At 62.6% G+C, this 56,259-nt stretch carries 61 protein-coding genes (1 of these 61 only partly in view); 35 read left to right on the top strand and 26 right to left on the bottom strand.

Annotation, left to right across the window (positions count from 1 at the left end; genetic code table 11):
• The 6 genes from RY1_RS20505 to RY1_RS20480 form a co-directional block, all read left to right on the top strand.
• Positions 1-843: the 3' portion of a hypothetical protein gene (locus tag RY1_RS20505; RefSeq protein ID WP_072805894.1), read on the top strand. It extends 1,197 nt beyond the left edge of the window; only the last 843 of its 2,040 coding nucleotides appear in the window; the start codon falls outside the window, past its left edge; the stop codon is at positions 841-843.
• Entirely contained in the window at positions 840-2,366 is a 1,527-nt protein-coding gene (locus RY1_RS20500; RefSeq protein WP_084727625.1) for a DUF2339 domain-containing protein, read from the top strand. Before RY1_RS20505 ends, RY1_RS20500 begins: the two co-directional genes overlap by 4 nt.
• The gene (locus RY1_RS20495) at positions 2,363-3,859 is read left to right on the top strand and encodes a glycosyltransferase (RefSeq protein ID WP_072805893.1); all 1,497 of its coding nucleotides are present in this window, start codon (positions 2,363-2,365) and stop codon (positions 3,857-3,859) included. The genes RY1_RS20500 and RY1_RS20495 overlap by 4 nt, the downstream gene beginning before the upstream one ends.
• Positions 3,856-5,496 (top strand): ArnT family glycosyltransferase, encoded by a 1,641-nt coding sequence (locus RY1_RS20490; protein ID WP_072805892.1) that lies wholly within the window; start codon positions 3,856-3,858, stop codon positions 5,494-5,496. Before RY1_RS20495 ends, RY1_RS20490 begins: the two co-directional genes overlap by 4 nt.
• A 107-nt stretch (positions 5,497-5,603) precedes the next feature.
• Positions 5,604-6,392, top strand: coding sequence for an enoyl-CoA hydratase-related protein (locus tag RY1_RS20485; RefSeq protein WP_072805891.1), 789 nt, complete (start codon positions 5,604-5,606; stop codon positions 6,390-6,392).
• Between the two features lie 86 nt (positions 6,393-6,478).
• Positions 6,479-7,039: a nuclear transport factor 2 family protein gene (locus tag RY1_RS20480; protein ID WP_072805890.1), complete on the top strand. Its 561-nt coding sequence runs from the start codon at positions 6,479-6,481 to the stop codon at positions 7,037-7,039.
• A 4-nt stretch (positions 7,040-7,043) separates the two neighbouring features.
• Here RY1_RS20480 and RY1_RS20475 read toward each other — a convergent pair whose 3' ends face one another.
• Positions 7,044-8,666: a diguanylate cyclase gene (locus RY1_RS20475; RefSeq protein ID WP_139279932.1), complete on the bottom strand. Its 1,623-nt coding sequence runs from the start codon at positions 8,664-8,666 to the stop codon at positions 7,044-7,046.
• 149 nt (positions 8,667-8,815) lie between these two features.
• Here RY1_RS20475 and RY1_RS20470 point away from each other — a divergent pair, with 149 nt between their 5' ends.
• On the top strand, positions 8,816-9,973 hold the full coding sequence (locus RY1_RS20470; RefSeq protein WP_072805888.1) for a beta-ketoacyl synthase N-terminal-like domain-containing protein: 1,158 nt from the start codon (positions 8,816-8,818) through the stop codon (positions 9,971-9,973).
• 65 nt (positions 9,974-10,038) lie between these two features.
• Here the strand turns inward: RY1_RS20470 and RY1_RS20465 are convergent, their stop codons facing one another.
• On the bottom strand, positions 10,039-10,380 hold the full coding sequence (locus tag RY1_RS20465; protein ID WP_072805887.1) for a DUF1801 domain-containing protein: 342 nt from the start codon (positions 10,378-10,380) through the stop codon (positions 10,039-10,041).
• Between the two features lie 168 nt (positions 10,381-10,548).
• Between RY1_RS20465 and RY1_RS20460 the strand changes: the two genes are divergently transcribed.
• A complete protein-coding gene (locus tag RY1_RS20460; protein ID WP_072805886.1) occupies positions 10,549-11,016 on the top strand; it encodes a nuclear transport factor 2 family protein in 468 nt (155 codons plus the stop codon).
• Between the two features lie 26 nt (positions 11,017-11,042).
• On the top strand, positions 11,043-11,975 hold the full coding sequence (locus tag RY1_RS20455) for a LysR family transcriptional regulator (RefSeq protein WP_072805885.1): 933 nt from the start codon (positions 11,043-11,045) through the stop codon (positions 11,973-11,975).
• Positions 11,976-11,992: 17 nt separating this feature from the next.
• Here the strand turns inward: RY1_RS20455 and RY1_RS20450 are convergent, their stop codons facing one another.
• Genes RY1_RS20450 through RY1_RS20425 form a run of 6 tightly spaced genes read right to left on the bottom strand, consistent with a single transcriptional unit; the run spans position 11,993 to position 18,067 of the window.
• Complete coding sequence (locus tag RY1_RS20450) at positions 11,993-12,982, bottom strand: cyclase family protein (RefSeq protein WP_245819801.1); 990 nt, start codon at positions 12,980-12,982, stop codon at positions 11,993-11,995.
• Between the two features lie 55 nt (positions 12,983-13,037).
• Positions 13,038-14,021, bottom strand: coding sequence for a fumarylacetoacetate hydrolase family protein (locus tag RY1_RS20445; protein WP_072805883.1), 984 nt, complete (start codon positions 14,019-14,021; stop codon positions 13,038-13,040).
• Positions 14,018-14,956 carry a VOC family protein gene (locus RY1_RS20440; protein WP_072805882.1) on the bottom strand — a complete coding sequence of 313 codons (939 nt, stop codon included), beginning with the start codon at positions 14,954-14,956 and terminating at the stop codon, positions 14,018-14,020. The genes RY1_RS20445 and RY1_RS20440 overlap by 4 nt, the downstream gene beginning before the upstream one ends.
• Positions 14,953-15,978, bottom strand: a complete 1,026-nt coding sequence (locus RY1_RS20435; protein WP_072805881.1) for an amidohydrolase family protein — start codon at positions 15,976-15,978, stop codon at positions 14,953-14,955. Before RY1_RS20435 ends, RY1_RS20440 begins: the two co-directional genes overlap by 4 nt.
• Entirely contained in the window at positions 15,975-17,099 is a 1,125-nt protein-coding gene (locus RY1_RS20430; RefSeq protein WP_072805880.1) for an FAD-dependent monooxygenase, read from the bottom strand. The genes RY1_RS20435 and RY1_RS20430 overlap by 4 nt, the downstream gene beginning before the upstream one ends.
• A complete protein-coding gene (locus tag RY1_RS20425) occupies positions 17,096-18,067 on the bottom strand; it encodes a fumarylacetoacetate hydrolase family protein (RefSeq protein WP_218019829.1) in 972 nt (323 codons plus the stop codon). Before RY1_RS20425 ends, RY1_RS20430 begins: the two co-directional genes overlap by 4 nt.
• A gap of 356 nt (positions 18,068-18,423) precedes the next feature.
• Here RY1_RS20425 and RY1_RS20420 point away from each other — a divergent pair, with 356 nt between their 5' ends.
• The gene (locus RY1_RS20420) at positions 18,424-19,656 is read left to right on the top strand and encodes an FAD-dependent oxidoreductase (protein ID WP_072805878.1); all 1,233 of its coding nucleotides are present in this window, start codon (positions 18,424-18,426) and stop codon (positions 19,654-19,656) included.
• Between the two features lie 30 nt (positions 19,657-19,686).
• Here RY1_RS20420 and RY1_RS20415 read toward each other — a convergent pair whose 3' ends face one another.
• Together RY1_RS20415 and RY1_RS20410 are read right to left on the bottom strand one after the other, a co-directional pair.
• The gene (locus RY1_RS20415) at positions 19,687-19,908 is read right to left on the bottom strand and encodes a hypothetical protein (protein WP_072805877.1); all 222 of its coding nucleotides are present in this window, start codon (positions 19,906-19,908) and stop codon (positions 19,687-19,689) included.
• Position 19,909: 1 nt separating this feature from the next.
• Positions 19,910-20,518, bottom strand: coding sequence for a TetR/AcrR family transcriptional regulator (locus tag RY1_RS20410; protein WP_072805876.1), 609 nt, complete (start codon positions 20,516-20,518; stop codon positions 19,910-19,912).
• Between the two features lie 162 nt (positions 20,519-20,680).
• On the opposite strand from RY1_RS20410, the gene RY1_RS20405 reads away from it, so the two are divergent.
• The gene (locus tag RY1_RS20405; RefSeq protein ID WP_072805875.1) at positions 20,681-21,271 is read left to right on the top strand and encodes a dihydrofolate reductase family protein; all 591 of its coding nucleotides are present in this window, start codon (positions 20,681-20,683) and stop codon (positions 21,269-21,271) included.
• Here the strand turns inward: RY1_RS20405 and RY1_RS29800 are convergent.
• Together RY1_RS29800 and RY1_RS20395 are read right to left on the bottom strand one after the other, a co-directional pair.
• Positions 21,191-21,460 carry a hypothetical protein gene (locus tag RY1_RS29800; protein WP_072805874.1) on the bottom strand — a complete coding sequence of 90 codons (270 nt, stop codon included), beginning with the start codon at positions 21,458-21,460 and terminating at the stop codon, positions 21,191-21,193. The two genes, RY1_RS20405 and RY1_RS29800, sit on opposite strands and share 81 nt — an antisense overlap.
• Before the next feature lie 125 nt (positions 21,461-21,585).
• Positions 21,586-22,641, bottom strand: coding sequence for an aldo/keto reductase (locus tag RY1_RS20395; RefSeq protein WP_072805986.1), 1,056 nt, complete (start codon positions 22,639-22,641; stop codon positions 21,586-21,588).
• A gap of 254 nt (positions 22,642-22,895) precedes the next feature.
• On the opposite strand from RY1_RS20395, the gene RY1_RS20390 reads away from it, so the two are divergent.
• The 3 genes from RY1_RS20390 (at position 22,896) to RY1_RS20380 (ending at position 25,246) form a co-directional block, all read left to right on the top strand.
• Entirely contained in the window at positions 22,896-23,750 is an 855-nt protein-coding gene (locus tag RY1_RS20390; RefSeq protein WP_072805873.1) for a TIGR03619 family F420-dependent LLM class oxidoreductase, read from the top strand.
• A 172-nt stretch (positions 23,751-23,922) separates the two neighbouring features.
• Positions 23,923-24,402, top strand: a complete 480-nt coding sequence (locus tag RY1_RS20385; protein WP_072805872.1) for a nuclear transport factor 2 family protein — start codon at positions 23,923-23,925, stop codon at positions 24,400-24,402.
• A gap of 64 nt (positions 24,403-24,466) precedes the next feature.
• Positions 24,467-25,246, top strand: coding sequence for an SDR family NAD(P)-dependent oxidoreductase (locus tag RY1_RS20380; RefSeq protein WP_072805871.1), 780 nt, complete (start codon positions 24,467-24,469; stop codon positions 25,244-25,246).
• A 5-nt stretch (positions 25,247-25,251) separates the two neighbouring features.
• Here the strand turns inward: RY1_RS20380 and RY1_RS30875 are convergent, their stop codons facing one another.
• Both RY1_RS30875 and RY1_RS20370 read right to left on the bottom strand, forming a co-directional pair.
• The gene (locus RY1_RS30875; RefSeq protein WP_072805870.1) at positions 25,252-26,532 is read right to left on the bottom strand and encodes a TetR family transcriptional regulator; all 1,281 of its coding nucleotides are present in this window, start codon (positions 26,530-26,532) and stop codon (positions 25,252-25,254) included.
• 130 nt (positions 26,533-26,662) lie between these two features.
• The gene (locus tag RY1_RS20370) at positions 26,663-27,310 is read right to left on the bottom strand and encodes a TetR/AcrR family transcriptional regulator (protein ID WP_072805869.1); all 648 of its coding nucleotides are present in this window, start codon (positions 27,308-27,310) and stop codon (positions 26,663-26,665) included.
• 489 nt (positions 27,311-27,799) lie between these two features.
• Between RY1_RS20370 and RY1_RS20365 the strand changes: the two genes are divergently transcribed.
• Genes RY1_RS20365 through RY1_RS20345 form a run of 5 tightly spaced genes read left to right on the top strand, consistent with a single transcriptional unit; the run spans position 27,800 to position 32,659 of the window.
• The gene (locus RY1_RS20365) at positions 27,800-28,654 is read left to right on the top strand and encodes an ABC transporter permease (protein ID WP_245819800.1); all 855 of its coding nucleotides are present in this window, start codon (positions 27,800-27,802) and stop codon (positions 28,652-28,654) included.
• Between the two features lie 21 nt (positions 28,655-28,675).
• A complete protein-coding gene (locus RY1_RS20360; RefSeq protein WP_072805867.1) occupies positions 28,676-29,695 on the top strand; it encodes an ABC transporter substrate-binding protein in 1,020 nt (339 codons plus the stop codon).
• A gap of 25 nt (positions 29,696-29,720) precedes the next feature.
• A complete protein-coding gene (locus RY1_RS20355) occupies positions 29,721-30,494 on the top strand; it encodes an ABC transporter ATP-binding protein (protein ID WP_072805866.1) in 774 nt (257 codons plus the stop codon).
• A 33-nt stretch (positions 30,495-30,527) separates the two neighbouring features.
• Positions 30,528-32,186 carry a M24 family metallopeptidase gene (locus RY1_RS20350; RefSeq protein WP_072805865.1) on the top strand — a complete coding sequence of 553 codons (1,659 nt, stop codon included), beginning with the start codon at positions 30,528-30,530 and terminating at the stop codon, positions 32,184-32,186.
• Positions 32,183-32,659 (top strand): RidA family protein, encoded by a 477-nt coding sequence (locus RY1_RS20345; protein ID WP_072805864.1) that lies wholly within the window; start codon positions 32,183-32,185, stop codon positions 32,657-32,659. Before RY1_RS20350 ends, RY1_RS20345 begins: the two co-directional genes overlap by 4 nt.
• A gap of 97 nt (positions 32,660-32,756) precedes the next feature.
• On the opposite strand, the gene RY1_RS20340 is transcribed toward RY1_RS20345, so the two are convergent.
• Positions 32,757-33,776, bottom strand: a complete 1,020-nt coding sequence (locus RY1_RS20340; protein WP_072805863.1) for an aldo/keto reductase — start codon at positions 33,774-33,776, stop codon at positions 32,757-32,759.
• 95 nt (positions 33,777-33,871) lie between these two features.
• Between RY1_RS20340 and RY1_RS20335 the strand changes: the two genes are divergently transcribed.
• From RY1_RS20335 to RY1_RS30185, 3 genes are all read left to right on the top strand, one after another.
• The gene (locus RY1_RS20335; protein ID WP_072805862.1) at positions 33,872-34,447 is read left to right on the top strand and encodes a TetR/AcrR family transcriptional regulator; all 576 of its coding nucleotides are present in this window, start codon (positions 33,872-33,874) and stop codon (positions 34,445-34,447) included.
• A gap of 62 nt (positions 34,448-34,509) precedes the next feature.
• The gene (locus tag RY1_RS30190) at positions 34,510-34,653 is read left to right on the top strand and encodes a hypothetical protein (RefSeq protein WP_169914770.1); all 144 of its coding nucleotides are present in this window, start codon (positions 34,510-34,512) and stop codon (positions 34,651-34,653) included.
• A complete protein-coding gene (locus RY1_RS30185) occupies positions 34,640-34,942 on the top strand; it encodes an aldolase/citrate lyase family protein (protein WP_072805861.1) in 303 nt (100 codons plus the stop codon). The genes RY1_RS30190 and RY1_RS30185 overlap by 14 nt, the downstream gene beginning before the upstream one ends.
• A 224-nt stretch (positions 34,943-35,166) precedes the next feature.
• Here the strand turns inward: RY1_RS30185 and RY1_RS20325 are convergent, their stop codons facing one another.
• From RY1_RS20325 to RY1_RS20300, 6 genes are all read right to left on the bottom strand, one after another.
• Positions 35,167-35,655: a nuclear transport factor 2 family protein gene (locus RY1_RS20325; RefSeq protein WP_072805860.1), complete on the bottom strand. Its 489-nt coding sequence runs from the start codon at positions 35,653-35,655 to the stop codon at positions 35,167-35,169.
• Positions 35,652-36,467, bottom strand: coding sequence for an alpha/beta fold hydrolase (locus tag RY1_RS20320; RefSeq protein WP_072805985.1), 816 nt, complete (start codon positions 36,465-36,467; stop codon positions 35,652-35,654). The genes RY1_RS20325 and RY1_RS20320 overlap by 4 nt, the downstream gene beginning before the upstream one ends.
• Entirely contained in the window at positions 36,467-37,300 is an 834-nt protein-coding gene (locus RY1_RS20315) for a MaoC/PaaZ C-terminal domain-containing protein (protein WP_072805859.1), read from the bottom strand. The genes RY1_RS20320 and RY1_RS20315 overlap by 1 nt, the downstream gene beginning before the upstream one ends.
• 38 nt (positions 37,301-37,338) lie before the next feature.
• Positions 37,339-37,788: a Zn-ribbon domain-containing OB-fold protein gene (locus tag RY1_RS20310; protein WP_072805858.1), complete on the bottom strand. Its 450-nt coding sequence runs from the start codon at positions 37,786-37,788 to the stop codon at positions 37,339-37,341.
• Between the two features lie 12 nt (positions 37,789-37,800).
• On the bottom strand, positions 37,801-38,964 hold the full coding sequence (locus tag RY1_RS20305; RefSeq protein ID WP_072805857.1) for an acetyl-CoA acetyltransferase: 1,164 nt from the start codon (positions 38,962-38,964) through the stop codon (positions 37,801-37,803).
• 127 nt (positions 38,965-39,091) lie between these two features.
• A complete protein-coding gene (locus RY1_RS20300; protein WP_072805984.1) occupies positions 39,092-39,847 on the bottom strand; it encodes an IclR family transcriptional regulator in 756 nt (251 codons plus the stop codon).
• A 283-nt stretch (positions 39,848-40,130) separates the two neighbouring features.
• Between RY1_RS20300 and RY1_RS20295 the strand changes: the two genes are divergently transcribed.
• Positions 40,131-41,084, top strand: coding sequence for an HpcH/HpaI aldolase/citrate lyase family protein (locus RY1_RS20295; RefSeq protein WP_072805856.1), 954 nt, complete (start codon positions 40,131-40,133; stop codon positions 41,082-41,084).
• A 48-nt stretch (positions 41,085-41,132) separates the two neighbouring features.
• On the opposite strand, the gene RY1_RS20290 is transcribed toward RY1_RS20295, so the two are convergent.
• Both RY1_RS20290 and RY1_RS20285 read right to left on the bottom strand, forming a co-directional pair.
• Positions 41,133-42,761: an AMP-binding protein gene (locus RY1_RS20290; protein WP_072805855.1), complete on the bottom strand. Its 1,629-nt coding sequence runs from the start codon at positions 42,759-42,761 to the stop codon at positions 41,133-41,135.
• 217 nt (positions 42,762-42,978) lie between these two features.
• A complete protein-coding gene (locus RY1_RS20285; RefSeq protein ID WP_245819797.1) occupies positions 42,979-43,515 on the bottom strand; it encodes a gamma carbonic anhydrase family protein in 537 nt (178 codons plus the stop codon).
• 160 nt (positions 43,516-43,675) lie between these two features.
• On the opposite strand from RY1_RS20285, the gene RY1_RS20280 reads away from it, so the two are divergent.
• The 8 genes from RY1_RS20280 (at position 43,676) to RY1_RS20245 (ending at position 51,452) form a co-directional block, all read left to right on the top strand.
• Positions 43,676-44,176, top strand: a complete 501-nt coding sequence (locus RY1_RS20280) for a MaoC family dehydratase (protein ID WP_072805854.1) — start codon at positions 43,676-43,678, stop codon at positions 44,174-44,176.
• Between the two features lie 38 nt (positions 44,177-44,214).
• On the top strand, positions 44,215-45,366 hold the full coding sequence (locus RY1_RS20275; RefSeq protein WP_072805982.1) for an acyl-CoA dehydrogenase family protein: 1,152 nt from the start codon (positions 44,215-44,217) through the stop codon (positions 45,364-45,366).
• The gene (locus RY1_RS20270) at positions 45,363-45,836 is read left to right on the top strand and encodes a MaoC family dehydratase (RefSeq protein WP_072805853.1); all 474 of its coding nucleotides are present in this window, start codon (positions 45,363-45,365) and stop codon (positions 45,834-45,836) included. Before RY1_RS20275 ends, RY1_RS20270 begins: the two co-directional genes overlap by 4 nt.
• Positions 45,833-47,068 carry a CaiB/BaiF CoA transferase family protein gene (locus tag RY1_RS20265; RefSeq protein WP_072805852.1) on the top strand — a complete coding sequence of 412 codons (1,236 nt, stop codon included), beginning with the start codon at positions 45,833-45,835 and terminating at the stop codon, positions 47,066-47,068. Before RY1_RS20270 ends, RY1_RS20265 begins: the two co-directional genes overlap by 4 nt.
• Before the next feature lie 58 nt (positions 47,069-47,126).
• Positions 47,127-48,344, top strand: coding sequence for an acetyl-CoA C-acetyltransferase (locus RY1_RS20260; protein ID WP_072805851.1), 1,218 nt, complete (start codon positions 47,127-47,129; stop codon positions 48,342-48,344).
• Positions 48,345-48,359: 15 nt separating this feature from the next.
• Positions 48,360-49,091 (top strand): SDR family NAD(P)-dependent oxidoreductase, encoded by a 732-nt coding sequence (locus RY1_RS20255; RefSeq protein ID WP_072805850.1) that lies wholly within the window; start codon positions 48,360-48,362, stop codon positions 49,089-49,091.
• Positions 49,092-49,173: 82 nt separating this feature from the next.
• Complete coding sequence (locus tag RY1_RS20250; RefSeq protein WP_072805981.1) at positions 49,174-49,935, top strand: SDR family NAD(P)-dependent oxidoreductase; 762 nt, start codon at positions 49,174-49,176, stop codon at positions 49,933-49,935.
• Positions 49,936-50,114: 179 nt separating this feature from the next.
• Positions 50,115-51,452, top strand: a complete 1,338-nt coding sequence (locus tag RY1_RS20245) for an MFS transporter (RefSeq protein WP_072805849.1) — start codon at positions 50,115-50,117, stop codon at positions 51,450-51,452.
• A gap of 97 nt (positions 51,453-51,549) precedes the next feature.
• Here RY1_RS20245 and RY1_RS20240 read toward each other — a convergent pair whose 3' ends face one another.
• Together RY1_RS20240 and RY1_RS20235 are read right to left on the bottom strand one after the other, a co-directional pair.
• On the bottom strand, positions 51,550-52,131 hold the full coding sequence (locus RY1_RS20240; RefSeq protein ID WP_072805980.1) for a DUF4203 domain-containing protein: 582 nt from the start codon (positions 52,129-52,131) through the stop codon (positions 51,550-51,552).
• Positions 52,132-52,368: 237 nt separating this feature from the next.
• The gene (locus tag RY1_RS20235; RefSeq protein ID WP_245819795.1) at positions 52,369-52,866 is read right to left on the bottom strand and encodes a phosphate acetyltransferase; all 498 of its coding nucleotides are present in this window, start codon (positions 52,864-52,866) and stop codon (positions 52,369-52,371) included.
• 201 nt (positions 52,867-53,067) lie between these two features.
• Between RY1_RS20235 and RY1_RS20230 the strand changes: the two genes are divergently transcribed.
• Together RY1_RS20230 and RY1_RS20225 are read left to right on the top strand one after the other, a co-directional pair.
• The gene (locus RY1_RS20230; RefSeq protein ID WP_072805848.1) at positions 53,068-53,427 is read left to right on the top strand and encodes a TA system antitoxin ParD family protein; all 360 of its coding nucleotides are present in this window, start codon (positions 53,068-53,070) and stop codon (positions 53,425-53,427) included.
• Entirely contained in the window at positions 53,427-54,092 is a 666-nt protein-coding gene (locus RY1_RS20225) for an ATPase (protein ID WP_072805847.1), read from the top strand. The genes RY1_RS20230 and RY1_RS20225 overlap by 1 nt, the downstream gene beginning before the upstream one ends.
• Positions 54,093-54,173: 81 nt before the next feature.
• Here the strand turns inward: RY1_RS20225 and RY1_RS20220 are convergent, their stop codons facing one another.
• Positions 54,174-54,734, bottom strand: a complete 561-nt coding sequence (locus tag RY1_RS20220; protein ID WP_072805846.1) for an NADPH-dependent FMN reductase — start codon at positions 54,732-54,734, stop codon at positions 54,174-54,176.
• Positions 54,735-55,110: 376 nt separating this feature from the next.
• Between RY1_RS20220 and RY1_RS20210 the strand changes: the two genes are divergently transcribed.
• Both RY1_RS20210 and RY1_RS29795 read left to right on the top strand, forming a co-directional pair.
• Positions 55,111-55,689: an ArsR/SmtB family transcription factor gene (locus tag RY1_RS20210; protein WP_072805844.1), complete on the top strand. Its 579-nt coding sequence runs from the start codon at positions 55,111-55,113 to the stop codon at positions 55,687-55,689.
• 30 nt (positions 55,690-55,719) lie between these two features.
• Positions 55,720-55,929 (top strand): hypothetical protein, encoded by a 210-nt coding sequence (locus RY1_RS29795; RefSeq protein WP_139279931.1) that lies wholly within the window; start codon positions 55,720-55,722, stop codon positions 55,927-55,929.
• The last annotated feature ends 330 nt before the right edge of the window (positions 55,930-56,259 follow it).

Below are 56,259 nucleotides of genomic sequence, written 5' to 3'. Positions count from 1 at the left end.
GAGTTGAACCGAATCACGACGCTCGACGTGTCCGTCAGCCATCCCGCCGATGCCACCTCGGCGTGTGGTGCACAGACGTCGTCGACGGTGACGATCGACGGCGCGAGTGTGATCGAATCCTCGGCGTCGTCGTCACCTACTCCCCTGGGGTTCGGATCGCTGCCCCAGGCGTTGATGCCACAGGTGAACGTGGCGCTGGCGGAGAACACGTACGCCAATACCGTTCGAGCAGTGTCTATCGTCGACGGATTGCAGCGCATGTCCACCAGGCCGTTGCTGCCGAATGTGGTCTCGGTGGGCGACGCTGTGGCCGGATCGGATCCTGCGATCGTGGTCGCGCCCGACGGTGATCTACCGGATTCGGTCATCGTGCCGTTGTCTTCGTCGGGCACCACCACCTTCACCATCGCAGGCGGCGACGATGGTTCTCCGGCAACGGAACTGACCTTGGATGCGGCGGTGCAGTTCGGCTCGGTGCAGGTCACCTCGACCGAAGGCGGTGCGGCGTTGGTCATCGCCTCGTCCAACGGGGCGCCGGAGCAACTCGATTCGGTGTTGGGATGGCTCGATTCCGCATCGTCTCGGTGGTTCGGGCTCACCGGTGACGTCGTGATCGGTACACCGGACATGGCTCCGCTGTCACTGTCGAGTGATCGTCTCGCCGCAGCGGACGCGGACGTATCCGCTGATTCCGACGGTCTCAGTGGCTTGTTCCTCGGTGCCGTCGTCGTCGCGGTCGTCCTGTTCGGCGGCGGAATCGTGGCCGCGATCGTCATCTGGCTTCGCGCACGACGATCGAACCGGCAACACCGCCACCGAGGTGACGGTTCGCCCACGTCATGACGACCGACACCGCGAGCGAAGAAGCAGAGAAGGACGAAGCGCACGCCCCGCCGCCGAAGCGTCGTGCACATCGCGCCGCCGGGGTGATCACCGTTCGGTGGGCCGTGCTTCTCGGGTGCGTCGTCGTCGCGTACCTACCGACCTGGGTGCGTCTGGCCGAGGAAGCCGGCGACGGTGCGATCACCACCTACATCTTCGTGCTGCCGTTCCTGGCGGCCGTTGCGGCACAGGGGATCGCGCGGCGCCGGACCGGTGAGCTGCCGATCCACGATCGGCAGACCGACATCATCGTCGGTGGCCTGGCACTGCTCGGAGCCGTCGCGATCAAGGCATTGTGGCTGCCGCGCTACGCCGATCAGTACGAACTCTCGCATCTCGACGTCCTGTCCGGGTTGGTGTTCTTTCTCGGCGGCGCCATACTGCTGTTCGGCCTGCGCCCGGTAGGCCGATTCTGGTCCGTGTGGATCCTGCTTGCCGCACTCGGTCCGCTGCTGTATCGCATGGCCGCCATCACCGTGGGGGGCAGTCGATTCGCGTACGGCGCCGTACTCGTCGTGCTCGCCGGCGCCGCGGGCGCGATCGCGGTCGGCCGCACGCGTCGACGCGGATGGCTCGGGTTCTTCTGCACGACGGTACTGGGCTTCGCGATCCTCGGCGCCATGCTGCTGTGGTGGCCGAGAGTGCACATCGCGTGGCTTCAGCTGATCTCCGCCGTCGGTGCGTCCGCGCTGACGGGCATCGGCTTCTACTGGTTCGCTCGACGCGGGGAATCGAAGAAACCGTTGACCGGACACATTGCCCCGGTGACGGCAAAACCGTCGAAAAGTTCACTGGTCATCGTCGTCGCCGCGGCAGCGTTGTTGGTCGCCTTCCCTCTCCCCGCCCGAACCGAGATCCCCGCCACCGAAGGCCCACCCGGCACACCCGGCGAGCCGTTGATTGCACCTGCCGGGTGGTCTCAACGAGAGTTTCTGGAATACGACTGGGCCAAAACCTATTTCGGCCGGAGCGCGACGTTGAGCCGGCAGATCATGCGGGCGGACGAGGGAAGCCTCGCGTACGACATCCAGTCTCGACCACGCACAGTCGTCGTCGATGTGCTCTCGACGGTCAACCGTGCCAGCTTGGCCGTCTACCCGGAAAGCACCCTGTACCGGTTGAGCAACACCCGCACCAGCGATTCATTGCCGGTCGAGCTGGGCCACGACATCACCGGTTCGCTGTACACCTCGGTGAGCGACGAACTTCTTCTGACGTGGACCAAACTGGTATTCACCTGGGTTCGAGACGATGTCACCCAACGGGTGACCATCATCAGCGTCGACAACCACGAACCCGGCGCAGTGTTCCCCACCCCGGCGCCTGCCATGGCGTCGAACATCGGCACCAGCCTCGCAACGTTTCTGCGCGGCAACACCATCGCAGCCGACGACGATCCCGATTACAAGGACCGCGAACTGCTCACCGACTTCGGCACCGACCTTGTCGATGCCCAGTGGCCCGACGAGGTAGGCACGTCATGATCTTCGGAGAGCACACTCCTCCCCGCATCGGCGAGGAGTCGGAGGAATTCCGCCGTGCCGCACTCGACGACGCAGTCAACGGTCTCGCCATGCGAAACCCACTGGCATCGGCCGCGGTTGCGTTCGTCCCCTGGCAGAAGTACACCGCACTCACCGTCGCCGCGATCGTCGTCGTGTGTGTGGTGCTGGCGCCGGTGGGCACTCTCCTCGCGATCACGGTGCTGTGCACGTTCGGCTACATCGCCATGATGGCGGACCGGCTGTTGCTGTTCTCGCGTGGGCTCGACGCAGGCGCGATCGTCACCGTGACCGACGAGGAAGCCAGGGCCGTACCGGATTCCGAGCTTCCTCTCTACACGATCCTCGTCCCGGCCTACGACGAACCGGAAGTGGTCGGAGACCTCATCGCCGCGATGACCGGCCTCGACTACCCAGCCGACAAACTCCAGGTCCTGCTCCTTCTCGAAGAAGACGACGACGTCACCATCGAGGCCGCGCGACGATCGGGAGTCAGCGACATCGTCGACGTCGTCCTCGTGCCTGCCAGCGATCCACGCACCAAACCCAAGGCATGCAACTACGGTCTGCATTTCGCGACCGGAGAGATCATCACCATCTTCGACGCGGAAGATCTCCCGGAGAAGCTGCAACTGCGCAGGGTCGTCGCGGCATTCGCACGCCTGCCCGAGACCGTTGCCTGTGTACAAGCGAAGTTGGCCTTTCACAACGGTTCCCAGAATTTGCTGACCGGCTGGTTCACCGCGGACTATGCCCTGTGGTTCGGCTATCTACTGCCCGGGTTGATGCGCAGTACCTCGCCGATTCCGTTGGGCGGCACCTCGAATCACCTGCGGGCCGACGTCATCGCGAAGGTCGGCGCATGGGATGGGTTCAACGTCACCGAGGACGCCGACCTCGGCGTTCGCATCGCCGCGTCGGGTTACTCGACCGCTGTCCTCGACTCCACCACCCTCGAGGAGGCCAACAGCGATCCGATCAACTGGATCCGGCAGCGTTCACGCTGGTACAAGGGCTATCTGCAGACGTGGCTCGTGCACATGCGTCGACCCCGGCAGACGCTGCGGGCAGTAGGTTTCGTCGGGACATATCGCTTCACCCTGCTGTTGGCGGGCACGCCGATCACGGCGTGCATCAACATGATCTTCTGGTTCACCACCGCCGCATGGATTCTGGGGCAGCCTGCCTTGGTCGCAGCCCTGTTTCCGCCGTATATCTATTACTTCTCGCTGGTGTCGCTGATCATCGGCAACGTCGCGACCATCTACATGTATCTGATCGCCAGCAGAGAAAGCGGAAATGCGTACCTGCTGGTGCCGAGTCTGACGATGCCGCTCTACTGGCTGATGATGAGCGTCGCGGCGATCAAGGGGTGCTGGCAGTTGGTACGCAACCCCTCCTACTGGGAGAAGACATTCCACGGACTGTCGGCACCGTCCACTGCCCCGTCGCCGATCGACGAGAAAGCGATATGAGCGTACGCACACCCTGGGCACTGTTCGTGTCGGCGGTTGCCGGATATCTGGCGGGCGGGCTGGTACTGAGTCTGCGCTTCGGATACCTACTCGGCGATGCCTTGTCGCGCACGTCGGCGGCGCAAGCAGTTCTGCTGAGCCGCGATCCACACGTGTCTGCCCTCGGATTCATCTTCACACCGCTGACGGCACTACTGCAGCTTCCACTGGTGGCGCTGTCGCGGTGGTGGCCGGAGATCACTCGGTGGAACATCTCCGGCATTGCTGTCTCTGCCGTGTTCATGGCCGGTGCGACGGTGATGATCCATGGCATCTGCCGAGACCGGGGCCTGACCACATGGCACTGCGGCATCATCACCGCGGCGTTCGCCCTCAATCCGATGATCGTCTTCTACGGCGCCAACGGCATGAGCGAAGCGGTATTCCTGTTCTTCACCTGCTGGGCGGTTCGCCGGTTGATTCGCTGGACGCACACCGACGATGTCCACGACCTCATCGTCGCCGGAATCGCCCTGGCTATGGCGTACCTGACACGCTACGACGCGGTGGTGGCGATCGCGGCATCCGCATTCCTGGTAGCCGGTGTCACACTGGCGCGCAAGGGAAGACACCAGTGGCGAACCATGCGTCGTCAAGCTCTGCTCGACGCCGTGCTCGTCGCAGGACCCGGCTTCGTCGCCTTCGCAGTGTGGAGCGCCACGAGTTGGCTGATCACCGGTGAACTACTGGCTCAATTGTCCTCGAGCTACGGCAATTCGGCGATCCTCGATCAGTCCGGCGGATCGACGGGGACGCCGCTGAGCAATGCCGCGTTCGCCGTCACCGCCATCATCGTGCTGGGGCCGCTGCTCCCTCTGGTTCTCCCGATATCGGCACTGTTCGCCGGGATGCGACGAGACGCGGAGTTTCTGGTGGCGCCCCTGTTGTTCGGCGCGATTCTTGCGTTCCAGGCCGCGAGTTACATCAGTGGTTCGACATTCGGATTTCTCCGCTTCTACATCTGCGCCATCCCCCTCGCGGTCGTGGCGGTCGTCCAATTGCTTCCCGGTACGGGCAATCTGCGCACACGCCGTCCCGGGGCACTGCGGGTGCCGCGGCCGGAGGGACAGCGATCCTCGCGCCCCGTAGTGATATCGACAGCGATCCTGTCGGCACTCGCCCTCGCGGTCAACGGATGGGCTATGGTCCAGCCGTCGTTGTCGAGCCAGCAATACGCGCTGCGGTATCTGCTCGACACCGAGCCGACCACTGCCGACGCCATTGCCGCACAACGGGTGATCGCGTCGTTCTCGACCGAGCGAGATCTTGCGGAGTACCTGGACCGACAAGACCTGCCCGACGGTTCGATCCTGGTCGACACCGTCTACGGGTTCGCAGTCCTCGCCGCGTCGTCTCACCCGGCGCGGTTCGTCGTACCGTCCGACCAGGATTTCACCACCATCCTCAACGACCCGTCCGCAGCCGGTGTGCAGTACCTGCTGACCGTCCCCAACACCGGCCGCGGCCAATCCGACGCGATCAACCGCCGTTACCCCACCATCTACGACAACGGAGCCACCGTCGCCGTTCTCGACTACGAAGTCCCCAACGACGGAGCCGACCAACCGGATTGGCGGGTCTACCGCGTCGGCAACTGAGCCGTGCACCGCAGCGCCTACGGTGTCGATGCGCCCGCCGCGTTGCTAGGCTCGCCGCACAACGTCGGCAGCGGCGAGTGTCGTGAGAAGAGCAGCGAGGCACATACATGACCATCACGCCCGATACCGGCGAGTTCGTGCGCTACGAGATCGACCGACACATCGTCACCATCACGATCGACAGCCCCGGCACAGGCAACGCCGTCGACGGTCCGGTCGCCCTCGGTCTGAGTGCGGCCATCGACGCGCTGGAGTCCGACGACGATGTCTGGGTCGGCATCATCACCGGCGTACCGCCCGTGTTCTGTGTCGGCGCTGATCAGCTCGCAGTCGGCCGCGACGAGGCCGCCCCGGCGCATACCCGAGATGCCGGGCTCGCTGGGCTCGTCGAGAGAGACCGCACCACGCCGCTCATCGCCGCGGTCGACGGTCCCGCATCGGCAGAGGGCGCCGAGATCGCACTGGCATGTGACCTCGTCGTCGCCTCCACCGATTCGACGTTCGGCATACCCGCAGTCAGGTCCGGACTCGTCGCGTCAGCGGGCGGCAGCTTTCGGCTCGGGCGCAAGATTCCGTTCAACCGCGCCATGGAGATCGCGCTGACCGGCGATTCGATCGACTGCGCCACTGCCGTGGAGTACGGACTGGTCAACGCGTCGTGCATGCCGGGCGACGCCCTGGAGACGGCTCGGATTCTGGCGCAGCGGATCACCACGAACGCCCCTGTCTCCGTTCGCGAGACTCGGGCGATCATGATCGAAACCACATGGGCGGACGACGCTACCGCCTGGCGGCGCAGCGTGGAGGCCACGGCGACGGTGATGGCGACGCAGGACAGGCACGAGGGCGTGAGCGCTTTTCTCGAGAAGCGTCCACCTCGGTGGTCGGGCCGCTGATTCCGGAGCGTTTCGATGCGTCGTAAACATCTAAATGATATCTTGAGTTCTGCGCGATGCGATCGAATCGAGAGGCCCGCAGAACGATGGAATCACCACAAGTCACCGATGATCTGATTCTGTACCTCGTGGCTCAGGATCTTCTCGGGCGGTACGCACACGCCGTCGATCACGGCGACCTCGACGTCGCGCTCGGTGTCTTCTGGCCGGATGCCACCGATCACCACGGTGACATGTGGAACGGCAACGCCCAGGAATACATGCACGACATGTACTCGAGGATTCACGCTGCCAGAACCGACAGTCCGCCTGCAGTCGGTCCCGGCTTCCAGCACCATGTCACGACGATCGTGGTCCACCGAATCGGTGCCGACGACGCGAAAGTACAAGCATCGTTCCTCGCCTACGTTCCACATGGAACCGGTGCGGAAGCCGGAGTCGGACTCGTCGTCGGCCGTTTCCTCGACCACATTCAGCGACGAGACGGCACGTGGAAGATATTCTCGCGCGTCGTGGTCAACGACTTCACCGACGGAAACGTCTGTGGCACTTCGCTTCCGTCTGGCTCCTGGCAGCACGGCGGATACGTCTCCGGCGGATGGGGCTCGTCGGACCCGAGTATCGCGTTTCTCAGCGGCGGTACGTAGGCGGTCACCGAATGCCGTACGGCTGAGCCGGTTTGGCTCGATACATCTCGAGGTCGGCGTCGTTGAGGATGTCCAGGGCAGTTCGGTCATCGCTTGGCGGGACGAGTACGCATCCGACGCTGGCCTCCACTGTCAGTGTCCGTCCGGCCACTGACATTCGAGCCGACAGCGCGGTGCGTACGCGGTGTGCCTCGTCGCCGATTCCATCCGGCACGACGACGACGAATTCGTCGCCGCCGATACGACCCACGAACGAATTCTCGTGCAGCGCATCGGTCAACCGCTGTGCGACCACCCCGAGTACTGCATCACCGACCGCATGACCGTGGCGGTCGTTGATGGACTTGAAATTGTCCAGGTCGATGTACAGCACCGCAAGTTCACGCCGGCGCGCAGGCCGGGCCAGTTCGTTGTCCAGTCGAGCCAGCAACAGCGTTCGATTGGGCAGGCCGGTGAGGTGATCGTGGGTTGCGGCATGCTCGAGCTCTACACCTGCGCGATACTGCTCGGTGATGTCGCTGAACGCGGCGACGATCGCCGACGTCGGCACCCCGGGATCGAGGAGTGTCGCGGTCAGCGACAACCAGAATTTTCTTCCGTCGCGCCTGCGTTCGATGCCGATCACCGCGGTGGACGGTTCGCCGGACAGTCGAGTGAGTGCGACCGGATGCTCGTCCGGGCCTATCGGGCGTCCGTCGGTGCCGTGGACGACGAACGGAAGGGACTGCACAGGACCCGAGGTCGCCAGACCGACGTGCACGTCGAGGACGGTCTTGGCAGCGAGATTCGCCGACGAGATGTGCCCGGTGTGATCGAAGACGACGACACCTCTGTCGAGGGACTCGACGACAGCGGTGAAATGCTCTTCGGCTCGGCGCACCGCGGTCTGATCGGCGCACACGAGAACGAATCCGCGATCCATCTCGGCCGCCGACACCATCACCGCCAGGGCTGTACCGTCGGACCGCCGGTGGGTGTCGCGGACTCGTCCCCCCGCGGCGAGGATTGCCGACGGGTCGCACGGTACGCCGACGGCTGCCGAGACGTCGCCGCCGAGAACGCGGGACGCTGCTCGGCCGTACACCGATTCCGCGGCAGGATTCCAGCTCGATACCGTTCCGTCCTCGGATACACCGATGATCGCGTCGCTCACGTGTTCGACCAATGCCGCCTGGTGCGCAAGCGCGTCCTGTGCCGCCTTGTGCTCGGTCAGATCACGCATGATCACCTGAAAAGCCGGTTCTCCGTTCCACGATGTCCGGACCGACACTGCCTCCATCGTCAGCGTGCTTCCGTCCAGGGCCACCACCGTCGCCTCCGACGGCGCGCTCGCCCCACCCTGGTTACCGAGGGCCTCGATCCGCGAGAGCATCGGCCCGATCGACTCCGGCGCGATGAAGTCCGTGATCGGACGGCCGAGGATTCGATCGACGGAATCTGCGCGTAGATACCGCAGGCCCGACGAGTTGATGAAGACGATCAGCCCCCGCTGGTGGACGACGATCGCGTCGGGAGTGTGCTCGACCAACATTCGATAGCGAGCCGCCAGATCGAGCGCACCGGATGGATCGCACTCCCCTGGGTACATCATCCGGTCCTCGCGTTCCTCGTCCGTGATCGAAGACAATTACACCACTTCTGGCGGCACGGACCGACCTGTGTCCGCTTCGAGACGCATGTGAGGTTTCCCGGTGTGGACCTGGGGTCGGTTTCAGGCGTTAATTCAAGGTGCGGGCCGACTTCCGGCTCACCCCTCACAGAATTGGACGACTGAACATGACATCTTCTGGCATCGACATCACCGGCGTCGGCGCGGTATCCGGATACGGCTGGGGTACGACCTCGCTGTGGGACGGCCTGGCGTCGGGTAAAGCTGCCGCCACACTGCATCACGATCACGAGCGGCCGGGGCAGAATCCGGTATGGCTGGCCACCGTGCCCGCCGGCGGCGAGGACAGTGACGGCACCAGCAGGTTCGGGCGAGCGCTGCGCGGAGCCGCACGTGAAGCCATCGACGACGCCCTCGCGCGTGGATGGCGTCCAGGGCGGCGGGTAGGGCTCGTTCATGCCGTCGTCCTCGGCGAAGTCGACGAATGGCGAAACTTCTACCTACGCGACGACGGCCGGCGCCGGGTCCGCGACTATCTGACGTTGATGCCGTCGACACCGGTGTCACAGCTGATGCAGGAGTACAGCTTTCACGGCCCCGCCATGAACGTCTCGGCGATGTGTGCATCCGGAAACGCCGGCATGATCACCGCCAAGATGTGGCTCGACACCGGATTCGTCGACGATGTCGTGTTCGTGGCGACGGACCTGTCGTTGACGCCCGAGAACGTCGAACACTTCGTGAAATTGGGGGTCGGCGTCGTCGATGTCGAACCCCAGGACGGATGCCGACCGTTCCAGGAAGGCAGCCAAGGATTCGGAATGGGCGAAGCCGCAACGGCTTTTGTCCTCACCGGACGATCCTCGGGTTCGTATGCCCGGATGCTGGGTGGATCGATGTCGCACGACGCCTTTCACGCCACCTCCATCGACCCGGATCTGACACAGGTGCGTCAGTGCTTCGACGATGCGCTCGCCGACGCGGGCGCGGCGCCGCATCAGGTCAGGTATCTCAACGCGCACGGACCCGGTACTGCGCAGTGCGACGCAGCCGAAACAGCCATGCTCGAGACGGTGCTGCGGTCCGAGGCGCAGGTGTATTCGATCAAACCACTCACCGGCCACTGCCAGGGCGCAGCCTCGGCCATCGAGACTGCGGCCGCGATACTGGGATTCGCACACGGCCTCGTTCCCGCGGCGCCCCGCGTAGCGGACGGCCACCCGCTACTGCTCGACGGCTTCACGGCCGCTGAGGCCGGGCTGACCGTCAAATCCTCGCTCGGAATGGGAGGACACAACTCCGTGGTGGTATTCGCGCCGGCCTGACAACCCGATAGCTCGGGATCATCGCTCGGGGGCCGGTTCGCCGGCCGCCGAGCGTTCTCGCGGCGTCAGCGCTGGTTGTACTCCACCGCACTGCGAATCAGAGCCGCGAACGCATCGGAATTCAGCGTGTCCGCGACGCGGATATCGACCGCCCGGCGGGTGCCCGCATCGAGGCTGGCATTGAAGACACTCGACGGGTCGTCCAGCGAGGCGCCCTGCGCGAAGGTCACCTTGACCTTGTCCTTGTAGGTCTCCACCGTGCACACGAGCCCGTCGAGGCTGAAGGTCGGGACACCGTCGGGGTTGGACGGTTTCCGCCACTTGATCTCTTCGGTGACGCCCGGTGCCGCGGTCTCGATCAGATCGCGGATCTTCGACACCGCCTCGACTCGCCAGTCCTCGCTCATGGTCGACGATCCTAACGCGGCTTCATCTCTCGGCCTATGATCCGGCGCAGGCCGATCGGCTGGATCGGACCACTCCGAACGGAGTACAGATCTCCGATCTGTGCTACGTTGACGGCGGTTCCAGTGCATTCACCTGCCCCAGTCCATTCCCAGAGAGTTGAATCATCGATGCCTCGTGACGACGACGCCCAGATCTCCCGAGTGATCACCGAGTACACGCGGGCAGTCGATCGCCGAGATGCAGAGGGGCAGGCAGAGCACTTCCTCGCCGACGCAACGGTCGAATACCTCATCAACAACGGCGCGTCCGTGCAGATCTTCGAGGCCGCGAGTGTCGGCAGGGAGCAGATCGCCGAGCGCGTCCGGACCCTCGCTGCCAATGCCGCCCAACGGGCGACCTCGTGGAATCACCACGTCACCTCGAACTATCTCATCGACGTCACCGGCGACACGGCCCGACTCGAAGCGCGGTACATCGCCTATCGAGTGGTGCCCAACCTGACCGCCGAAGGTGTATCCATCTCCGGCGGAGAGCTTTTCCCCTACAGCATCGGCTTCTATCGCGCCGACCTCGAACGTACCGGTGAAGGATGGAAGTTCGCGCGACTGCAGATGGTCGCCGACCTGCACCCGTAGTCGATATCCCGCTCTATGCTCGGACGGTGCGAAACGTAGCCAGCGTCACGAATCTCGATCTGAACCTGCTGGTGTCACTCGACGCATTGCTCTACCACCGAAGCGTGACCAATGCGTCGCGTCAATTGGGCCTGAGTCAGCCTGCGCTGTCCGCGTCCCTGGCGCGATTGCGCCGTCACTTCAACGACGAATTGCTCTACCGAGTCGGCAACGAGTACCACCTGACGCCCTTGGCGGCCCAGCTGCGGCAGCGGGTGCGTCTGGCTCTGGACGGCGTCGAGCGAGTGTTCTCGGCTCGGCCGGAGTTCACGCCGTCGGATTCCACACGTGAGTTCTCGATCCTCGCGAGCGACTACGGCATCACTGTCGTCGGTGACACGATCGTCCGACTACTGGCCGACGAAGCCCCCCGTGCCCGCCTCAGATTTCGCCCCACGTACACGGACCTGGTCGAGCATGCCGAACACACACTCGTCGGAACCGATCTCATTCTCATGCCCCACGGATTCGTCACCGACCTGCCACACCAAGACCTCTACCGAGACCGATGGGTGATGGTCGTCTCCGCGGACAACGACCATCTCGGAGCGGATATGACGGTCGAGGATCTACGGACATCGCCGTGGGTCGTCGTCTTCCACGGGCAGTCCGCGGCTACCCCGGCAGATCGCCAACTCCGACTACTCGGTATCGAGCAGCACGTCCAGGTCGTGACCGAAAGCTTCATGACCGTGCCCAGTTTGGTCGCAGGAAGCACTCGCATCGCGTTGTTGCAGGAACGGCTGACGTACTCGCTCCCCGTCGATTCGGGAGTTCGTACGATGCAGTGTCCGATCGAGGTGGGAACCCTCGTCGAAGCCATGTGGTGGCATCCGGTCAACGACCACGACCCCGAACACACCTTTCTGCGCGACATCGTCGCGCGCGCAGCCAGTCTCTCGACCGGCGACCATCTCTAGCCACCGGTCGGGAGCACTTACTTCACGGCAATCGGATTCACCGGTGCACCGACAGCTCCGGTCACCGGGATCGGTGCAGCAGTCAGGAAGAACTCGTACACCCCGTCTGCGGCGCAGTCGGCGGCCAGCTCGTCGAGATCCCACATCTCACCCAGGAACAGTCCGATGTTGGGAATGGCTACCTGATGCAGTGGCTGAAACGCTACATCGAATTCGTTCGGCCGCACCTCGAACCCCCAGGTGTCGGTGGCGATCGCAGCAATCTCGCTGTCGTGCAACCAATCCGCGGTGGTGAACGACAGGCCGGGTGCTGGACCGCCCGCATAGTCGCCCCAGCCGAGGCGGCGGGCACGAGAGAGCTGTCCGGTTCTGACCAACACCAGATCGCCGCGCGCGATCTCCGCCGACGGACCCTGCTCCCGTATCGTGCGCGCGAGGTGGTCGGTGGTGATCGCGAACCCGTCTGGAAGCTCGCCTGCCTCGCCGAACACCGCTCCGACATCCACGAGCACGCCGCGTCCGGCGATGCCGTTGGCGACAGTCTCGATGCCGGTGACCCCGTCACCCGACGACGTCACGACCTCTCCTGCCGGCCTTCCGTTCCACGCCACGCCGTGATCGAATATGTGCCCCAATCCATCCCACTGGGTGGAGCACTGCAGGGGCATCGACACCACGTCGTCGGCGCCGCCGATGCCGTGGGGAAATCCTTGGAGTCCCGCCGCCGCGTCGGTCCCGGTGTCGAGCATGGTGTGCACCGGGTTCGTTCGCCGACGCCACCCCTTCTGCGGGCCGTCCATGTCGAAGCTCTGCGACAGCGAGAACGACACGCCCCGCCGGATCAACGAGCCTGCGGCGGCTCGCTTGTCATCGGTCAGGTAGTTCATCGTGCCGCGGACGTCGTCCTCACCCCACCTACCCCAATTCGAGTTGCGTCGTGCAGCTTTCGCGATCTCCCCCTCGGGATCGGAGCGATCGAGAGAGATCTGGATCTCGGTTCCGGTCACAGCTCGGGCCTCGCATTCTGAAGTCCCATCCATTGGTACACAGGCACACGATGCATCAATTCGGACTCGGAATCCGCCGTGCATTACGAATGGCGCTGTGATCGCTCCGACGTGCTGCAGGTACCGGCGGGGCCGGAGTGGACTGTCCGACAACGTTGCTCAGCGTTCCGATCCCCTCCACCGTCATGGTGACCACGTCTCCAGAGTGCAGGGGCGGCGGCGACTGCTCTCCCGACCTTCCCCACAGCTCCGCCAGGCACCCTCCGTTCCCGATCGTTCCGCTTCCCAGCACGTCACCGGTGTGTACGTACGAATCACGCGAGGCGTACGCGACCAACGCCTCGAAGGTCCATCCCATGTTCGCCAACGAGTCGCGGCCGATGCGCGCTCCGTTGACGTCGACGGTGCACTCGATATCGATGAATCCGTCTGCGTCGCGGCGATTCTCGAACTCGTCCGCGGTCACGATCCACGGCCCCAACGTGTTCGCGAAGTCCTTGCCCTTCGACGGGCCGAGGCTCACCTGCATCTCGCGACGCTGTATGTCCCGCGCCGACCAGTCGTTCAGAATGGTGTATCCGAAGATGTGGTCGGACGCAGCCTCGACCGTGACGTTGGATCCGGCCTTGCCGATCACCGCCGCGACCTCGAGCTCGAAGTCGAGTGCCTGGCACAGAGCAGGAGGCCGAATCACCTCGTCGGGCCCGGTGACGGTGTACGGATTGGTGAAGTAGAACCGCGGGGCCTCGTACCATGCGTCGACGACGCCCTCCTGCCCATCGACACTGCGCCGAACTCCCTCGACGTGTTCTTCGAACGCCACGAAATCGCGCATCGTCGACGGCTGCAGTGGGGCACGAAGCTGCACGTCCGACAAGTCGGTTCCGTCGTGCTGCAGCGCCTCGTCCGCAAGATCCAGGGCATGGCGCAGACCGGCGTCGATCAACTCGCGCATCGTACCGTCGAGGAAGTGCACGGTCCGGCCGCTCACGACGCCGCTCTTCTCGGCTCCTGCGTGCAGACACGTTGCGAACTTCATACCGGCGGCGCCACGAACAGGCCCTTGTCGGGGTCGTTGAACGATTTCGCTGCGACGAACTCGTTCATCGCGTTCGCGGTTCCCCACTGATCCGCCACCTCGGGAGCGGACATGTCGAGCAGGTGCGGATGCCAGGTGTCCTCGTCGATCGATTCCAGCTCCGTTGTGTATTCCATCGTGTTGCCATTGGGATCGAGGAAGTAGGAGAACGTGTTGTTCCCCGCCTTGTGACGCCCCGGGCCCCAGATCTTCTCCACTCCCGCCCTGAGCATCTTGCCCGTGCCCCGCATGTACTCGTCGAGTCCGCGGAGTTCGAACGATGCGTGGTGCAACGACACGTGCGGCCCGCGCGCAATGGCCACACTGTGATGCTGCGGATTGGTTCGCAGAAACCACATCATCTCGCCCATGTGCGGATGCGTCAAAGTATCGGACAACGAGAAGCCGAACCACTTGTCGTAGTACGCCACTGTCGCCTCCGGGTTGGGCGAGTTCAGCACCACGTGCGACAGTTTGACCGGTATCGACTCGCCTTCCTCGACCTTGCGGTGTTCACGCACCGCAACGTCGCTGGACACCTCGACCGTCCGGCCGTCGAGGTCGAAGAACCGAAATCCGTAGCCGCCCCCCATCGTCTGGAGCGTGTTCGGCTCGCCGATCAGCGTTACCCCGCCCACACCGAGCCGTTCGGCCAACGCGTCGACGGCCGCGGCGTCGGACATTCCGAAGGACACCAGATCGAGTCGTTTCTCCGCACTGTTCCTGATGCGGACCACGTACTGCTCTGGTGAGCCCTCGGCTGCGAGATACGTGACGTCGCCGTCGGTTCCGACGTTGGTCAGGCCCCACTGCTGGGTGTAGAAGTCGAGTTGTTTCCGATAGTCGGGTACTGCGAGATCGACATGGCGAAGGTGTGTGAACGCGAATCTACTCATGGAGTGGCTCCTGTTCCTGCTGCAGATGCGGACAAATTCAGGCGAACGGCGTTGGCGCCAAGGATGGATCGGGTCGCGCGATCCCCGAGATCGGCACGGCGCACTTCTCCGACCGGGTCGGTGTTGCCCATGTCGAATGGATAGTCCGATCCCAGTACGACCGACTCCTGACCGACTGCTGAGACGAGGGCAGCCAGCGCGCCGGTGCCGTGCACCAGCGAGTCGAAGGTGATTCGCGTCAGGTAACTGCTCGGACGATCGAGACAACCTCGCGCCTCGGGACGAACCTCCCACGCATGATCCGAACGGCCCAGATAGGTGGGCAGATAACCACCGCCGTGGGCCGCGAGCAGTTTCAGAGTGGGGTGTCTGTCGAGCACACCACCGAACACGATGTGCGACAGCGCTACCGCGTTCTCGACCGGCTGACCGACGGTGTTCGCAAGGTAGAAACGATCGAGCCGCGTGTCGAGCGAGCAGCCGAACGGATGCAGGAACACCACGGCACCCAGCTCGGCGGCCCGCGCCCAGAACGGCTCGAGACGCTCGTCCGACAGTTCGACGCCCGGCGCGAACGACGAGATCTCGACGCCGGAAAGTCCACAGGTCAGCACCGCGTCGTCGAGAGCCGAGACCATCCGATCCGGGTGCTGCAGCGGCACGAGACCGAGTCCGACCAGCCTGGACGGCTCCTCCGCAACCAGGGCGGCCAGTGCCCGATTGGCGCTGCTCGTCACGATGTCAGCGAGCTCGCGGTCAGCCCAGTAGTGGTATTGCGAGGGCGACGCCGACACCACCTGCACGTCGACACCGGCCGCATCCATGTCTGCGAGACGACGGTCGAGGTCGGTCAGTTGCGGAATCCGTGCCGCGACCATCTTCCCGGACACGGCAGCCGATTCGGCACCGTTGCGTAGTGCATCCAACTCACGGTGCGCATCGAGCCCCGGCTGCCCGGCGACGACGGCCTCGATTTCGGGAATCAGCGCGTGGGCGTGCACATCCACGATCGGCGCGTTCACGGCGTCTCGCTGACCAGAGCTGCCACGCGGCCCATCACACCAGGGATGTCGGCCGCGGGATCGCGTTCGCGCATCCAATCCGAGATCTGCACGGACGCTTCGACGACCGCGCGGACACGCGGAAGCCGACGGGCGGCATAGGCGTCGAGCAGGGCGTCGTCGATTCTCTCCGAGCCCAGAACCATGTCGGCGAGCACAACCGCGTCCTCCAGTGCCTGAGCACCACCCTGCGCGACGGTCGGAGGGCAGCTGTGTGCTGCATCCCCGATCAGCACGATGCGGCCGCGATGCCACGGGCCGTCGAGAACATGGGTCTCGAACCAGGTGTAGTTGATTGCGTCCGGATCGGTCAGTTCGGCAGTGATCTCTTTCCAGACGCCGTGATACTTCCCGGCGAGGCCGGTCATCACCGCGAGGCGTTCCTGCGGTGTCTGAGCGGAACGATCCTGTGCGTCCTCGACGATGTAGGCGTAGGACGATGTGTCTCCGGTCGGGCAGTATCCGGCAAGGTAACCCGGACCCCCGTAGCAGATTTCGGTCCGAGTGATGCCTCCGGGACGAGAGCCCAACACTCGCCAGATTCCCAGTCCGGTGGGACGGGGATCGAGATCGACACCGACGGTGCGACGAGTCCACGACCGCACACCGTCGGCACCTATCACCAGATCGAAGTTTCTCGTCGAACCGTCGGAGAAGCCGACGGTCACACCCGCCGGGTGCGGACTCAACTCGGTGGGCACAACCTCGAATTCGATGCTCGCACCGGCCTCTTCGGCTGCACTGCGCAGAATCGAGGCGAGCACCGGCCGTTCCATTCCCATGCCGGCAGGCAGATCGGCACCGCCCGTTCGGGCATCGGCGATCTCGACCAACAATGTTGCGTCGGCATCGGGCGCTCGTATGCCCAGCGAGTCGAACGGATAGCCGCGGTCCAGTACCTTCTGTAGCACTCCGAGCCTTCGTAGGACACGAAGAGCATTGCCTTGCAGTGTGATACCCGACCCGGTCAGGCTGTCGCGGGGCGACTTCTCGACGATCGACACCGAGGCACCGCCCTCGGCGAACGCGATGGCCGCGGCGCAGCCCGCCAGACCAGCACCGATCACGAGCACCGAGGTCATGACGACGCCACCACGGGCGTCTGCTGGTACCCCAGCCCGGTGATGGTCGAGGTCATGACGTCGCCGTCGCGCAGCAATCTGCCCCAGTGCATACCGTTGCCGGCCGGACTGCCGGTCAGGATCAGATCTCCCGGAAGCAACTGCACCGTCTGTGAGACTGCCGAGACCAGCGCAGCCACATCGAACAGCATGTCCTTGGTGGACTCGTCCTGCATCGCCTTGTCGTCGAGCTCGAGGGTCAACCGCATCTCGGCCACCTCGCCTGCGTCTTCCTTCGGCACGATCCACGGCCCGAGTGGGAGGAAACCCGGCGCGTTCTTCGCCCGTAACCAGTCGGTGCCGATCTCCGGCATGTCGGCTCGGAACACGAGTTCGCGCGTGGTCAGGTCATTGGCGATGGTGTACCCGGCAATTGCGCCCAGGGCCTCCTCGCGCGTGAGCTGAAAAGCGCGGGCGCCGACGACGGCGACGAGCTCGAGCTCCCAGTCGTTCTTGCGGGTTCCCGCGGGCAGGGTGACGACGTCGTACGGACCGGTGACGGCGGACGGCAGCCCGATGAAGAAGTACGGGTCACCCTCTGCGGCACGCTTGTCCATCATGGCGGCGGTCTCGTCCCGAATCTGCTGTTCCGACCTTCCCTTTGCGATGTCGGTGTGTTTGACCGCCAAGTCGATGACATGTGTGCGGTAGTTCGCACCGGCTTGAAGAATCTGGCGAGGTTCGACGGGTGCCGTCACCGTCACCTCTGCCAGCGCAACCCATTCCCCGTCCTCGGATCGAGCAGCGTCGCGTAGTGCAGGAAGAAGCCGCTCCCACTCGTCGAGGATGTCGCGCACCGTGACCGGGGCGCTCAGCCCGAGCCCGTCCGCAATCGAATCGATCTGCAGCACATGGTCGCCCGCGAGGACCACCGCTCTGTTGACACCGTGTACGGCGACGGTGCCGAGTGCGAAGGCAGGGACGGGCAAGGAGGCAGTATCCACTGGTGACTTACTTTCGTCGACGGGATGTGATGCCGACGACACTGCCTGCATCGTCACTGTCAGTCAAAGCGCAATTGCTGATGCGGGCTATCCGTCGCATCTATAGCCGCTGCTCACGCCTGTACGCGGTCGTCCGCGGAAACGGTAGGCGTCAGATGGTGATCAGAAATGTACTGTCGACTGCGCGGCGCACGCTACGGTGTGGCGACGCTGTTGCTCCTTCGCGCATCCGCGGCGGCTGCCGTTCGATGCCCTCCAGCTCTCTTGCACACCAGCATTCAACGTTTCGTCGATCTGCTGCACGATCTCGTCGAAGACGACCGCAAACAAAGGACTGCACAATGGCACAACCATCGACCGCTCGTGGACGCGTCGCTGTCATCGGGGCCGGGCCCGCGGGCATGGCCACGGCACTGTCCGTCCACCAGGCAGGGCACGAGGTCATTCTGCTGGAGCGGTACAAGCAAGCGCGACCGGCCGGAAACATTCTCAATCTGTGGCCGCCACCCATCAAGGCACTGGCTCTCATGGGCGTCGATACCGACGATCTGGGGTCGCCCTGCTACACCGAATTCCGCAGTGCCGCCGGAAAACGCCGGGTTCGGGTAGATCTGCCGGAAGAGATAATTCGAGACTACGGTGGTGGCTTCATCGGATTGCTGCGTCCTGATCTGTACGAGCGGCTCGTCGACGCGCTACCGGACGGCGTCCTTCAAGTCGATCGCGGTGTCGACAGCTTCGAACAGGACGGCGACGGCGTGCGGCTGTCGATGACCGATGGCAGCGTCGAGCATGTCGACGTCCTGGTCGGCGCAGACGGGATCGATTCGATGGTCCGGCGCAGCCTGTGGGGTGAGAAACCCAAGCGTGAACACAATCTCCACATCTTCGGTGGCTTCACCTTCTCCGAGAACACCGGCGCACAGGCGGGACTGTGCATCTTGTCGCACAGTCGTACCGTGCAGGGTGCATGGACATCGATACGCAGCAAGGGCCGAAGCGGCTTCCAGTGGTGGGTTCTCGAGGCACACGACGCCTCGACGGAATACTCGGGAAATCTGTACGACGACGCCACGAAGCTGGCTCGCGAGTTCTCTTCACCGCTGCCGGAACTGGTCGCAGCTACCGATCCGAACACCGTGCAGCGCTGGCCGATCCGCGACCGGAAGCCGTTGAAGAAGTGGTCGTCGGGCCGCGTCACCCTCGTCGGGGACGCAGCCCACCCGACATCTCCCTACGCGGCGTACGGAGCCGGGATGGCGACCGAGGACGGGTACTTCCTCGGACGACGACTCGCCGGCGTCGACCTGACGGAACAGCACGCCGTCGAAGCAGCACTGGTGGCCTACGAGACGCCCCGCAGGCCACATACGGCCCGACAATCGCAGCAAGCCTATTTTCTGGGCAAGATGTTCCACCATTCACCTGCACCGCTGCAGATCCTGCGTGATCAGATTCTGGACCGGACTCCGCTACTGCAGAAAGTGGTCGGCGAGTCGAGCCCCAAAGAGATCATTGCGCAACTGAACGTGATCGACACTGCCGAGCAGTCGTTTCGAGTCGCAACGCGCTGAACCGTTCTCTTGTGGATGCGGCGGACGGCGCTAGAAGGCCGTCCAGACCGTCTCCACGTCCAGAATCTTGTTGCGGCGCAGCGTGAGAGCTCGTTCGACGGCAGCGAGAATCCCGGCGACGAGTAATGCAGTGGTGATCCACGCGGGCAATTGAATCGGTGAGACGAACGTTCCGAACCGCTCCGCGATCTTCGGTATCCTGGTCGCGGACTCGAGCGCGAACGGGACAGCCAGCACCAGGTCACTCCGCACGTCACTCCGGGGGCAGGACGCCTTTGGTGGGGGTACGGAGGCCGTCCAGGGCAATGGCAATTGTTCGTCGCCACTGACTCTTGCCTCTTCTGGCTCCCAGGCATTCGTCCCCGCCGATCGGAGCGAGGGAGATCAACACGATGTCCCGCCACGTCACGTCGTCGCGCAACGTGCCCTGGTCCTGGGCCCGTCGCACGATTCGGTCGATGAGATCGGCGAGCACCGCGTTGCGTTCGATGACCTCGGTGGGGAGCTTTTGAGTATTGCCGCTGGTGAACTCGGCGAGACCGAGATTGTTCAGCTGAGCTTCGGTGAAGGCGTAGAGAAAATCGGACAGGCCCGCCCATGGATCGGGATCCTCCAGCGCTGCAGTTGCCCATGCCTCGATTTCCGCGAGGCCATCGAGCAGCACGTCGGCTACCAGCGCTTCCTTGGATCCGAAACGCCGATACAGTGTGCCGACGCCTACCTCCGCGCGTTCGGTGATGTCGGTCGTCGACGCCGCAAGTCCATGCTCGGCTATTGCCGCGCGTGTGGCCTCGATCAGTCGCAGGCGCTTACGCCGCGAGTCTGCACGTTCTTTCGGTGCCTCGTCCTCGGCGATCGTCATGTACACACCATAGCTCGAATCGGATGACCACACTCCATGAGGAGTGACGCGCTCCGAAAGGAGACGTTTGCTCCGTTCAACTGCGCGCGCGTATTCGGCCGACACTGTCCGAACGGAAATCAACACGCTACTTTGGGGGCATCCAAACGCAGGGGGCGCACGATGGGCAAGTCGGTCATGTACGGCTCGGTGTCGGTGGACGGCTTCATCGCCGACGAGAACGACCAGCCCGGGCCATTGTTCGACTGGTTGATCAGCGGTGATGTGCCGTTGGACGAGAGCGGCGTGTTGAAGGTATCGCAGTCGTCCTACAACTACACCCGGCCGTACTGGGATCAGATCGGGGTGACCATCGTCGGCCGCCACGTCTTCGACATGACGGAAGGCTGGGACGGAAAGCCTCCGGGCGGTGTCGACCACGTCGTGGTCGTGACACACCGACCGAAGCCCGACGGCTGGGACCCCGAGGCTCCGTTTCATTTCGTCGACGGCATCGAGTCCGCCGTGGCCAAGGCCCGCGCGCTTGCCGGCGACCGCGTCGTCGAGGTCGCCGCAGGCGACGTCGGTGGCCAGGTTCTCGCTGCAGGCCTGATCGACGAGGTACGCATGGACGTCGCACCCGTCGTGTTCGGGTCCGGCAAACGCTACTTCGGGTCGGTCCACGCGCAACATCTATTGGAGGATCCCGAGGTTGCCCTGCAGGGCAACCGGGTGCTGCACCTGCGCTATCGGGTGCGCCGATCGCCGAACTGAACAGGTGCGAAATCGACCGAAGACCCCGACGAAGCTCGAATCGATGCCGACCGTCGACAACACTACGAACACGTGACGTCGACCGAAGGTGTCACCGAGTCGGCCGCCCAGCAACAGGAAGCCGCCGAAGGTGATCGCGTACGCGGTGACGATCCACTCCCGGTTCGCGTCCGAGATGTTCAGTGCCACTTGGGCAGACGGAAGGGCAACCGTGACGATCGTGATGTCGAGAAGGATGACGCGCTGCGCCAGGGACGTGACGGCCAGTAGCCACCATCACCGCGGGTCCAGCGTCGACACGGATGCCGCTGTGATCATGCGATCGGGGTGACCGGACCGACGAATCGCTCCGGTGCACCGCCCAGGAGGTTCGGCCGGATCTGGGCATTGATCCAGTGTGGGACACCGAGTTCGACAGCGCTGGCCTCGTCGAGGCGCGTGTACTGCTCGGCGGACAACGTCACGTCGAGCGAACCGAGATAGTCATCGAGCTGAGCCAGCGTGCGCGGTCCGACGATCGGGATGAGCGTGGCAGCGGACCGTTCGCCGCGTTCCCGCAGCCAGGCCATCGACACCTGCGCCGCGTTGGCGCCCGTCTCCTGTGCGGTGGCCAACACCTCGTCGATGACGACGGTGCGCTGGGCGGAGTGTTCCGGGAGGACGAAGCGGTCGGGATCGGTCGCGCGGCCCGTGTCGCCGGTGCGGTACTTGCCGGTCAGCAGCCCACCTGCCAGCGGCGACCACAGGTTCACCGCCAGGCCGAGGCTCTCGGCCATGGGCAACAGTTCGCGGTCGGCGGTGCGTTCGACCAGGCTGTACTCGGTTTGGATTCCGACAATCGGAGCCCATCCGCGCAGGTCCGCCAGAGTCGCCGCAGCCGACACCTGCCAGGCCGGGAAGTTCGACAACGCGACGTGGTGAACCTTGCCGGAGCGCACCAAATCGTCCATGCCACGCACGATTTCGTCGATCGGGGTGACCCCGTCGGGAAAATGCACCCACAGCAGGTCGAGGTAGTCGGTGCCCAGCCGTTTCAGGCTCGACTCCACCGAGGCGAGTAGATTCTTACGTCCGCTACCCGTCAGGGAAACATGGGGCTCGGCCGTATCGCTGGCGCCGTACTTGGTCGAGACGACGAAGTGACCGCGATCCGAGCCCAGCAGATCACCGAGGATCTTCTCGGACTCACCCGCCTGATACATGCCCGCGGTGTCGAGAAACGTTCCGCCGGCCTCGGCGAATCGGTCGAAGATGCCGCGGGCTTCCGCGGCGTCTGTGCCGCTGGACCAGGATGTTCCGAAATTGCCAGTGCCGAGGGCGAATTCGGAGACCCGCAGGCCTGAGCGTCGTCCGAAAGTGGCGTAGCGCATCAACTGCTCCTTGGATCCATAGGCACCGGTGGATCTATCGGTACCGGTGCGAAGTGCGTGCCGGTCATGAGCACACCGTAACAGAGAACGGACGGTACCTCTCCGTTCGGAGATTAATGCTCCTATTGGAGGCAACATGTCCGATCGGTATCCGGACGATCCAAACCCTTATGGTAAAAATAATTAGAAGGTATAAATATTGAAGAGATGCGCGTGTATCAGCGTCGGCCACGGCGTCGAGGAAGAGGAATCAGATGCAGTTCGGAATCCCGCTCGCCGTCGATGCGGCAGATGTCCCGGAGTTCGCCAGGTCGGCCGAGCAGATCGGCGTAGCGGCTGGATGGGTGCCCGAGCACCTGGCATGGCCGGTGTCCATCGACACCACCTATCCCTACAAGTCGGACGGCCGCCCGCCGGTGTCGACGGGATTTCCTACCCACGACCCATGGGTACTGCTCAGCGCCGCAGCAGCGACAACAACGACGATGCGACTCGGCACCAGCATTTACATTCTGCCGCTGCGCGATCCGCATGTGACCGCCCGAGCGGTCGGCACGCTCGATCTCGTCAGCCGTGGCCGCGCGGTGCTCGGCGTCGGCGTGGGATGGATGGAGGAAGAGTTCGAGGCCGTGGGTCAGGACTTCGCCTCACGCGGCAAGAGGACCGACGAGATCATCGATATTCTCCGCGGCTTGTGGTCCGCGGGTACCTATGGTCACGAGAGTGAGCACTACTCGTTTCGCCCGGTTCACTTCGAACCCAAGCCACCCCAGGGCGCGTTGCTACCGATTCTCGTCGGCGGCGAAAGCCCCCGCGCGCTCAGGCGCGCAGCAGAAGTCGGCGACGGCTGGATCGGACTGGACCACACGGTGGAATCGGTGCAACCCCGGCTGGACCGGTTGCGAGCGGTACGTGCGGCGAGCGAGCGGGCCGAGCAACCATTGACCGTGGCTCTACGGATCTCCCCCACGTCCACCGCTGATGACATCAAGCGCTTCGAGGATCTGGGCATCGACGAGGTTCGAATGCAAGCGTGGGAGCCCGGTGTCGAACCCCCCGAATTGGGCCTCGAACGCGTCCAGCGTTTGATCGATGCCGTGAACGGCTGATACTCGAGAACTGCAGCTCAGACCAATCCTTGTGGCACCGGTCACCTACTGTTACAGTCTCGCAGTGGAGCAAGTTCTTGGTTCATTATCGAGCAGTGATCACGTCGAGAGTCGCCCCGAGCGAGGTGACCGGCTCGGGCAATCGATCGAATTTCGCAGAGCAGGGAGACCGATGAGTATCGAAGAGCGCCTCGACGAGTTGGAACAACGCCTTCTCGCGGCGGAAGATCAGCTGGAGATAATCCGCTTGCTCAACACCTACGGCCCGGCGGTCGACAGCGCGTCGGGCAAACCCGCGTCCGAACTGTGGACCGAGAACGGCAGCTACAACCCGGGCGGCACGTTCGTCAAGACCGGCCGTGCGCAGATCGAACACATGTACAGCAGCGATACCCATCAGCGCCTCGTGCACACCGGCGTTTCTCACCTGACCGCCACGCCCAGAATCACGCTTCACGGTGACACCGCAGAGGCAGTCGCCTACAGCTATGTCATCCTCAAGCGCGACGAGGAATGGATGATCTGGCGCGCGGCCATCAATCACTTCACCCTCGCCCGCACGCCCGAGGGCTGGCGCATCGTCGAGCGTTTCAACCGCGTCCTCGACGGTTCCGAGGATTCCCACGACACCATGCGCAAGGGCCTCGTATGAGTGCCGCGCTTCCCCTCGGACATCACGACGCCACAACGACGAACTTCCAAAGGGCGGATCGGTAATGGGGCGTTTCACCGACAAGGTTGCGATCGTCACCGGTGCAAGCACGGGACTCGGTCCTGTGATGGCCAAGATGCTGGCGGACGAAGGCGCAAAGGTCGTCGTCGCGGCGCGCAGGCTCGAACTCGTCGAGAAGGCGGCAGCTGCGATCGGCGACAACGCTGTCGCCATCCGCGCCGACGTGACAAGCGAAGAAGACGTCGCAGCCATGGTCGATGCTGCCATGAGTCGCTGGGGCAAAGTCGACATCATGATGAACAATGCGGCGTCGCCCGGCACCGACAAGTACATCTGGGAGCAGACTCTGGAGAACTGGAACCAGACGATCGGCATCGACCTGACCGGTGCGATGTTGTGCAGCAGAGAAGTCCTCAACAGGTCGATGCTCGAGCGGCGGTCCGGTGCCATCATCAACTTCTCGTCGACGGCCGGGTACAAAGCGGTCCATCGCAAGAGCCACTACGTGTCTGCGAAGGCTGCGCTGCGCGCATTCACCAAAGTGGTTGCCAGTGAAGCGGGTTCCTACGGGGTGCGCTGCAATTGCATCGTGCCCGGGGCCATCGACACCGAACTCCTGCGTAATTACATAGGAAGAATCGCTGCAGAGCAGGGCAATACCTACGACGAGCAGTATGCCCTCAACGTGGAGGGTACGGCCCTCAAGAAGTGGAGCACCGCTGAGGACGTTGCCAACCTGGCGTTGTTCCTGGCATCGGATGCAGGCAAGATGATCACCGGCCAGTCGATCGTCGTCGATGCCGGTTCGATCATGCCGAACTGAGCCTGTTACAGGGCTTTCCGGCCGGTACCGCCGAGAATTTCGCGGCGGATGAAAGCGTGTGCTGTCCGTTCGCTCGTTCGTGCAAACGTCTGGTAGGGCAACCACATGATCTGCCGAAAGTGCGGCGTGATGTTTTCTGCGGTGCCCGTCCCACGCACGCTGCCCTCGCGAATACCTGCAGCGATCACGCTCTCCAGCAACTGGCTTCGTTCGACCGTGCTGCGAACATAATCGTGGAACGGGTCCGTCTCGTCCTTGTGCGCATTCCAGTTGAGTTTCACGATCTCGGCTTCGTCCGAGAATCGGCGAGACGCGTGCACGAACAGACGCGCCAGCGCATCCAACGATTCGACGACGGACGTGACATCCGAGAGGAGTCCGAGGACGGCGTCGTCGAGATGATCCGAGTAGCGCTGCAGTATTTCCCGCAGGATTGCTTCCTTGGATTCGGTGCGGCGGTACAGAGTGCCCATCGTTATTCCCGCAGCCTCGGCGATCCCGCGGATGGTGCTCGCATCGTATCCGTGCCGAGCGAATTCGCTGCGTGCCGCCGCAAGTATCCGCTCCTTGTCGTCGCTGACGACGGCAGCGGACTTGCGCCACACAGCGATTGCCTTATCCGCTTGTCTGCGAGCAGCGGAGGCGTCGAGGACGGAATCAGCCGGCGCGGTCACCAGAAGTCCGTTGACGAGCACGTCGTATATCTGGTTCGCGATCACCGAAGAGTCGGTGCTGTATGGATCCTCCAGTCGTGCAGTGAGGGTGAGCCTTTGGAAAGTGAACTGCATCAAGTCAGTGCGGCGGTGCCGGTCGTCGGAGTCGCGAAAGGCGGCATCGAGAGCCAGGGACCACGCGCGGGTGAGCATCGTGGAATCGGAGCGAACGGCAAGCCGCAGGGCGGGCCCTGCCACCAGTGGTGCGTTGTACGCTCGCAGCCGTACGGCGGCTGCGTGACGGAGGTTGGTGTCGACCACCGCTTCGGTCAGATCACGAAGATGGGCGCGAGCCCGATCGGGATCCAACGACGCGACATCGACGGCGAGGGCCTTGTGCGCCACGGCGGCAAGATCGTTGTCGAGCGCTTCCAGAAGGGCGACCGCAATCGCGTCCTTGGATGCGAAATGGTGGTAGAGACTTCCAGAGAGCACGCCGGCCGCATCGGCTATGTCGGTGATCGTGGTGGCAGAGTAGCCGCGCCTCTCGAAAAGGGCCGCGCTGATCGCCAGAATCTCTTGTGCGCGCGACGATGCAGGCCGATTTTCGGAGCTCGAGGGCTCAGAGGTCATAGTGGTGAATTCGGTCTCGGTTCATATGTTCGTTCACTGGATTCTGCGGGACTACGAGCGAGCAGGCCCAGCATAGCGGATCGCCGTGGCCTCAGGACGTCGGATTCCATGGTGGTCTTGCCCGACAGGATCACATGAGTGTCGCGTATCCGATGACCATGTCGGTCAGAATTTTTCGCAGACGTTCTCGATTCTCGGGCGCAACGGGGTCGAACTGGAACAACCAGTCGAAGGTGTACTGGTTGGAGATGCGAAAGAAGCTGAAGCTGGTGATCGTGAAGTGAAGATCTACGGCGTCGATACCTTCTTTGAACACACCTGATTCACGGCCACGTTGCAAGATGTCGGACAGCAGGTCCAGCGCCGGCCCCGCCAACTCACTTCGCTCGCTCGACTGCCCCAGGTAGAACGCCCTGTGCGTGTTCTCGTTCGCCATCAAACGGACGAAATCCGGATTCTGCTCGTGGTAGTCGAACGTCAGCTCGACCACGCGTCGAAGTGCATCGACAGGATCGAGCTCGTCGACATGCACACGTTGTTCTTCGGCTCGGATGCTGACGATCGCACTCTCGAGAACCGCTCTGTACAGGCCTTGTTTGTCGCCGAAGTAGTAATAGATCATCTTCTTCGTCGTATTCGTTCGCAGTGCGATGTCGTCCATCCTGGCACCGGTGAAACCTTTGGCCGCGAACTCGGCCATGGACACTGCGAGGATGTTCCCGCGCACGTCGCCGCCACGTGCTCCGCGGCGGCCGCTTACCTCGGACGCTGTCGACATCGAAATCGAACCCCTGACTTTCTACGCTCGGTATGTATACCGAACAGTGAACCACGCCGTGCCCGACAGCGTGCCGGCACGCGCGTCGACCTCGCCTTCTCGGCACGGGCATCTCACCCGATTTTTCGCATGGATCCATTCAACTCCGGTATAGAGGCAGGTCGGGCCCCATTCGGCAGTCGCGAGTAGAAATACGCCCCGGGCTCACCGCTAGCGTTCTCTGGACGTGTCGACGATCACGTTGTACGGTTCGCCTAGTTCACCAAACGGTGAAAAGCTGTTCACGTGGACGCAGTAGCCACTGAACGACTCGCTCCCGACCGCGCAATCGGGAGCCGACGCACAACCCCTGCGGCGCAGGCAAGCCGAATTGCCTGACGCACGCTGGTGCTTGTCGAGAGCCACAACACTTCGGCGGCGAGCCGTCTTCGTTCGTGCGCTGACGAAAATCGAGAACCGACTTCAATCCCCCACCCAGGATGGATGGCCATGACAGCATCTGAGACGCAGACAAGCCCCGTAGCCGCCACACCCCCGGCAACGACAGAACCACCAGAACCTCTCGCGCACCGCAGGCGGTGGCCTCGCCGCGACTCTCTCCTCACCGGCATCAAAGCAGTTGTCGGCATATTCGGCCTGCTGAGCCTGTGGCAGCTGGCCGTAGTAGTAACCCGGCCACCCGAATACATTCTGGTCGGCCCGATCGCCGCTTTTGCTGAATTGTTCTCTCGCTTCGACTATTTCATGACGAATGCATGGGTCACGATCGGCGAGGCCTTGGCAGGCTTCGTCGGCGGCACGTTGCTCGGTGTCGTGTGCGGTGCGCTACTGCACTATTCACCGACGATCAGGACCTTTCTGTATCCAGCACTGGTCACGATCGACACTATTCCCAAGGTCGCACTCGCGCCCTTGTTCATCGTCTGGTTCGGTTTCGGATTCGAGTCGAAAGCGTTCGTCGCCATGGCAATCGCGTTCTTCCCGTTGGTGATCAATACCTTCGACGGCCTCAGCACTGTCCCGCACGAGCTCAAAGAACTGGCACGAATCAACAGGGCCTCGACGTGGAAGCGTCTGACCAAGATCGAGTTCATCTACGCGCTGCCGTCGATCTTCTCCGGTGCCAAGATCTCCATCTCGCTCGCGGTGGGCGGTGCCGTCGTCGGCGAGTTCATCGCAGGCTCGAAGGGCCTGGGTTACGTCATCATGCTCGCCAACAGTCAGGTGGATCTGGCCGCGATGTTCGCGGCATTCTTCGTACTCGCCGCGATCGCACTCGTCCTGTTCTTCGTCGTCGATTTCACCGGCAAGAAGCTCATGCCATGGAAGTCCCACGCGAAATGATCAATCATCCTGGAGACCACCATGCGTAAGATCCGAGTGCTGCCAGTTCTGGTCGCCGCAGCCCTGCTCGCCCCGCTGACTGCCTGCAGCACAACAGGTTCCGAAAACTCGATGTCACTGATGGTCGACGTCGGATATCTGCCCAAGCACGCACCCTTCTTCGCAGCCGTGGACCGAGGGTTCTTCGACGCGGAGGGGCTCGATGTCACCGTCATGCCTGGATCCGGTTCGGGGAACACGGTCGCAGCAGTGGACACCGGCAAGGTCGACGCGGGGTGGGCCGATTTCGGTGTCACCGTGCTCAACCAAGGTCGCGGCGCTCAGGTGACGCAAGTCGACCTCCTGCAGGCCCGATCGGCATACGCCGTAGTGGGGATGTCGGACGGCGACATTCACGACTGGGACGACCTGCCCGGCAAGACCATCGCCACCGAGGGCGCAGGCGCAATGACAGCCATGTGGCCGTACGCGTTGAGCAAATTGGGTCTCACGGATCGCGACGTCGACGTCATTCATGCGGCCAGCAGTGCGAAGATTCCAGGATTGGTCTCGGGCCAGTGGGATGCGAACTTGGCTCTGTCGGTCTCGGACGGGCCTGCGATCGACTCGCTCGGAAAAGTGCCTGTGGTGTTGAAGTGGTCCGACCTCGGTATCGACCTGTACGGGAACGGGATCATCTTTTCCAACGAGGAGTTGAAGAACAACCCGGACAAGGTCACGAGGTTCAACAGAGCACTGCAGCGGGCATACCTGTGGTCCTGCGAGAACCCGGAAGCAGCCGCCGACTCGTTCCACAAAGAGGTCCAAGGGTACGAAACCAGCACCGTCGTGCTCGCGCTCGACGAGCAATGCGCCCTCAACAACCGCATAGGTGAAGAATCGAAACCGTTCGGTGTCATGACCGACGAAGGCGTGCAACAGATGCTCGACGTGTCACGCGAATTCCTCGGCCTCGACCCGAACTCGACGCTGACCCCCGCACAGGTTTACAGCAACGACTACATCGACCCGCTGCCCACCGGCGACATCTCCGCACCATGACCGCCTACCCGACTGGGAGTAAGCAATGAACAAGGCAGTTGAAGTGAACAACGTCGGCGTGTCCTTCCGATCGCGCGACGGCGATACCAACGCAGTGCTGCGCGGCGTGGACTTCGACGTCGAGCACGGCCAATTCGTCTCCATCGTCGGTCAATCCGGTAGCGGCAAGACGACACTGCTGAAAACCATTTCGGGACTGCAGGCCACAACCGAGGGCGAAGTGCTCATCAAGGGTGCCCCGATCGCCGCGGGCGTCGAGGAAATCGGCATGGTGTTTCAGAGCCCGGTCCTTCTTCCGTGGCGCAACAACCTCGACAACGTCCTACTACCTCTCGAGTTCCGCGGCACTCGCGATCACGCATCCAAGGCCAGAGCGCTCGAGCTGCTGGAGATGGTCGGTCTGGAGGACAAGGCCAAGCGGTACTCGTACGAGCTCTCGGGTGGCATGCAGCAGCGAGTGGCAATCTGTCGGGCTTTGGTCTCGGATCCGGAATTGCTCCTGATGGACGAACCCTTCGGCGCGCTCGACGCGATGACCCGCGACACCATGAACTTCGAGATCCAGCGCATCTGGCACAAGGCAGGCTGCAGCGTCGTTTTCGTGACGCACAGCATCTCGGAAGCCGTCTGGTTGGGCGACCGCGTAGTTGTCGTCGGCGATCGCCCTGGCCGCATCATCGCCGACATCACCATCGACCTGCCCAGGCCACGCAGCAAAGAACACCGCTATTCGCCCGTCTTCGCCGACTACGTCAGTGAAGTCGAATCCCACATCGGGGTCACCGCAGGTATCAGCTGACCCCCGAACACTTTTCCAACGACAGGAGTATCCATGTTGCGGCTATCCGCACATCTCGACACCCTCGCCGACGAATTCGGCCTGCACCCGCACAAGAGTCTGTTGTTCTCTGCCATCCGGCTGGACTCTCATCCACTGGTCACGCCGCTGATCGCATCGCGTGACGGAGCTGACCTCACCCTGCTGGTCCGGCAACAGGAACAAGGCAACGTACTGTCGGCCGGCGTTCCATCCGAACGCATTCGGTTCTACGCCCCGTGGGTGACAATCGATCCGCGCCCGATCGCCGATGTCGTCGTCGCGCAGACTCTGACGGCATTGGTACAGGAACTGGCTGACGGTGACACGGTGCTGCTCGACGCCGACGTGGTGTACAGCCACCAGCTGACGCTCGCCGAGAGCCTGACGGTGTCCGTCGAACCGATCGATCCGAGTCCTGTTCGTGTTCATGCTGTTTCGACGGTGGACGTCGTCAGTCGATTCACCGAGTGGCGTCGACGCGGCGCTGTGGCCGCTGCCGATCTGGTCGCAGACATTCCACATCTGCAGGGCCTGAGCGAGAACTTCGGCGCCGAAGACACCAGATTCTCGGGCCTGGAATCCATTGCTGCCGAACGAAATATCGATGGACTAGTGCTGACAGCACCTCCGAACTTCTCCGAGGTCACCGGCCTGTCCGGCAACGGTGACGTCGCGGTATGGGTGCCGGGTAGCGACGAAGTTTTCGTGGTGACCACCGGTGATGGGGGCCGCTATGGCGATGCCGTCGGCGACTACACGTCGCTCGGTGAGGCCGTCGCTGCGCTGGTGCCGGGCGGGCGGATCGGTATCGAAGAAGAATTCATCTCTGTCGGTGTCGCCGGGCAACTCACCGATGCGGGTCTGAGCCTGACCGCTGCTACGACCGATCTCGGACACTGGCGTGACATCCGCGATCACGAAGACCTCCCGTTCCAGGTGATCGCGGCCAGAACGAGCGTGTACGCGATCGAGGAAGCGCTGTCCTGGGCCGAACAAGAAATCGAGGCGGGAACCGAGTTCACCGAGCTCGACATCTACGGCCGCTACGTCGACTTCATCGACAAGTTCACCAGCGACAACTCCATCGAGTTCGACGTCGAACCGTACTTCACCAATCTGCACTCCTCGAACCGCATGCTGTTCCCCGGCCCTCCCGTCGACTTCCCGATCGACGGTGACACCACATGCATCCAGCTCGATGCAGGGGTTCAGGTGACCATCGACGGCGTCGTCGTCGCAACATCCGACATGGCGCGTTCCCTGCCGCGTACGCCCGCCGCCAAGGAAGCGTACGAGTTCTTCTTCACGGTCGTCAGGGAAGGCATCATCGGCCAGCTGCGCCCCGGCGTCGTCTGCGAGGACGTGCACGAGGGAACGCTGCAGTTCCTGGCTCCGCATCTCCCCCGCATGATCGAGATCGGAATGCTCGGCGAGGAAACAGATTTCAACACGATCTACCGGCGCCGCAACGTCGGGCATCTCATGGGCAAACAGGAATCGTTCGCCAACGAGCTTCGTCCGGGATACAAGCACGCACTCGACGTCGGGTCTTTCGGTGCAGCCGAGATCCCCTGGCGCTACGGCGACGTGGCAATCGGCACCGAAGATCTGTGGTTCATCGGACGCGATCGAACCTACATTCTCACCCGACGCGACAGGACGCAGGCATGACCGACACCAGCACGATCGATCCGAAGCTCCGCCTGGCCGAACGAAATCTGAGCCTCCCGGAACTCGGCGCCCCCGCCTACTCCTACGACGCCTGGACCCAGCACCGTGACGTCCTGTATCTGTCGGGGCAGATCTCGCGTACCCCGAACGGCGAGGTCCTCAGCGGCCGCGCGGGTGAGGACGCCACAACAGCGGACGCGTCCGCCGCAGCGGAGGTCGCCGCGCTGAACTTGCTCGCCAGAATCGACCAGGCCGTCGGTCTCGAGAATGTCGAACAGGTGCTCAAACTGAACGTGTGGATCGCCAGCGGACCGGATTACACCGATCAACCGACCGCCGCCGAGTCCGCGTCGAAACTGCTGATCGACGTGCTGGGTGCAGCGGGCCGCCATGCGCGGACGACATTGCCCACGCATGTACTCCCGAAGAACGCCTTGGTCGAACTCGAAGCCATCGTCGCGGTGCGGCAGTAGCCGCCGACTTCGCACTTATGCAGACATATCCCGCGGTTTTGCCTGCATAAGTGCGAACTCACGCAGTGTCACACCCGATCTGGGTACTCACGCCATGTCAGCGCCTACGCAGGGCAGAGTTGCTCAAAGCAGGGATGGGCACATTGTTCTCTTCCGGCGAGAAATCGTAACCGGGAGCGACTATTTCGTCGATCGCGTCGAGGACGTCGCTGGACAGGACGGTATCCGCGGCAGCGAGTTGGGCGTGCAGGTGCTCGACGGTGCGTGGCCCGATGATTGCGCTGGTCACGCCTGGGTGTGCCGTCGTGAATCCGAGCGCAAGCTGAATCAAGGTCAGGCCGGCGGCGTCAGCGACCGCGACCAGCTTCTCGACAGCATCCAATTTTGCTTTGTTGGCCGGAACATCGGGGTCGTACCGGCTGGGCATCAGGCTCGCGCGATTCGAGGTTGCGTTCTTCCCCACTCGGATTGCGCCCGACAACCATCCACCGGCCAACGGACTCCACACCAGTACACCCATGCCGTACTCCTCGGCCACGGGGAGGATTTCGGATTCGATGCCGCGCTGCACGATCGAGTACGGAGGCTGCTCGGTGACGTAACGACCCAGGTGATACTTCCGTGCCGCCCACTGCGCCTGCACGATGCGGTAAGCGGGAAATGTCGAGGATCCGAAGTAGCGGATCTTGCCTGCGCGTTGGAGGTCGGTCAGCGCCGACAGTGTCTCTTCGTCGCTGGTGTTCGGATCCCAGCGATGGACCTGGTAGAGGTCCACGTGATCGACGTTCAACCGGCGGAGGCTGTTCTCCAGCTCCGTCACCAGCCATCGACGAGAACTGCCCTGATGATTCCGCTCGTCGCCCATCGGACCCCATGCTTTCGTAGCCAACACGATGTCGTCGCGACGGCCTTCGATCGCCTTGCCTACGAGCTCCTCCGACTGACCCTGGCTGTACATGTCCGCGGTGTCGATCACATTGATGCCACCGTCGAGCGCGGCATCGACGATGGCGGTGGCGTCGTCCTGATCGGTGCGTCCGAGCGCACCGAAATTCATCGCGCCGAGTGCGAGGGAACTGACTTGCACACCCGTGCGTCCCAAAGTGCGGTACTGCATGATGTCTCCTCGGTGGTTTAACATACGAATAAACGGATCCAGGTTCCGATTACAACCATACGGAACCATGTTCCGCTTGTCGAAGAGGAGCTGCAGTGGTCGAGATCAGTGGAGCGGCTCCTCACAAGCGGGCCGACGCACGGCGCAACGAGGCTGCTCTACTGGCAGCAGCGGCGACTTGTTTCGTCGACGCCGGCGTCGACGTGCCCGTCCGCACGATCGCCGCACGTGCCGGAGTAGGCGTCGGAACCATTTACCGGCATTTCCCGACACGTGCCGACCTCATCGTGGCCGTCTTCCGCCACCAGGTCGAGGCGTGCGCCGAGGCCGCCCCGAAGCTGCTGGCGGACAGAGACTCTCCACACGACGCCTTGGCGGGGTGGATCGACCTGTTCGTCGACTTCCTGGTCACCAAACACGGCCTCGCCGAGGCAGTCCAGTCCGACAGCACAACTCTCGGCACGCTGCACGCGTACTTCCTCGAGCGCCTGGTGCCCGTCTGCGGCACCTTGCTCGACGCGGCAGCCGATGCCGGAGACATCTCGCCAGGCCAAAGCCCACTGGAACTGATGTACGCAGTCGGCAACCTGTGCATCGGCGCGGGCAAAGACCCACGCTACGACGCCCGCCGAATGACCGGAGTGCTCGTCGACGGGCTACGTCTTCATTGACCGATCCGCGAATCGCCGATGAGGGTTCCTGAACTGCTTTCGTTCGCGCTACACTTCGAAACATGTTCTCAGCGAACAACTTTCTCTACGATCCCCCGCAGGAGATCGTTTCGCTCGACGAAACGCTGCGGAGCCGAACGGATCACGACGATCGGGCTGCAATCGGCATACTCGAGCGGCCAGCGACAGCGCGTGCAACACGATGACGCACGATGCTCCACGCTCTTTCTTGTCGACAAAGCGATCGGTGGAGAGTCCGATGCGATCATCATCGATCCAGAGGATGCTGTTCCGCTGTCGCAGAAAGAGTCCGCTCGTCGAGATGTCGCGCGCTGGCTGGATACTCGGCGCCATTCCAGCACCGAAGTCTGGGTTCGGGTGACACCGGAATTCCTCGCGGAGGACCTCGCTGCGGTCGCACGGACCGGGATCGACGGCATCATGATCGCAAAATGTTCCGTGGACGCTGTTGCGAGGTGCGATTCCCGAATGTGATGTTCCGGCTGAGCGACACTCCCGGCCAGGTGAAGTTCACGGGCCGCAGAAAGGGTACCGATACGGCAGAAATCCTGGCCTCGTACGGCGTCGCACGGAAAGAGCAGGACGCGTTGCACACCAGAGGCATCGTGTGAGGTACCGCTCGGTGTGTCGCTGACGGACATGGATCCGAAAGAATCGACACGTCGGCGGCGCCTCGAACCTCGCCCCGGTCCGCTGATTCATTTTCGTGACGGGTCGACGGCCGCACTCCGAGCGGACTCGTTGGAGAACACGTTCTCATCCCACCCATCGGCCAGCGGGACCCAGAAGTTGAATCGAACCTGCTTGATTCGATACAGCCATGTCCCGTCCACCTTCGTGACGTGATCGGTGTAGCGACCCGCCGCTATGGAAGAAACTCCGTCCGATACGAACGGCTGCCACAGATACGAGCGGACTACCGCGCTGTCACCGTCCACCTCGATCTCGACGTTGTCGGTGAAATGCCACACCGCCGAGAATCCCTGAGAGACAAGCGAGCTGAAGAATGCTCGCATCTCGGTGCGACCGACGAGATGCGACAAGCCGTCGAATTCACCGTCGGGAGTGAACTGCTCCATCAGAGCGTCCCAATTGCGATCGTCCAGATGTCGGCAGTACCGTGCGGTCAGATTTCGAATCTGTTCGATATCTTCGAGCCGGCCCAGTCGCTGCTCGATATCGATCATGGTGCGAAGACCCGTGCCGATGTCATGGTCTCCAGCCAGCCACGGAGAAGTTCGTTGAACTCCGGCACTTCCTCCATCGGATAGTGCCCGATGTCCTGGAGCGGCACAAAGTTCGATCCTGGAACGAGATCCGCTGTCCGCCGGACATTCTCGATGTCCAGCCAGAAGTCGTCCGTACCGACGACGAGGTAACTCGGGCAGGAGATGGACGGCAGCGCGGACCTCAGGTCGAGCCGCGCCCAACCGATGAGGTCCGACGTCGTCACGGCCGGGTCTTCTCGTCGATGCATCAGGGCCATCATCTCGGTCTTCTCCTGAGACACCGATCGGCCGATGCACGCCAGCGTTCCGTAGTACGTGCGATCGGAGCGACTCGGTGCCGACGCATCCTCCAACGTTCGCTCCAGCGATGCGGATGGCTGACCGTTGTTGTGCGAATCAGCAGCCATCGCAACAATTCCCGCCAGTCTGTCCGAGATCTTCGTTGCGATGTCCAGAGTGATCTTTCCGCCGATCGAGCACCCCACCACGAAGGGATGTTGCACCTCGAGCAGGTCCAACAGACGGATGCACCAGTCTGCGTACCGCGACAGGTCGGCCACCGGCCCGTCCGATGCTGGTTCGGACCGCCCATGTCCGGGAAGATCGGGAACGATGACGTGATAACCCAGTTCTGCCAGCGACGTGATCGTGTGCCGCCATTGCACACCGCTTTGCCCTGCCGTGTGAATACAAAGTACCGCCGGCCCGGTTCCTGCCTGTTCGACATACGCCAGCCGACCGTCGATCTCGAGATACTGGGCCTCAATCATCATTTCTGTTCTCCCGCTGCAAGTTTCTTGACGCTGGACCAGATCAGCTGCACGGCCTTGGTCAAGCGCAGGTACTCGAAACCATTTCCAGTCGTATGAAATTCGTTCCCGATGGTGCGAACGACGTAATCGTCTCGTTCGCTCAGCGCAAGGTCGATCCACGCACGTTCCGTCCCCGAGATCACGAAGGTCGCTCCCTGCGGCGTACGCCTGGTGACCTCGATGATCTTCCCCCGATAGATACGTAACTGCACTTGGGTTTCACCCGATTCCAGACCGACTGTGCCATCGAACGATGCAGTTGCAGAGCTGAATTCGGGATCGTTGCTCAGCAACTCCGCCAAGGCACGGCCCCACGGAATGGTGCAGAAGTCTCTGCCCACCGGATCCGAGGACGCGTCGCTCGAACGCGCCTCGATCAGGCACGCGGTGGTGCCGGCCTGAACAACCACACCGTCCTGATTGATCAGTCGCACATCACGGTTCACATAACCCCGATCTCCCGCGGATGTCCGACGACATCGGACAATGGTCATCTCGAAATGCAGGGAGTCGCCGACGAAGATCGGCGCTGGGAAAGACCAGTGCGCGTCGAGAAGCGCCACGATGTTGCCGAATACCTGCAATTCGTGCATGAATCCGAAGATCATCGACAGCCCGAGTGGTCCGTGCACGAGGCGCTGCCCGAACTGCGTGCCTGCTGCGTACTCGGGATCGGTATGCATGGCACTGCGATCGCCACTGACGTCGGCAAACGCCTCGAGGGCAGATTCGGTGATCGTGCGCTCGCCACTGACGAACGTCTGTCCGACGTAGAGATCTTCGAAATACAAGCTTGTGAAGGTAGGCCCATTCACGATGATCGGTTCTCCTACTCGTTGGGGGTCGGGCCGTCCTGCGCAGGCACCGGCTCGAAGGTCGGAAGGGTGATGCCCTCGGCGATGTCCTCGAACCTCACTCGCACGGGCTGGCCGATACGAACGTCGTCGACGTCGGAGGTCTCGACGGTGGTCAGCAGTCTCGGTCCCTCGGCAAGATCGACCAAGGCCACTACATACGGGACTTTGGCTTCGAACGCCGGATGGGGAGCGCGTCTGACGATGGTGAACGAGTGGACGGTCCCAGTGCCGGTGACCTCGACCCACTCCAGAGACATTCGGTAGCAGTGGTTGCACACCAGCCGCGGAAAGAACACATGCTGCCCACAATCGCGGCATCGTTGAATTCGGAGTTCGTGCCGCGCTGTCGCTTCCCAGAAGGGCCGCGAATCTTCGTCGATGACCGGAAGCGGTCGTTCGATGGTCGGTATCTCGATGGTCATTGGATTCACCGATCAGTAGTTGCTCAGCACGCAGGTGGACGCGCTGGAGAGGGTTCCGCCGGTTCCGTTGACCAGCGCAGTGCGCGCACCGTTCACCTGACGATCACCGCATTCCCCTCGAAGCTGACGCACAGCTTCGGTGAGAAGGAAGATGCCGTACATGCCTGGATGGGCGTACGACAATCCGCCGCCGTTGGTATTGAGGGCGAATTGCCCTCCAGGAGCGGTACGTTGGTTCGACACGAAGGCTCCGCCCTCGCCGGGACCACAGAAACCGATGGCCTCCAGCGTCAACAGAACCGTGATGGTGAAGGAATCGTAGAGCTCGGCAACGTCGATGTCCGACGGACTCACCCCTGCCATCTCGAGCGCGCGCCGCCCGCTCGCAGCCGACGGCGGCGTAGTGAGATCGGGCATCGACGCGATGGTCCAGTGCGTCTGTGATTCTCCGTATCCACGAACGTAGATCGGCGAAACTCCCTGCGCCCTGGCGTGATCCTCGGTGGTCAGCACCACTGCGCCTGCGCCGTCGGTGACGAGGCAGCAGTCCAGCAGATGAAGGGGATCGCTGATGGCGGGGCTGTCGAGAACGTCCTCGATACTCAGGGGCTCCCGGCGAGTGGCCTGCGGATTCAACGCGGCCCATTTCCTGGTCGCCACCGCGATCTCGGCCAGATGCTCACGGGTGGTGCCGTATTGGTGCATGTGCCTCGTTGCGGCCAGGGCGTACCCTCCAACCGGCATCGGCATCCCCCATACCCCCTCGAACTGCATGGTCAAGATCGGCGCACGCCCGGCCAGCGATCGGCTCCGATCGCTTTTCTGCGTGCTGCCGTACGTAATGAGCGCGACGTCGCAATCACCCTGCTCGATGGCACGGTATGCCGACGCAACGTGGGATTCGAACGATGCACCACCGATGTTCGACGAGTCGCTGACCCGCGGTGCGATACCGAGGTACTCGCTGAGCGTCATCGTGGGGCACTGACCCGGCCCCGGTATGCCCCAGGCACCAGCGGTGAACAATCCATCGACGTCGCCGAGGGAAAGCCCTGCTTCGGCAAGAGCAGCGTGTGCAACCCTGGCCTGAGCAGACAGGGGCGTGCCGCCCGGTTCCAACCGCCCTCTGTTCAGAGGATGGTCGGCCACCCCGACGATCACAGGTTGTCTGCTCATTGTTTCCTCTCGACCACCGATTTGTACCGCAATACGGGACGCTGTGCCAGATTTAAGTTAGGCCATGGCACAGCCCATCGTCAACCATCCCGACGCGACAGGCTGCCGGACCATCGCCTCCTTCGCGTCAGCCCCCGGCAGATGCGCTCAGTTCACGACCGATCACGGCCGCGCTCGCAGTCAGCTCTTCACCCCACTGCGGCACGTGCCTCCAGTCGTATCGGTCCTGGGGAATCGAGATGCAGAGTGCCGCAACCGCATACCCGTCTCGATCCAGAATCGGCGCACCGATGGCGCAGACGCCTGGACGATTCTCCGCAGTATTGAGGGCATAGCCCCGCTCTCGAACCTGCAGCAACTCCGCGCGAAGCACGGCAGCATCCACCGTTGTCCGGTCGGTCAGCTTGTGCATCGGACGAGACAGAACCTCATCCACCTTCGACTCCGGCCAGTAGGCGAGAATCGCCTTTCCGCTGGAGCAGGAGTAGAAGGGGAAGGTTGCGCCGAGCGGGTTGTACACGCGCACAGCCTGAGTCGAATCGACACGTTCGAGGGTGACCACATTCTGCGTCCCATCCGGAACGCCGAGATGAATCGCCTCGGCGGTCGACTCCCCGAGCACCCGCATCACCGGTAACGCTATTTCCCGCAGCGACGCGGTCTTGCCTGCACGTTGGCCTATGACCCAGGCGTGATGAGTCAGCTCCCACCTGGTCCTCTCGGACCCGGCCAGCTGCAACCAACCAGCCTGCGCCAACGACATCAATGTCCGCTGCACGGTCGACTTGGGCACTTTCAGCATCCGCGTGAGCTCGCTGACTCCGATCGGCTGGTGCTCCGAGATGATCTCCAGCACCTCCAGCCCTCTGATCAGGCTTCGCATCCCACCTGAGTCACGCGAAGTCTCTTCAACCTGTACATCCTGATCTGCCATGAGAATTTTGTACCACATAACGGCACAACGCTCCGAGTTTCCTTCGGGTCAGTCGGCGCCTGCCCAACCCTTCCGGCCCCGGCACCTCAGGTGAGGCATTGACAGCTACAGGTAGCGTCATGCAACCTCATTTGTGCCGCATAGAGACTAATCATGCCGCATAATGGAACATAGTGGATCTTGACGCCTCAACCGGATCCCGAGTCGTCCTACCCGAACGAAAGAGAAACCTATGCCACGCCCGTACCGCAAACGTCGTTCCTGCCTGGCAGTTCCCGGCAGCAGCGAGAAGATGATCAAGAAGGCACAGACCCTCGACGCCGATCAGATATTCCTGGACCTGGAAGACTCGGTCGCGCCCAGCGCGAAGCCCGGTGCGCGCGGGAACATCGTCGCTGCACTGCGGGACGGCGACTGGACGGGCAAGACCAAGGTGGTTCGAATCAACGACGCCGATACCCGCTGGGCTTACGACGACGTCATCGATATCGTCGTGGGCGCCGGCGCGCACCTCGATTGCATCATGCTCCCCAAGGTGGAGAAGATCGCGCACATCCATTGGCTCAACACGCTGTTGAACCAGCTCGAATTGTCCCTGGATCTGCCGGTCGGCACCATCGGAATCGAGGCTCAGATCGAGGGACCGGGCGGGCTGAGCGATATCGAAGCAATCGCGACATCGACGCCACGTCTGGAGACGATCATCTTCGGACCGGGCGACTTCAGCGCCGCGATGCACATGCCGCAACTGACGATCGGCGAAGCATTCGACAACGGCCACAACCCTTTCGACCACGTCTTCATGGCTATCGCGGTAGCGGCGCGTAAACACGGGCTGCAGGCAATCGACGGCCCGTTCGCGAAGATCTACGACATCGATGGGTATCGCACGTACTCTCACCGCGCGGCCGCCTACGGGTTCGACGGAAAATGGGTGCTGCACCCAGGGCAGATCGCCACCGCCAACGAGGTCTTCTCACCGCCGCAGGAAGCGTACGACAAGGCAGAGTTGATCCTCGAGGCCTACGCGTACTACACGTCCGACGCAGGCGGTGGCCTCGGAGCAGTGATGCTCGGAGACGAGATGATCGATGAAGCGAGTGCCAAGATCGCGCTGTCCATGGCCGAGCGCGGGCGTCGACTGTCGATGAATCGCACTACCTCGTTCACACGACCCGTCGGGTGAGCACGATCGAGCCGGGCCTACCTGACGGTAAGCCCGGCTCGATGGATGTCAGGCGGTCGCTGCCGCAGTCTCGCGGAGCCTGTTCTTCTGGATCTTCTCGCCGTTGGGACTGGGTGTCGTAGGAAAACTCTCGACGAAGACGATGCGCTGCGGCACCTTGTAGTTCGCGAGGCTGGCCTTGCAGAACTCCTTCAACGTCTGTTCATCGGCCGCCGACGACGGTGTGGTGATCACGAACGCCACAGCTCGGTGTTCGTCCGAGGCCTCGCGGACAGGAATTCCGACGACCGCCGCCTCGACGACAGACGGATGCGAGCCGAGTAGATCCTCGATCTCGGTGGGATTGACGAGGAAGCCCGAGAGCCTGAGCGTATCCGCCAGCCGCACCTCGAATTCGAACGAAGTGGAGTCGAACGCTGTTCCTCGATCGCCGGATCTGTACCAACCGTCTTCGGTCACAGCACCCAGCGTCGCTTTCTCGTTGTTGAGATACCCGGGAGTGATGGTCGGCCCGGCAAATTGAAGTTCGCCACGTGTGCCGTCCGGTAGGACCTCACCACTGATCGGGTCGACGGTGCGCACCCGAGCATCGGGATGCACCAGCCGTCCACCCGCGCCCGATCGCGCGGCGGCGTCACCGAATCGATCACTCGACGCCGCGAAAGCGAAGACTTCCGACGATCCGTAGACGTTGACGATCGTGACGCCGAACTCCGTTTCCGCTCGCTCCACCAGAGGCTGCACCGTCGCTCCTGCGACCACGCCTCGTTGCACCGAATCGAGTCCGCCGCCGTCGGAACTCGCTGCATCGAAGAGCGCCTCCAGCATCGGCACGGTACCGGACACGAAGGTGGCACCCCACTCTCGTGCGGCATCTCGTGCATCGTCACCTCTGTACGACGGCATGACGAGTGCCGTCGCACCACCCGCGAGAGCAGCCGTCAACGTGATGAAACCGAACGTGCCGCAGAACGGTAGACCACACAGGACACGATCTCCTTCGCCGATGCCTGCCGAGTGCGCAGCAGCCTGCGAGTGCGAGACGGTCGCGGCATGGTCGTGCAGCGCCAGTTTCGGCAACGACGTCGTCCCAGAAGTACCGAAGGCGTTCCCGATGTCGGTCGGCAACGGCCGCTCGGGGTGAAGCACTCGCGGTGCGTTCGACAGCAGCGACTCGTAATCGTGCACGACGATCTCGTCGAGTTCATCGATCGATCCGCGGCGGTTGTCGATCAGTACCACCGAGCGCAGGGTCGAGGTGTCGCCGTTGGTTGCCCACTGGTCGAGCACCTGCCGCAATCGTTCGATGAAATCGATCTTCAGGAAATCGGGCGTGAGAACCACGGCCTTGGCGTCACTCACTCGGAGGAGATGCGAGATCTCGCTGACTCCGTAGCGGGTGTTCAGAGGCATCAGCACCACTCCGACGCGTGCGGCCGCAAGGGTGAGCTCCACGAACTCGATTCCATTGGGCAACCACAACGCCACGGTGTCGCCGGCCTGCAGACCCAACGCGCGAAGCCCGTCGGCCGCACTCTCGGCGCGACGGACGAGTTCGCCGTACGACACAGCAGCGGCGCCCGGAACCGCCAGTCGAAGCGCTGAACGCTCCGGATCCGTGGAGGCAACGCGCTGCGTCAGCTCGAACAGATTCTCGGGCATGGAAAGTGCGGACATTCAGTGCTCCTATCGGTCGAACCGTCGACCGGACCGTCGCAGGGCGTCATCGACGATGATCGTCGATCGTTGTGCGATACGTGCGATGCCCGGGTGAAACTGGTGAAGTGATTCGGCACACCGCCCGGCAGCGAAGTGTTCCATATTACGGTATGCCGTGCCGAATTTTAGGGCGAAGCGTCCTGCACCGCAACATCCGCGCGGCAGAAGCGCGGCCTCACCGGGACTCGGCGTTTCGATGAAGCTCGGCAAGATCGATGTACACACGTGCATCGGACTCGATCCTCGCCACCTCCGTATCCGTCAGATCACGCACAACCCGGGCAGGGCTCCCCATCACCAGCGATCGCCGAGGAACCTCGAACCCTTCCACCAGCAGCGATCCCGCCGCGACGATGCTGTCGGACCCGACATGCACGCCGTTCAGCACGATCGAACCCATCCCGATCAACACCCGATCCTCGATCACGGCCCCGTGAATCACCGCTCGATGGCCGACCGTCACATCGTCACCGATGCGAATCGGTCGATCGAAGCCGGCGTGCAGGACGCACCCGTCCTGCACGCTCGAACGCGCACCGATGGAAATTGCCGCGCAGTCTGCACGTAGCACCGCCTGATACCACACGCTCGACGACGCGCCGACCGATACATCGCCACACAGCACCGAACCCGGCGCTACCCAGGCGGAGTCCGACACCGACGGCGCTTCTCCACCGAGAACCACGGTCGCAGCAGTCACCCGCATGTTCATTCGTCCGTCCTTTTCGATCGCGTATTCCGATATTGACAATTCTCTGTGACGTGGACCATGATTCAAATATGGCACGGCGTTCCGCAGAATGGAACAACCAACGTCGCCCGCAGCGGTCCAATCCCACCCAGCGCTTCAATCCCACCCAGAGAGGAATCCCGTGTCGACGACAGTCGCAGACCTACGGTCTCGAGCAGTCCTGTGGCCCAAAGGCAAGTACTTCGAAGACTTCGAGCCCGGCCGCACATTCAGCCATCACTGGGGACGAACGCTCACCGAAGCCGACAACATCACGTTCTCGACGCTTACATCCCACTACAACCCCGCGTACTTCAATTCTGTGCACGCGGCCGAGAACGGACACCCGAGCGGCCTCGTCAATCCGATGCTCGTCTTTCTCACCGTGTTCGGGCTCTCCGTCGAAGACCTGAGCGAAACCGGTGTTGCCTTTCTCGGAGTGGACGACCTCACGTTCCACTCCCAACTGCAGTACGGCGACACCGTCACCGCCCGCAGCACGGTCGAGTCCGCTCGCCGATCGGCCAAGAACCCGAAACAGGGCATCGTCACATGGCACACCGAGGGCCGCGACCAGCACGACAACGTAGTCATCGATTTCCTGCGTACCAATTTGGTCAATTCGAGAGGAGCACAATCGTGACCAGCACCCTCGATCGTCGAATAGGCGACCCGTGGTACATGACCGAAGATCGGGTTCAGTTGCGCGCGCTTGCGCGCGAGTTCACCGCCAAGGAGGTTCTCCCCCTGGCGAACGAACTCGATCCGGAGAAAGGGGTCATGCCGGATTCGCTGCGGCACAAAATGTCCGAGATGGGCTTCTTCGGAATCCTTATTCCGGAGGAACTCGGCGGATTGGGACTCGGCGCGGTGGAATACTGCCTCATCACCGAGGAACTCGCTCGTGGCTGGATGAGCGTGGCCAGCATCATTGCGCGAGGAAACGGATTGGCGTCGTCGGGATTCAGCGAAGAACAGAAGAGTCGCTTCCTTCCGCGTGCTGCATCGGGTGACTTTCTGGGCGCGTTCGCACTCTCCGAAGGCGAGGCGGGCTCGGACGTGGCCAACTTGCGATGCGCGGCGCGCAGGGACGGCGACGAGTGGGTGATCAACGGCTCCAAGATGTGGTGCACGTTCGCCGACGGCGCCGATTACATCACCCTTTTCGCCCGTACCGACCCCATCGTCGATCCCGACAGGAGGCACCGAGGGATCAGCGCATTTCTCATAGAGAAGCCTCGCGGAACCTTTCCCGACGGGATTCGCGCGACGCCCATCCGCAAGATCGGATACCACGGCTGGAAGACTTGGGATCTCTTCTTCGACGATTTCCGCCTCCCTGCCGACGCACTGCTGGGCGAGGAAGGTCGCGGGTTCTACGCGGCGCTCGAACATCTGGAGATCGCGCGGGTTCACACCGCAGCCCGTTCGATCGGCCTGGCTCGCGCCGCATTGGAGGACTCGGTCGCGTACGTCGCCCAGAGGCGTCAATTCGGCTCTGCCATAGGCGATTTCCAGGCAATTCGCTTCAAGATCGCGGAAATGGCCACGCAGATCGAGGCTGCACGTTCACTGATGTACCAGGTTGCCGACGACATCGACAACGATCGCCCATGCAGCACCCCGGCGTCGATGGTGAAATTGTTCGCCAGCGAAATGGCCGAGAAAGTCACCAGCACCGGCCTTCAGATACACGGCGGTGCCGGCTACACCAACGATTTCGCCGTCGAACGCCATTGGCGCGACGCACGTCTGACGAAGATCTTCGAAGGAACTTCGGAGATTCAACTTCGCATCATCTCCGACGCGATTCTGGGACGAGGACCCGCATGAGTATCACCGCGAGCGACAACTACTTCGAGGACTTCGAAGTGGGTTCACTGTTCCAACATGCGCGAGGCCGCACCGTGACGGAAATGGACAACGTCCTGATCACGTTGATGGCGATGAACACTGCGCAGGGCCACTTCAACGAGTTGTCGATGAAAGAAACGGATTTCGGGCAACGCATCGTATTCGGAGGAATCACCGCCTCCATCGTGATCGGCTTGGCGTCACAGGACACGGCCGAACACGCAGTGGAGGAAAAGGGTCTGGACAAGATTCGATTCTCGTCGCCGGTATTTCACGGCGACACCCTGCACGCCTTCACCGAAGTGATCGGAACGGAACCACTCCCGAGCCGGGTCGACGCCGGGATCGTCCGATTTCGGCACTACGGCGTCAACCAGCGAGATCAGATCGTCTTCGAAGGCGAGCGAACCGTCGTGATCAGCCGACGTGACCACGCGGCCTCGACATGACCGCCGGACCGCTGGCAGGAGTACGCGTCGTCGATCTCACGACACAGCTCTCGGGACCGTACTGCACGATGCTCCTCGGCGACATGGGTGCGGACGTCGTCAAGATCGAGCCGCCCGACGGCGACAGTGTGCGCCAGCAGGGGCCGTACCACCCCGAAGACCGACAACTCGCGTTCGGCGGGTACTTCCAGAGCATCAACAGGAACAAGCGAAGCGTCGCCCTCGATCTCAAGACCGAGCAGGGGCGCGAGGTGTTCCAGGCATTGGCCGACAATGCCGACATCGTCGTCGAGAACTTTCGCGTCGGAGTGATGGAACGGCTCGGCCTGTCCTATGAAGCCCTGTCCGCGCGCAACCCGCGGCTGGTCTATGCGGCCGTGCGCGGATTCGGTGACCCTCGGACCGGTGAGAGCCCGTACTCCTCATGGCCGTCCTATGACGTTGTCGCCCAGGCCATGGGCGGGATCATGGCGATAACAGGGCCGGACGAGGCGCATCCCACCAAGGTCGGGCCAGGGGTCGGCGACATCGTTCCAGGTATGTTCGCATCGGTCGCGGTGATCGCAGCGCTGCGCCACGCCGAGCGCACCGGCGTCGGACAGTTCGTCGACGTATCGATGTACGACTCGATAGTGTCCCTGTGTGAGCGCGTGATCTACCAACACTCGTACACCGGTAGCATTCCCGGACCTCAGGGCAACGGAAATCCCCAGCTGTCACCGTTCGACATGTTTCCCACTGCCAATGGATACGTGACCATAGCCGCACCGCGTGATCACCACTGGGTTCTTCTGTGCGAACTGATCTCTCGGCCGGAGCTGGGTCATGATCGACGATTCGCGACCAATGCAGATCGCGTCCGCCATGCCGACGAAGTCCGAGAACTGTTGTCACGCTGGACTCGTCTGCACACCAATGCCGAGGTGCTGGAGATACTCGGCGGCCACATCTCCGTGGGCCCCGTCAACGACGCGGCTGCATTGTTCGACGACGAACACATCGCGGCCAGAAACATGATCGTCGAACTCGAGCACCCCGGTGTCCCCGAACCACTGAGCGTGGCAGGGACACCCATGAAGTTCACGGCAACTCCTGGACCGGCGCCGCACCGTGCGCCGCTACTGGGAGAGCACCGCCGCGACATTCTTCGAGAAGCCGGGTACACCGACGACCGCATCGAGGCCATGGAAACAGCCGGAGCGTTCGGACCCCGCATCACCGAACACGCGTGAGCGTCGCCCGCCATTCGTCTTCTCGACCACCGAACAGTGCACCATCGAAGGAGTTTTCATGCCAGAAGCGGTCATCGTCTCGCTCGCTCGATCACCGATCGGTCGCGCCAACAAGGGTTCACTGGTGTCCATGCGACCAGACGATCTGACCGCGCAAGTGGTCCGTGCAGCGCTGGACAAAATTCCTGCGCTCGATCCGACCGAGATCGACGACTTGATGTTGGGGTGCGGGTTGCCCGGCGGAGAGCAAGGTCAGAACATGGGCCGAAACGTCGCGATACAGCTCGGCTTCGACACTGTTCCCGGCACCACCGTCACCCGGTACTGTTCGTCGTCGTTGCAGACCACGCGGATGGCTCTGCACGCCATCAAAGCCGGCGAAGGCGATGTATTCGTTTCCGCCGGTGTGGAAACCGTGTCTCGATACTTCAAGGGAAACTCCGACTCGCTCCCGGACACCCACAATCCTCTGTACGACGACGCGCAGGCCCGCACCGCACGGCTCGCGGAAGGAGGCGAGCTCTGGACGGACCCCCGCCTGGATTCACGTATCCCGGACACCTACATCGCGATGGGGCAGACCGCCGAGAACGTAGCGCAGATCACCGGGATCTCACGCGAAGAACAAGACCAGTGGGGTGTCAGGTCGCAGAACCGCGCAGAGCAGGCTATCGCGTCCGGATTCTTCGACCGCGAGATCTCGCCCATCACCCTCCACGACGGAACAGTCGTCTCCACTGACGACGGCCCGCGGGCGGGTACGACGTACGAAGCCGTCTCCAAGCTCAGGCCGGTCTTCCGTCCGGACGGCACTGTGACCGCGGGAAACGCATGCCCGCTCAACGACGGCGCCGCAGCCTTGATCATCATGTCCGACACCAAAGCCGAGCAGCTCGGGCTCACTCCGCTCGCACGGATCGTCTCGACCGGAGTGTCCGGCCTGTCGCCGGAGATCATGGGACTCGGTCCGATCGAGGCGTCCAAGCGCGCACTGGCGCTGGCGGGCCTGACGATCGACGACATCGACCTGGTCGAGATCAACGAGGCGTTCGCGGTACAGGTTCTCGGTTCGGCGCGAGCCCTCGACATCGACGAAGACAAGCTGAACGTGTCGGGTGGTGCGATCGCGCTCGGGCACCCGTTCGGGGCGACCGGCGCTCGAATCACCACCACACTGCTGAACAACTTGACCGCTCACGGCGGACGGTTCGGTCTCGAAACCATGTGCGTCGGAGGCGGACAGGGCATGGCAATGGTATTGGAACGTCTCCACTGAAGCGACAGGAAAACAATGGGAAATATTACTTTCGACTTCACCGGCCGCACCGTAGTCGTCACAGGCGCGGCACGCGGAATCGGTAAGGCGCTCGCCCGCCACTTCGCCGAGGCCAAAGCTACGGTGTTCATGGTGGATTTCGACAAGGACGAGCTGGAGGACGCGGCACGCGACGTGGGCGCTGTCGGCATTGCTGCCGATGTCAGCAACACCGACGATGTGGAACGAGTCATCGGTACCGTGATCGCCGAAACCGGGCGCGTCGACATCTTGATCAACAACGCTGGAATCCTGCGCGACAAGGTGCTGTGGAAACTCACCGACAGTGACTGGGATCAGGTTCTCGCGGTACATGCCGGTGGCACTTTCCGATTCACCAGGGCGTGTGTCCCGCACTTCCGCAACCAGGAATACGGACGAGTCGTCAACGTCACGTCCTACACCGGACTGCACGGCAATCGCGGCCAGGCGAACTATGCCACCGCCAAAGCCGGGATCATCGGTTTCACGAAGACGGCCGCAAAAGAGTTGGCAGCCTTCGGCGTAACCGTGAATGCAATCTCGCCCAATGCGGCGACGCGTATGACGGCATCGATTCCCGACGAGAAGATCGCCGAATTGACCGGCCCGATATCGCGATTCGCCGATCCCTCCGAGATGGCGGACGCCATCGGTTTCCTCGCCTCCGAAGAGGCGAGCTACATCACCGGCGTCGTCCTCCCGGTCGACGGCGGTGTGTCCATGTGACCCACATCGAACGGACGCTTTCATGGCAGACGTACTGTCGCGCCGAGACCGAACGACAGTGGAACGACCGGGAGAAACGTACATGAGCGTGTTGGACAGATTTCGGCTCGACGGCCGGGTAGCGATCGTCACCGGCGCATCCTCGGGGCTCGGTGTGGCATTCGCCGTCGCCCTTGCCGAGGCGGGTGCAGACCTGGTCCTTGCTGCGCGACGCGTGAACGGACTCCAGGACACTGCAGAACTCGTTCGTTCGCGAGGTCGTCGCGCGTTGTGCGTCGGTACCGACGTCGCCGAGCCCGACGACTGTCGAGCTATGGCGACCGCGGCCATGTCCGAATTCGGTCGAATCGATGTGCTGGTCAACAATGCCGGAATCGCCACCGCAGTCCCGGCCTCACGAGAAACCCCGGGACAGTTTCGGTCGGTTCTCGACGTCAATCTGCTGGGTTCGTACTGGTCCGCGCAGGCATGCGGTGCCGTGATGCAACCGGGCAGCTCCATCATCAACATATCGAGCATTCTGGGCCTGACCACGGCCGGACTCCCCCAGGCGGCATACGCGGCAAGCAAAGCCGGCGTCATCGGTCTGACGCGAGATCTTGCTCAACAGTGGGGCAGCAGAAAGGGCATTCGCGTCAACGCGATTGCCCCAGGCTTCTTCGAATCGGAAATGACTCACCAGTACCGGGACGGTTATCTCGACTCCATGATGCCGAGGATGGTGCTCGGCAGGACCGGCAACGAGGAGGAGCTTGCAGCCTCCCTGGTGTGGCTCGCTTCCGATGCCGCCGGTTACGTCACCGGCCAGACCATCGCGATCGACGGCGGAGTCACCATCACGTGATTCGCCGCGGCAGGGCGAATTCCGTTGTCCGTGGTCATATCTCGCTGTTCCAGCCGGAATTCAGCTCTTGACGTGAGCTAGGTCATAATTTAAAGTTAGAAGCACGGAACAGCGTGCCACATATTGGCACAGAACGAGTCCCGCACACCCCGATTTGACTCATCCACGACGAGGACCACATGACAACACCTGAAGCCGCACCGGACAAGGTATCGATCCGCCGGATTGCTGGTGCCAGCCTGATCGGCACCACCATCGAGTTCTACGACTTCTACATTTTCGCGACCGCCTCGGCGTTGGTGTTCAGCAAGATCTTCTTCCCCACGTACGACAGCTTCACCGGCACGCTCGCCTCGTTTCTCACGTTGGCGGTGGCGTTCTTCGCGCGGCCGTTCGGTGGGATAATTTTCGGTCACTTCGGTGATCGAGTGGGCAGGAAGACGATGCTGGTCACGAGTCTGCTGATCATGGGCGTCGCCACGGTCGTCATCGGGTTGCTGCCCACCTATGCACAGATCGGCGTGTGGGCACCGATTCTGCTTGTCGTCGTGCGTGTGTTCCAAGGCATCGGAGTCGGGGGCGAGTTCGGCGGAGCAGTTCTGATGGCCACCGAACATGCACCACGAAAGCTCAAGGCGTTCTACGGAAGCTGGCCACTGGTCGGAATCTCGGTCGGGCTGGTCCTTGCCACCGGCTTCTTCTACCTGGTTCAACTTCTGCCCGACGACCAGTTCATGTCCTGGGGTTGGAGAATTCCGTTCCTCGCCAGCTCACTGCTGATCGTCATCGGGTTGTACATCCGTATGACGTTGCCCGAATCTCCGGATTTCGAAGAGGTCAAACAGGACAAGTCGCGAGTCAAGTTCCCCGTCGTCACGGTCATCAGAACCAGCTGGCGCCGAGTACTCATCGGCTTCTGCACGATGGCCGTCACCAACGTCTTCTACTACATCGCTGTTGTCTTCGTCTTGTCCTATCGTCAAAATGAAGGTGTCACAAGAGGATTCATGCTTCTTGCGGTATGCCTCGCATCGGTCTTGATGGCGGCAGGCCTCTTGGTCTCCGCTCTCCTGGCAGATCGCTTCGGCCCGAGCCGAATCATCGCCATCGGTAGCGTACTCACCATTCTCGCGGCCTTCCCCTTCTTCTGGATGATCGACAGCCGAAACCCGGTCCTGATACTTCTGGCCTTGGGCTTGGTGTGCGGCGTGTGTGTCTCGTTGACCTACGCTCCTGTGAGTGCATTCCTGGCAGGCCTGTTCGAACCCAACGTCAGGTACAGCGGAATCTCCGTGAGCTACCAGGCGTCAGGCGCGCTCATCAGCGGATTCGTACCGATCATCGCGCTTCTCCTACTCGAATGGGCAGGTTCTTCCTGGGCGATCTCGGTCTACATCATCGTTGCAGCCGCCGTGAGCTTGACCGCCGTCCTCATCGCGGCCAGGAGCGAAACCCGGACAACGGACCCAAAAGAGGTTGACCACAAGCCAGTTCTGGATTCTGCCCGCACCACGTAGCTGATCGATCACCTGTCGCCTCTCCCTCCAAGCGTCGATGTCACGCGACGGAGGGAGGGGCGATCATGGTCGATGCAGGGACGCCGCCCACCCCCCGTCACCTCTTCCGAAGATCGCGTTTCTCGATTCCCAGCTTGTCCGCGAACAGGTTGCGCTGGACGAGCCAACCGGCGACGCTGAGTGCGATCCACGCCAGAGTCGACGTCACCTGCTGCCAACCTGGGCTCGGGTCGTGCAGGAATTCGAGCGGACCCGCAGCTCTGCCCACACCGTCGAGAATCATGCTTGCGCCGCCGATCGAGGTGAGCCACAGGAGCGCCCGTGCGCGGAATTTGTCCGCGAGAAAGGCGCCCGACACACCGACTGCGAGCACCACGATCGCGCTCAATGCCCAGTTGTTGTCACCTGTCTGAAGCACATCGGCTGCCCGGGCCCCGACCACTGCGCCTGCGAGGCCGCCGATGAAATAAGCAGAAAACTTGAAGACAAGGGTCGTCACCACCCACGCGACAACCGCCCCGATGAGTGCGAAGAGAAACAGCACGGACACCGAGGCATTGAACAGGTCTGTGACGAGCCAACCGATCCCGAACCCTGTTGCCAATACCGCCAGATGGAGTGAGCGAATTCCGTAGAAGCACAGCAAGCCACCGACAAGAAGGACCACGATCCCATTCATGCGCACTCCCAGGTCGTATACAGCATGGCCTCATCTTCGGACGAGTACCCGGAGTCCGCCTCATCTGGTTGGGATGAAAATCAGCGACCCCTGCGTATCGGAGCGCTCCGTCGACATCCCCGACGAATGATGGGACAAATACCGCAGATCACTTGTGCGCTTGTCGCCGAACATGCCTACGAGGCTGCACGAATCGCCGAAACCCAACGCAGCGAACGACCCGCACTGATGCTATGACTACTTTTCGGCGAGACCAGTTGCCGCTGCGAGATATTCACGTGAGTCACGGAACGTCTGCGCCACACCGCGCCCCGCGACTGCTCGGTACCGACTGATCTGATCGTCGTCGAGTAGATCGAGCACTGTGGTGGAATCGGCGTGCATCCACCCGCCGTCTCGTACCAGTTCGTGTGCACGTTTGCCCTGCAGGGCAGAGATACCCTCGACCCTGATGCCGTTCGGATCGGTCGACGCTGCGATGTAGTAAGCCTTCTTGCCGGGGTAACCGGCCTTGACCTTCGCGCGCAAGCGCAAAACGGCATCGACCGCGTCATCGATGGCAGACGACTGCTCGTCGGAGCCCGAGTCAGCAGCAGAAACTCGCGCTATCTCCGCATCCAGTCCAGCAAGCAAAGCGGCGAGGTACTCGAGATCGCTCATCAACTCATGATGCCCTACGACGGCGACGTGCTGAACCAGTGCCCGCCGACCCAACGCCATGTGGACTACGTCCACCCGGATCCACCACAGCGCCCCCACCTGTGCCGATCGTTCAGGCGGTGCCACCCCGATCCCATGCGCGTTCGTACCGACTCCAGAGTCGCGTGCGACGCCGAGATCTGTGTCGCACGCAATGAGCGGGAGCAATGTCGAACCGGAAGCACAGGTCGGGACTCTCACCCGATCACGCTTGTAGCACGGTGCTACAATGCGCACATGACCAGGACAAGCCAACCGACTCGTCTACCTGCTGACGTGTACGACTCGGCCGCTGCGGCCACGCTGACCACCTCGCGTACGGTGCCACAGCAAATTGCGCACTGGGCACGAATCGGGCGCGAGATCGAAATGTCGCCTCGAATGAATCACCGAGCGATCACAGCGGTCCTTACAGGCACTGGTTCCTATGATTCGCTCAGCGAGCACGAGCAGGCAATCATCCGAGAAGAATGGGCCGATCGCGCCGCGTCGCTTCGAAGCCAGCAGAACTACGCCGAGCAATTCACAGCTGCAGGTGAGTCGTACTCGGAAGTCGACGAGGACGGCAATCTCATCGTTCATCCCGCTCGCGGCTGATGCCGCTACTGCATCTCCTTGCTGGATCCAACGGTGCCGGTAAATCCACCTACGCCCGCGATGTGCTCATTCCGGTCACCGCACTGCCGTTCATCAACGCCGACGAAATAGCGCTCGAACGTTGGCCTGACGCGCAGGCCGAACATGCCTACGAGGCAGCACGGATCGCCGAAACCCAACGCAGAGAACGCATCGCCCTACAGCAGTCGTTCATCACCGAAACCGTGTTCTCGCACCCGAGCAAAGTGAAGCTGGTATCCGACGCCGTCGACGCCGGCTACCTCGTGCATCTGCACATCGTCATCGTCCCCGTCGAACTTGCGGTGCAGCGCGTCACCGAACGCGTACGCCGCGGCGGACACGGCGTACCCGAAGAGAAGATCCGAGCCCGCTACGAACGCGTATGGACCCATCTCGCCACCGCAATCGACATCGCCGACGTGGTCGACGTGTTCGACAACGGCAGCGCACGAATCCCGTTCCGGCCGTGTGCACGATTCACCCACGGCACACTCATCGGGCCCGCAAGCTGGCCGAAATGGGCACCCGCTGCGCTGACGAACGCCGGCGGTACAGCCGGACACACCACACCGACACATGAGCGGATTCAGCCACAGCGAGTTGAACCCGAGCGTCGCCCCGTTCGTCCAAAACGGAAAGACTGAGGCGGGATACGGGTGGTCCTCGAACAGACCATCAGCCGGATCGAGTCGTCACCCTGATCACCATGCCGACGCCGTCGGTCGTCAGTCGGCAGTTACCGCCGCAGCGTAATCGGTAAGTACTCGAAGCGACTCGGTAGCCGCGACTTCGAATGCATCGGCGGTAACCAGCACATCGCCGCCGATATCCGCCCGGGCGACCGGGATGTCCACGCACGCGGCATCGACGATGTCGGCCCCGGTGAACCCGAGTACCTTCCGAAGAGATTCGTGCGCGTCGGCCGCATGCGTGGCATGTGCCGACACATTGAGCCACGCAACGGGTTTGCCGACTATTTCCATTCCGCCGACTGTCCAGTCGAGAAGATTCTTGAAGCTGCCGGGGAGCGCACCGGCGTATTCGGGAGTGCAGATCAAGATCGCCGCGCTCGTTCCGATTGCGCTCCGCAAACGTACGACACCGTCGACGACGGTGACCGACTCGTCATCGTCGTCGGGATTGAAATGCGGCAACTCGTTCATACCGCGGTACACCTCGGTGGTCCACCCAACCGGAGTCAACCGGGCGGCGGTGTTGATGGCTGCCGTGTTCGTCGATCCGAGCCGAAGCGAGCCGGAGATCATGAGCAACGTTTTGCTGGACATTGCGATCCTCTCAATCGGACGGAGACGCAGCGTGCAGGTCGCTGGTTCTGATATTAGCGAACGCGACCAACGCGCCCACTACACACATTGCCCCGCACACCAACATCGAGAAGTGACGTCCCTCGACGAACCATCGTCGTCCGGCTTGGGCCGATTCGGTCGAAAGGCTCGCGAGATCTGCATCGAGCACTGTAGATCTGATTACCACCGCAGGAACGCGCATGCTGCGTTGCTTGCCGGGTTGTGCTGCTACAAACACGATGTCGGCGGAATGGTCTCCTTGCGACGTACGAACAGCTACTGATCCCGCCAACCAGTTCCCCGATGATCCGCAAATAATATTGCGCAATATTTCTTTCGGGTCTAGCGTGTACTCATGCGTACTCCCCGTCCGATTGCCGACGTCTCACAGCTCAAAGCGTTGGCCCATCCCCTGCGAGTGCGGTTGCTGTACGCGCTTCGTGCCGAAGGGACGGCCACGGCAAGTCAACTCGGACAGATCGTCGACGAGTCACCTGCCTCGGTCAGCTATCACCTACGCAAGCTTGCCGACGCCGGGTTCGCACACGAGGCACCCGACCTTGGCACCGATGGCCGCGAGCGGTGGTGGCGCGTCCCCGAGGAAGGATTCAGCTGGTCGTCGTCCGACTTCGAGGGCACGCCGGAGGGTCGAGCGGCGAGCAATGCCGCCAAGCAGGCGTTGGTCGAGAATCAGTTCGCGCGGCAGCGTGAGTACGACTCGACTTCCGATTCGTGGAGCGACGAATGGAAGCAGGCGTCGTTCAGCACCGACCACGTACTGCAGCTGACGGCGGAGGAAGCGGATCGGATGCGCGAAGAACTCCGCGCAGTCCTGTCGAAGTGGAACGAGCACTCGTTGGATCGCAAGAAGGAAGATCACGCCGGCACCGAGCACGTAATGGTCTTCGCTCACGGATTTCCCTACAATCCTTGATTTTTCGTATCACCGAGAAGGGACGCCACCGTGCACAACATATCCGCTGAGCTTCATCTGTACCTGCAAGCGCTCGAGACCGACCGTCACGTCAGGCACCATGATCGCCGTCTCATCGCCGAGGCACGACGACGCGCCGAGCAGGACCGCCGCGAGCTCGAACGGGCATGGCAAGCGCTGAACAAGGCGATAGAAGCCGAATCCCGCTCGAGTCGTGAGCTTGTGGCCCTCACCCACTGAAGCAGTTGTGACTTTCTGTGACACCGACTCCCGAATCCTCCCGATCTCCTGGCGGTCCCGGGTCACCTTGGTCACAAAACCCCAGGTGAACGACCATGGACAGAACCGGCTCATTCCTGAAACGAGCGGTCCTCACCAGGGCAAACAAAGAGACTCTGACCATTCTTACTGGTCTCGCTTACAAGTATGTTGGGAGACAACCGAATACGTCCACCTGAGCCCACCAGAGCCGCTGACCATTGTCAATCGCTCAGGCGGTACCACCCAGGTTCACGCTCGTTCGTACCGACTTATGACACGCTCGTGACACCTAGGTCCACATCGTGGATC

The organism is Rhodococcus yunnanensis NBRC 103083 (genome assembly GCF_001895005.1).
Classification (GTDB): Bacteria; Actinomycetota; Actinomycetes; order Mycobacteriales; family Mycobacteriaceae; genus Rhodococcoides; species Rhodococcoides yunnanense.
The sequence above is the reverse complement of the archived record's forward strand: the minus strand, read 5'-3'. Positions and strand labels throughout refer to the sequence as shown.

Coding starts and splice junctions, on each gene's coding strand:
- RY1_RS20490 (WP_072805892.1), top strand. CDS start 3,856: ATGAGCGTACGCACACCCTGGGCACTGTTCGTGTCGGCGGTTGCCGGA.
- RY1_RS20240 (WP_072805980.1), bottom strand. CDS start 52,131: ATGAATGGGATCGTGGTCCTTCTTGTCGGTGGCTTGCTGTGCTTCTAC.
- RY1_RS20220 (WP_072805846.1), bottom strand. CDS start 54,734: ATGTCCAGCAAAACGTTGCTCATGATCTCCGGCTCGCTTCGGCTCGGA.
- RY1_RS20250 (WP_072805981.1), top strand. CDS start 49,174: ATGAGCGTGTTGGACAGATTTCGGCTCGACGGCCGGGTAGCGATCGTC.
- RY1_RS20470 (WP_072805888.1), top strand. CDS start 8,816: ATGACATCTTCTGGCATCGACATCACCGGCGTCGGCGCGGTATCCGGA.
- RY1_RS20370 (WP_072805869.1), bottom strand. CDS start 27,310: ATGTCGACAGCGTCCGAGGTAAGCGGCCGCCGCGGAGCACGTGGCGGC.
- RY1_RS20275 (WP_072805982.1), top strand. CDS start 44,215: ATGACCGAAGATCGGGTTCAGTTGCGCGCGCTTGCGCGCGAGTTCACC.
- RY1_RS20365 (WP_245819800.1), top strand. CDS start 27,800: ATGACAGCATCTGAGACGCAGACAAGCCCCGTAGCCGCCACACCCCCG.
- RY1_RS20295 (WP_072805856.1), top strand. CDS start 40,131: ATGCCACGCCCGTACCGCAAACGTCGTTCCTGCCTGGCAGTTCCCGGC.
- RY1_RS20340 (WP_072805863.1), bottom strand. CDS start 33,776: ATGCAGTACCGCACTTTGGGACGCACGGGTGTGCAAGTCAGTTCCCTC.
- RY1_RS20305 (WP_072805857.1), bottom strand. CDS start 38,964: ATGAGCAGACAACCTGTGATCGTCGGGGTGGCCGACCATCCTCTGAAC.
- RY1_RS20495 (WP_072805893.1), top strand. CDS start 2,363: ATGATCTTCGGAGAGCACACTCCTCCCCGCATCGGCGAGGAGTCGGAG.
- RY1_RS20360 (WP_072805867.1), top strand. CDS start 28,676: ATGCGTAAGATCCGAGTGCTGCCAGTTCTGGTCGCCGCAGCCCTGCTC.
- RY1_RS20390 (WP_072805873.1), top strand. CDS start 22,896: ATGCAGTTCGGAATCCCGCTCGCCGTCGATGCGGCAGATGTCCCGGAG.
- RY1_RS30190 (WP_169914770.1), top strand. CDS start 34,510: ATGTTCTCAGCGAACAACTTTCTCTACGATCCCCCGCAGGAGATCGTT.
- RY1_RS20485 (WP_072805891.1), top strand. CDS start 5,604: ATGACCATCACGCCCGATACCGGCGAGTTCGTGCGCTACGAGATCGAC.
- RY1_RS20310 (WP_072805858.1), bottom strand. CDS start 37,788: ATGACCATCGAGATACCGACCATCGAACGACCGCTTCCGGTCATCGAC.
- RY1_RS20500 (WP_084727625.1), top strand. CDS start 840: ATGACGACCGACACCGCGAGCGAAGAAGCAGAGAAGGACGAAGCGCAC.
- RY1_RS30875 (WP_072805870.1), bottom strand. CDS start 26,532: ATGACCTCTGAGCCCTCGAGCTCCGAAAATCGGCCTGCATCGTCGCGC.
- RY1_RS20430 (WP_072805880.1), bottom strand. CDS start 17,099: ATGACCTCGGTGCTCGTGATCGGTGCTGGTCTGGCGGGCTGCGCCGCG.
- RY1_RS20460 (WP_072805886.1), top strand. CDS start 10,549: ATGCCTCGTGACGACGACGCCCAGATCTCCCGAGTGATCACCGAGTAC.
- RY1_RS20405 (WP_072805875.1), top strand. CDS start 20,681: ATGGGCAAGTCGGTCATGTACGGCTCGGTGTCGGTGGACGGCTTCATC.
- RY1_RS20465 (WP_072805887.1), bottom strand. CDS start 10,380: ATGAGCGAGGACTGGCGAGTCGAGGCGGTGTCGAAGATCCGCGATCTG.
- RY1_RS20420 (WP_072805878.1), top strand. CDS start 18,424: ATGGCACAACCATCGACCGCTCGTGGACGCGTCGCTGTCATCGGGGCC.
- RY1_RS20270 (WP_072805853.1), top strand. CDS start 45,363: ATGAGTATCACCGCGAGCGACAACTACTTCGAGGACTTCGAAGTGGGT.
- RY1_RS20445 (WP_072805883.1), bottom strand. CDS start 14,021: ATGAAGTTCGCAACGTGTCTGCACGCAGGAGCCGAGAAGAGCGGCGTC.
- RY1_RS20230 (WP_072805848.1), top strand. CDS start 53,068: ATGACCAGGACAAGCCAACCGACTCGTCTACCTGCTGACGTGTACGAC.
- RY1_RS20440 (WP_072805882.1), bottom strand. CDS start 14,956: ATGAGTAGATTCGCGTTCACACACCTTCGCCATGTCGATCTCGCAGTA.
- RY1_RS20385 (WP_072805872.1), top strand. CDS start 23,923: ATGAGTATCGAAGAGCGCCTCGACGAGTTGGAACAACGCCTTCTCGCG.
- RY1_RS20325 (WP_072805860.1), bottom strand. CDS start 35,655: ATGATCGATATCGAGCAGCGACTGGGCCGGCTCGAAGATATCGAACAG.
- RY1_RS20395 (WP_072805986.1), bottom strand. CDS start 22,641: ATGCGCTACGCCACTTTCGGACGACGCTCAGGCCTGCGGGTCTCCGAA.
- RY1_RS20260 (WP_072805851.1), top strand. CDS start 47,127: ATGCCAGAAGCGGTCATCGTCTCGCTCGCTCGATCACCGATCGGTCGC.
- RY1_RS20245 (WP_072805849.1), top strand. CDS start 50,115: ATGACAACACCTGAAGCCGCACCGGACAAGGTATCGATCCGCCGGATT.
- RY1_RS20350 (WP_072805865.1), top strand. CDS start 30,528: ATGTTGCGGCTATCCGCACATCTCGACACCCTCGCCGACGAATTCGGC.
- RY1_RS20345 (WP_072805864.1), top strand. CDS start 32,183: ATGACCGACACCAGCACGATCGATCCGAAGCTCCGCCTGGCCGAACGA.
- RY1_RS20290 (WP_072805855.1), bottom strand. CDS start 42,761: ATGTCCGCACTTTCCATGCCCGAGAATCTGTTCGAGCTGACGCAGCGC.
- RY1_RS20380 (WP_072805871.1), top strand. CDS start 24,467: ATGGGGCGTTTCACCGACAAGGTTGCGATCGTCACCGGTGCAAGCACG.
- RY1_RS20255 (WP_072805850.1), top strand. CDS start 48,360: ATGGGAAATATTACTTTCGACTTCACCGGCCGCACCGTAGTCGTCACA.
- RY1_RS20285 (WP_245819797.1), bottom strand. CDS start 43,515: ATGAACATGCGGGTGACTGCTGCGACCGTGGTTCTCGGTGGAGAAGCG.
- RY1_RS20355 (WP_072805866.1), top strand. CDS start 29,721: ATGAACAAGGCAGTTGAAGTGAACAACGTCGGCGTGTCCTTCCGATCG.
- RY1_RS20210 (WP_072805844.1), top strand. CDS start 55,111: ATGCGTACTCCCCGTCCGATTGCCGACGTCTCACAGCTCAAAGCGTTG.
- RY1_RS20480 (WP_072805890.1), top strand. CDS start 6,479: ATGGAATCACCACAAGTCACCGATGATCTGATTCTGTACCTCGTGGCT.
- RY1_RS20300 (WP_072805984.1), bottom strand. CDS start 39,847: ATGCGAAGCCTGATCAGAGGGCTGGAGGTGCTGGAGATCATCTCGGAG.
- RY1_RS20265 (WP_072805852.1), top strand. CDS start 45,833: ATGACCGCCGGACCGCTGGCAGGAGTACGCGTCGTCGATCTCACGACA.
- RY1_RS20225 (WP_072805847.1), top strand. CDS start 53,427: ATGCCGCTACTGCATCTCCTTGCTGGATCCAACGGTGCCGGTAAATCC.
- RY1_RS20320 (WP_072805985.1), bottom strand. CDS start 36,467: ATGATTGAGGCCCAGTATCTCGAGATCGACGGTCGGCTGGCGTATGTC.
- RY1_RS20410 (WP_072805876.1), bottom strand. CDS start 20,518: ATGACGATCGCCGAGGACGAGGCACCGAAAGAACGTGCAGACTCGCGG.